The following is a 57,381-nucleotide window of genomic DNA, read 5'->3' as shown; positions in this document are numbered from 1 at the left end:
GTCGCTATAGGGACGAGCGCCTGAGGCAACATCCTGGCGGATTTCCGGACGCACCATCAACCATTCCGTGGGCTCGTAACGCAAACCCAGCGTGGCCTCGTAAAAATCGCCCTTAAATCCCGTCCTGGACCCGGCCGGGTCGTGCAAACGGTCGGCGCGGACAATCACCGCCCAATCGTCGCCGATATCGTAACTTAGCCAGCCGCCCTGCCCCGACCAATGGGAAGCCGACGAACCCGCCCCGGCGGCGTCGCGCGTTCCCGAGGAAACGCCCTGCAGCAATTCCAGGGAAATCGACAGCGAATCGCTTAACTCATGGGTCAACACTTCCGACACCAGCCAAGTATTGGCCAAACGATCGGGAGGCGCGCCAAAAACGCCCGCCCCGTCGAAGATGAATTGCCGCGAAGTACTCGGCCCCGCCGTGAAAGTAACGGATACCTCGGTTTTCTCGTCCTCGGAATCGAACGAAAAACCGCCGGCGTAGTTACTATGCCAACCGCCCTGCAACCAATGATCCGGCGAGTTGATGAAGCCGTTATAAATCTCCCATTGCTTATTGGGCCGCCAGGTCGTCATAACGCCGGTATAAGTCGCCGGCCGGGCGAAGTTATAGAGATAGCTGGTCGAGTAAAGCGGGCGATAAGGCGCCATGCCTTCCTCGTATCCCTGTAGGGCGTAGAACGTTCCCGCCTTTACGTCGAAAGCGCCCTCGCCCAACGGCGCGCGCATTTCGCCGTAGAACTGCACCGGCAGCCAGCTCGGCTTGCCCCAACTAACGGAATTGTCCAATAAACCTTCCGGCCGGAAAACATCCGCGTCGACGCCGAACAGATTATCGAAGCGGAATCCCCAACTCCAGTCCGTCCCATCCGTTAAAGGTTTCTCGACGATCAAATAAGCCTGATTGAGCGCCACGGTTTGGGCGGGATTGCCGTCGTTAACGCCGAAATTGGGCCGATTCTTGGCATTGTGAGCGACCCAGTCGCCGCCCGCCTCGATCCAGCCTTCGACGCGCATGCCGTCGGGAACGTCCAGCCATTTCTGCAGCAAGCCCGGCCCGCGCTCCTCGCCCTCGCCTTCGGCGCGCTCGATTTCCGCGAAACGCCGCGCCGGTATCACCGGCACGGACTCGGCGGGCGGCTGCGCCGACGGCTGAAGCGGCATGGCGCCACCCTCGCCCGGCGCCGGCGCTTTGGTGCCGGGCGCATCGTCGGGGCCTTCGCTTTCGTCGTCGTCCTCTTCGTCGTCGTCCTCGTCGTCATCCTGCCCCTGCGGCGCCGCCGGCTTGGCGGACGATTGGGCGCTTGGCGCGGCGGCCGCGACAGCCGTCTCGGCGGCGCACGCCGCCAACACGGCCGCTAGAAACAGCAGCGCCGCCAAGGATTTCGACAGGCAAGCGCGAAGAACCGACGCTTTTGGCGACATCGACCTAGATATCGCTGACGATTTTGTAGCCCAATCCATGGATCGTGAGCAGCACCGCCGGATGGGACGGATCCGCCTCGATCTTTTTTCGTAACCGCGCCACGAAAGTGTCTACCGTGCGCGTGGAGACATCCGAGCGATAGCCCCAAACGTCCGACAGCAAGCGGTCGCGCGACACCACCTGCCCGCGGCGCTCAACCAGGTAACGCAACAAGTCGAGTTCCTTGGCGCTGATGTCCAAAGGAACGCCCTCGCGCAAGACCCGATGCGTGCCGAAATCGACTTCGGCCGCGCCGACCCGCTGCGTCGTTACGTCGCCCGGCCGGCCCAGCGCCCGATGTTTCAGGTGCACCCTCACCCGCGCCAACAGCTCCAGGATACTGAAGGGCTTAACCACATAATCGTCGGCGCCCATTTCGAAACCCAGCACGCGATCCATTTCCTCGCCTCGCGCGGTCAGCATGATGATGGGCAGGCTCTCGCTCTTGCGTCGAAACTCGCGGCACAACGCAGCCCCGTCCACGTCCGGCAACATGCGGTCCAGGATGACCAAGTCCGGTATCTCGCTTTCGAACAACGCGCGAGCCGTTTTCCCGTCGCCGGCGGCATGGAACCGATACCCCTCGATATCGAGGTTATCGCACAGTCCGGCCAACATGGCCGGATCGTCTTCCACCACTAAAATCAAAGACGCCACTGATATCGACCTATTCAATTAGCCACGCGAAACCGACAGCGGAAATCGAGCGATCACGCTCAAGCCGCCGCCGGCACTCACCGGTTCAATGTCCAAGCGCCCACCGTGGGCGCAAACCACTTGTTCCACCAAGGCCAAGCCCAAGCCGGCGCCGCCGTTGGCTTTCGCCGTGTGTCCCCGCTCGAACGGACGACGCAGCCTTTCCACTTCGGAGGCCGGAATACCCGGCCCGGAATCGATGACGGCCAGGGAAACCCAGCGGGCGTCGCTGCTTAAACGCACGGTGATTTTTCCTCCGGAAGCCGCGTACTTGATGGCGTTGTCCAACAAATTGATCAGCACCTGCATAATCCCGTGACGGTCGTGATTCACCAGCGGCACTTCGTCGGCGATATCCACGATCAACTTAAGCCCGGCGTCTTCGACCCGAAAGCCGTAGGACGCCAAAATGCCCTCTACCGTTTCCGCAAGATCGACATCGTTGAGGTGATAAACGTAACCGCCGCGGTTGTGGCTGGTGAAATCGAGCACGCGGGTGATCATTTCCGTGAGCCGTTCGGACTCCCGAACGATCACCTGCAAATACTGGCGGGTCCGCTCCGGCTCTCGCACGCGATCCAAGTAGAGCGTTTCGGCGTACATCCGAATCAAGGCCAACGGCGTCTTCAATTCGTGGGTCACATTCGCCACGAACTGCTTCCTCAAGTCCACCACCGCTTGCTCCTGCCGCAGCTCCCTCCAGGTGAAATAAATCGCAAGCATCAACGTCAGCAGCACCGCGACGGCCACCCCAACGGTAGAGGCCCCATACCGGGGCGCCCAGCCGGTATCGTTGTTCTGCCTAGGCGTGAGGCCCAGCATCCATCCGCCCAACACATGCCGCAACGGCCATTCGACAAAGTCCGGCCCGTCGTCGTCGTCGGCATTCCAGGTATCGGGGTCGTCCAACTCGATATCGGCGTCGAGACTGTTGGCGACGTCGTCGATCAACGGCACCACGCTCTCGCTGAGCAGCGCCGACAAGTCGAAACGAATCAGCACCCAACGCGCCTGCGCCGCCGGCAACGATTCCCGCTGGAATGCGAACAACGCGAAGCCGTTGTCGACTTTCTCGATGAAGGTGCGCGGCATATCGCCGCCGCCGCTTAAGCGGTGGCTCAATAGCTCCAATTTCTCGGACGCCAACCGCATCACCAGCCCGTTTGGCTCGCCGCGCCCGGACGGCGGCACGCTGTTCGACGAAGCAAACGTCGGATTAAAAACGACCAGTTGGCTGACGCTGGGCACTTCCTTTTGCGCCGCTTCGAAAGTCGCCTCGAGCGTCCATTCGCCGCTCCGAATGCGGCCTTGGACGAACACAACCGACAACGCCTTGTCGATCCGCTCGTCCAGCACACGCTCCACCTGCGCGGCGAGCACCGCCAGCGATTTACTCTGCGTCTCCCGCGTCCTCTCCGCCAGCAATCGTTTTTCCTGGTTAAGCAGGCTGAGCGTATAAAGCGCCACGATCAATATGACGCAAAAAAGCGCCACGGTAAGAACAACGGGGGTACGGCTTCGCAATTTAATCAGCTTAAACCTATCAATGAACTGTTTAGTGCCCGATAACGAACAAGTCGATTATGGTGAGCGCCAAATCCACGGCCAATACGCCGATGATAATCGCTTCCAGCAGGTATTCTTTAGAAAAATAGCTGAACTCGGAAAGCCGGTCGTTGGCGGATTCGTATAAATCCTCGAGGACCTCCAACTGGCCGTCCAACGCCTCGCAGCGATCCGCCAATTCGCCGATCACAAACAGTTCCGAATACAAGCGCCTGGCTTGCCCGCTCAGGGATAATGGCGCTTTTTCCAAACGGGGCTCGATAGCGGCGAAACAAGCGCGGAACGACCATAACCGGCGAGTAATGTCGTTGACATCCGACCATCTGCGCAAATCCCGTCGACCGACTTGATGCGTCAAATGACTGTCGTGCGACACTTTCCCGAGCAGTGCGAATACTTCTTCCTCCAAGCGGCTTAAACGCGACTCGAAAAAAGTGAAGGTCACCAGGGAGTTAACCAAGTCGTCGCCTCGATCCGCGGCGCCCAGAACAAAAGCCCGCCGCGGCGTCCACAACACGCGATCGCTTTGCAGCATCAATTCCACCGGCACACCGTCGGACGCCACCCATTCCTGCAACTGATTGATGCGCTGATAGCCGTCGATCTGGCCGGACGGCATGAATGCCAAAACAAAACCGTCCTTGTCGTCCGCTGCCATAAGCGCGTCGATGGGAACCTCTTCGGCGACGGCGAAATATTCCTCCGGAGCATTGAATTTCCGTAAAACATTTTCCCCCGGCGCTATTCCAATCTTGAATTGAATACGCCAAGCCTTGACAATCGGGTCAACGACTATGCCGGGCACGATTTGCTCGCCGATAAAGCTCATAAATCACTTCACCCGGGGATAGGGAAAGTCGCGTAAGGTTTTTCAACCTCTTCGATGTGGGGCGGCAATATCAAATCGACGCCGTCCTCGATAACCGGACCAGGGAGCGACAGCATAAACTTGGTTTCTTTACACAAGCTGAAGCAGCTCTTGAGATAATCGCCGGTTAGATGGCTAAGCCACTGCGAGCCAAGTTTGCTTTGAATGGTCGCGTCCACCTCGTGGGCCGTCCATTCGTCCGGCCGGAACCAATCGGAAGCGATCAAGAAGCCCCAAGTCGAAAGGAATGAGGGAATGGCCGCGCTGTAGGAATGCACTTCGGCGAATACCGTCCGCAACGTGCGCGCCAAGGCGGCATGGGGGGCCGCGTCATCGAAGCAGAACTCCAATCCCTGCACCGCAACGATGCCTTCCGGACGCAGGCGACGCTTGAGCAATTCATAAAACTGCCGGGTGTACAGGGCTTGCGCCGGCCCGTTATCCAGCATGTCGACCACGTCGATAATCACCACATCATAACGGGCATCGTCGTTCTCCATGAACTGCCGCCCGTCTTCGTAGACCAATCTCACCCGCGGATCATCGAAAGCCCCGCGGTGCCAAGTGCCCATGTGTTCCCGGCACAAATCGACCAGCTCTTGATCCAAATCGACCATGGTCGCCGTTTTAACCGAGCGATGCACCAGCACTTCGCGCAACGTGGCGCCTTCGCCGCCGCCGATGATCAAAACGTCGCGGGGCGACGGATGACGCAGCATTGCCGGCTGAACCAATACCTCGTGGTAAAGGGATTCGTCGTCCTGCGAGCTTTGAATGGCGCCGTCCAGCATCAACGCACGGCCATAATTAACCGTATCGGCGATCAATACGTTTTGATAAGCGGTTTTGCCGCTGTACAAGATATTCCGCAAACGATAGGTATAGCGGTCGAACGGATCGCTGTCTTCGATGAAGATCAGGGAACCGTTACCCAGCGATTCCGGCGTCGGAGCCTCGACATAGTAACGGTCCGGCGGCAACTCCGGCAGCAAATACGGCCGGGTTTTTTGACTCTTGCCGGACAAGGCGGGCATAAGCAATGAATTCATAGAGACACCATTCCGAATAGGTTATTGAAATTACCGAATCAAATTTGTCCGCGATCCAGCCTGCGAACGTCGATCCGGTCGCTCTCGAAGGCGGTCTTCAGGTAGTTGACGGCGGCGTCGCCGTCCAGCACGTCGCCGCAAGTGAAAATATCGATAGCGGCATATTTATATTCCGGCCAGGTGTGTATGGTGAGGTGCGACTCGGAAATCACAACCACCCCCGATATGCCTATCGGATTGAATTTATTGAAACTCACGCTGATTATCGTGGCATTGGCCGCCTTCGCCGCGCCGACCATGACCTGCTCCACCCACTGCACGTCGTCGAACTGACCGGCCTCGCAGTCGTACAACTCCAAGATCATATGCATGCCGAGGGCCGGATTTTTATTTTTTGCTGCTAAAGCATGAACAGACATATATCCACCTTATGTTTTGTCGATCAACGTTTACTGGAAGTGCGTCTACTTTAAAGAAACCCATGCGACAAGTTGTTCCAGAATTGCAAATGTATGTAAAACCATGGAAGGCCGCATCGGTATCGCGAAAAATATTCCTCAAAACGGGGGGTACAAAAAAAGAAGCCCAGGCGAGTATCGCCTGGGCCGAGAGGGGAGTGCCTTTTAGAAACTAAGCGAGGTGTTTAAATAAAGCGTGTTGTTGTCGCTGGCTCGGGTCGCAACCCCGGACGGATCCACATTGCGGTCGCCGCCGTTGAATTTGTTATACGCGACGTACTGCACGGCAAAGCGCAAGTTCAGCCACGGCGCGGCCGTCGAATTATGCTTGCCGAAAGGAACGTAACTCGCCTCGGCGGTGAAATACTCCGAAGCCGGCTTATTGGAAATATTGTTCTCGTACAGCACCGTGTCTTTGGTACCGCCGATGCGGTTGTAACCGAACGTCACCCCGTAGGTTTGCTGGTAGGTATAACTCGCGTTCAATGCCGCGGCGTTGAGCTGTTGATTGGATTTTGCCGCGCCGCCGGCCGACTGGGTCGCCGCCAAATTCTGGCTTTCCCTAATATAAGACCCCTTCAGCTCGAAAATATGGTCCATATTCGCCAGATATTGATACGTGGCGTCGACGCCCAGGTCGGTGTATCGATCCGTATTGGTGTGATTGAGGGGATCGGGAAACACATTGGCGCGGAAGCCGAACTGGCCGACGGAGAAATAGTGCCCGTTCCAGTCCTTTTGCAAAGCGACCCGCCAGTACGGCGCGCCGCCGTCTACGGTCCGGGGATCGTAGTTGCCCATGCTTTTCTGCGCGTTTTTGCTGAACGAACCATAGGCGCCCGCTTCCAGGAACACGAGATCGTTGATCATGGTGTACAGGCTGGCGCCGCCCAACTGGCCGCCGAAACTGCCGATGATGGGAGCGGCCCCGGGGGTGTTGGCCAGCCGAGAGCTCGCGTAGGGATAACCCCAGGCGGTGGTCGTATTCCACAGGTCTTGCACGGACGGATTGTTGTTAAAGGAAACGCCGTACACCAAATCCTGCCCCCACAACGTGGCTTGGTCCGCCACACGAATATCGGTATTGTCCAAGGCCAAGCGATCCTGCACGCCATCGTAGGTCATCTGGACGAATGCGCCGGCCTTCCCATACACCTTGCCGCCGTAAAACAAAGACGCCTGGTCCAAGGCGAAATTATTGTTGGCGTTGTAGCCGCGATTGTGCAGGGAGCTGTTTTTGTCCGGTTGCTGCGAAGAAACGATGGCCGGATTATCCCGTTTCGTATTGGTGAATGAACCTTCGATCAGCGCACTAACCGGCGGCAAATTGCTCTCGCCGTTGCTCCAGGTATATCCGTTCAGCTTGAATTGCCGTCCGTACGGCGTAAGGCCCGGCCCGAAGGATTGCACGTGACACGCGCTGCACGCGGAACCGGTTTGACGGGCGAAACTCGGCAAAGCTTGCGTTTCGCCGGCCATCATCAAACCCGCCAGCCCGACCCAAAGCAGCCCCATAAAACCCAGCGGACGACGCGCCCCCAAAGCAACCCACATAACCAACCTCTTTACTATTGAAAAAAACAATCAAAACAATCGTCGAAAAACCAACCGGCAACGGCGGTTTATCTACCGCAATAAACGCCGTCGAAAACCGGACCGATTATCAACCCGCCGTTACATGGCGCCGCTGAACGGCGGCTGCGACCGGTGGAACCACATCTGGTAAAGGCTGATGATGATTTGCGCCCCCATGGACATCCCCATCAATACGCCGGCGAGTACCACAACGTGGGAAAACCAAGACACCTGTTTGGTCACAAACCACGAAAACACGTCGATAAACATGGCAAGAAACGGAATCACGACCAAAGCGCGCTTGGCGAACACGTTGATTTCGCTCAGCACGAATATTTTTCCGATGAAATACAAAATGAATGCGATGCCGAACAAATGAATATGGGAAACCCTTATCAAGGCCGGCAGCGATGCGCCGCCGGACTTAGCCACGGCCAAAACCCCTTGATACGAGGTCAAGTCCGGCAAGCCGGGGTTTATATCGGGGGAATGGCAACGTTGGCAGTCCCGCGCCAGTATCGGCGCCACTTCGTTGCGATAGCCCGACTCGTCGGCGCCGGCATGTATCCATTTCACGATGACATCCTTATCGCTTTTGTAACGCAAATTCGGCTCCATAATGCCGTTGAGGGCGGACTCGAGCCGCGTTTTATCGTCCGCTCCGTGATAGGCGATAACAATATCGTCCATACTCAATCCCGGTTTTCCGTCGCGCCCCTGATGGGTGTAATACAAATTCGCCAGCGCGAATACATAGCCGCAGCCGATAGCGCAAAGGAAAACGCTATTCAGCAAAATTTCGCTCACCGACAAGTCGGCAAAACGACGGTAGCTAGGATTGGAATTCATCGATCGTTCCGGTGGGTTCCGAGCGGTCCGCAGGCCGGCGCAGCCGCTGGGAAAGCCGCGATTATTTGAGGCTCAAAATCCAGCGCACCAAGGCTCGGGCCTCGTCCGCCGTCACCTGGGAATTGGGGGGCATGGACATCGATCCCCACACCCCCGAACCGCCGTGCATGACTTTCTCCACCAGACGATCCTCCGCGTCGGGCTGACCCGCATATTTTTCAGCCACCTGCTTATAGGCCGGCCCCATGCGCTTTTGCTCGACGGCATGGCAACCGAGGCACGCTTTCGCCCGCGCCAGCTCCTCGCTGGCCGTTGCCGCAGAATTATGAAAAACGCCAAGGGCGAGAAGCCCGATCGCACAGAAAATTTTCATCGCTTACGCTCCGTTGATGGCGTGCCGGGCGGATTCCGCGACATCGCGGAAATCGGCGCGGGGGGTAATTAGCGCGGACGTCGTCACGCCGTGGCTGCGGCAATAGGCTTGCGCCCCGCTGTCGGCGCTTAATCGGCGGCTTTTGATGACCACCTCGGTGCCTCGATCCGGCACCCGAATGATGTCCACCAGCAAAGGCGGTTTCGCGCACCGTCCACAGGAGGTGCAGCTTTCCTCGCCCATGAACAGGTATTTGGTTTGCTTGGCCTGCGTGTCCCGGACGATGGCGCAACGGCCGTTCGACTCCAGCGCCAACGCCTCGGCGTAGAGCACCACCCGTTCCGGCGCGGCGGCGCCGAGCGCGCCCATGATGCGATAGACGTACATGGCGCTATAGCCTCGCCGGCGGCGCGCTTGGGCTGCGCGGCGATGGCCAGGCGTCGTACGCGGCAAGGCTCGCCCGGCGGCAACGGCGATGCTGAATGCGGCAGAAGGCGATCACCCCCGCCACGGTGCTCGACATTACGGCGATGAGTATCGCCTCCAGGATGGTCATGCTGCGTCGCTCCTCGCGTTGAACTCGCCAATGGCTTTGGCTCGTCATTGCAGGGCGCATGCCAAACGCCGCCGCCTCGCCCAACAAGGCGATCTAAGCGTTTGATATATCGAAACAAACCCGCCGGTTAACGCAGGCGGACGACGGGCGCAGCAACCGCCGCCAGGGGGACGTGCTGTCTACGAAAATTGCGGGGTTGCTACTTTTTTTGCAGGAGGTTCAGTGGGGACAAGCCCGGTTGGCGGCGTGAGGAGACGCCTCGTCGCCGCGCAGGTACACCAGCACGGTGACGCGGGCATCGATGGCGCAGGCGGAAACGTAACCCACCGCGCCCGGGGTATCCGCCACGAAGCGGATGACCGCTTCTTCCGAAGGCAGCATGAAGGGAGGGAACACGCCCTGAAAATACTGCTGGTTCCAGTAGGCTTCCAATTCTTCCGGCTCCATTTTCAACACGCGCCGGGAGAACAACTGCCGCAGCGGCTCGGAGGCAGGCAGGTTGACCGGTTCGATTTTGCGTCCGTCCGGCCAATACAGCGTCTTGCGGCGGTAAATGCGGGCCAGCAGCTCCAAATCCAGCGTGCGCGGGGCATCGCGACTGGACACCACCACGGCCAATTCGGCGTTTTTTTCCGCCGCCGCAGGAAGGGCGCAGGGCAGCCACAACAGTAGCCACGACAGGGCCAACCGTATCATCCGACGCCCCATGTCAGAACAGCACCGAAACGGAAGCGGCGAGTCCCACGGGCGTCTCGGCGGTGGTATGCGTGCCGGCGCCGTATTCCAGCTTGAACACCAACGGGGTCACCGGCTTGTAGGCCAATCCGCCGATCCACAATTGCGCCGGCAGGGAGGCATTGACGCCTTTGTACACCTCGTAGCGTCCTACCGCATACAAGCGCTCGGACAAGGGGGCTACGCCCTGGGCGTAAAGCCCCCAAGCGTCTTGCTGCACCACTCCGGAAGAGCGGCGGTAGACGAATTCGCCGCTGAGCTCGTAGCGGCCATGGGTCCAAAAACCGTCCACGCCGAACAGGTTCTGCGCGGCGCTGGAGGCCGGACTGCTGCGGAAGCTGGCGTAGGAAAAACCTATTTGGGCGCGCCCCGGCTCGCCGTAGGTCGTGTGCATGCCGTAGGCGTTGCCGAATTCGCCGTCGTCGGGATGGCGCGCCGGGTCGGGCAGCACCGACGCATAGGCCTGGTACTCCAAGTTCCGGCCCAGCAAGGGAATATCGCCGAACACCATGGCGCCGGCGGAGCGCTGGGAAAACGGCACCTGGGTGACGACGGGCCGCGACGTGGTCCACACCAGGGGATCGGCGTGTATAAGATTCCAGCGGCCGATGGGCGTCAGGAATTTGCCCACGCGCACATTGGCCGATTCGTTGAAGCTGAAGTCGCTGTACAAGCGCTCCAGGCGGATCGCCGCCGGACCGGCATCGACACCGTGGCCTTCGCGAATCGTCAGGCCGTCCTCTACCTCCACTTCGGAGAACAAGCGCCAGTGCTCGCTGGCCTGCCAGGTGATGAACAGGCTAAGGTCGCTCAGCTCGGCATGGCTGCCGCCGCTGTGGGGCGCCATCACGTCCAGGTTGGCGTAACCGCCCAGGGTCAGATCGGTGTCGGCGATCCGATAGCCTCGTCCCAAGCGGTAACCGCCGAACTCCGGCACGTCGGCCGCTGACGCCGTCAACGCCAAGCCGCATAAAATCCCGGCGCAAAAACCGACTCGCCCCTTTACCATGTTGCCGTCCCCACAAGCGCATCTCCCCGCCATACAATTCCGCCGCCCGCCATGACCATCCGCAGCACCCTGTCCATCGCCTTTCTCGCCCTGACCCTGGCTAGCGCCTCGGTGCTGACGGCGCTGGCGTTTTTCCAGGCGCGCCAGGTGCTCAAGGAAGAGATCGCCGACAGTCTTGCCGGCCAGGCGGTGGCCTCCATGGAGCTCATCGACCGCCTCATGTTCGAGCGATTATCCAGCATCCACACCTGGAGCCACGTGGAGATTATGCAGGATATCCGGGTGCGGGATCTGGACAAGCGCCTGTCGCGCTTCCTGACCGACATGCGACTGCACTACGGCATTTTCGAAAGCCTCTACGCCGCCCTGGCCGACGGCACGGTGGTGGCGTCCACCGATCCGGCCCAGGTGGGCACCATGGTCGAGCCCAGCGCGGACACCCTCAAAATCACGCTGCCGGACGGCGACGTGTTCCTGCAGGAGGCCGAGCGGCAACAGGGACAGGGGGCGGCGCTGCCGATCCGCGCCCCCATCCACAACGCCTTCGGCCAAGGCGATCTGGGCAATTTGTACGTGCGTTACGACTGGGCGGATTTACAGCGCCTGTTGGATCGCCTGGCGGACGACGGCGAGCGCCTGGCCTTGCTGCTGGACGATCAAGGCCAGGTATTGGCGGCGTCGGCCGCCTTGCGCGAACGGGGCATGCCGGGGCGGCGCCTGCCGCCCGAATGGCTGTCGGCGACGCAACGGAGCGGCGGCGTCAGCGAGGATGGCGACAACCTGTTGGGAGCCGGGCCGGTGCTGGTGGAGCAGGCCCGCTCCAGCGGCTATCGAGGCGCGCCGGGCCTGGGCTGGTCGCTGGTGTTGGCGCAGCCGTTGTCCAGCGCCTTCCTGCCGGTGGAACGCATGCGGCTGGCCTTCTTCGTCCTGCTGGCCGTGACCGCGGTGGTCGCCGTGGTGCTGGCCCATCTGGTGGCGGGGCGCATCGCCCAGCCCATCGTGCAGCTGACTCAATTCACCCGCCGCTTCATGCGCTCCCAGAGCACGGCGGACGTCCCCAGCGCCCAGCGCGGCGAGGTGGGCGAACTGACCGGCGCCTTCGTGCAGATGATCGGCGACCTGGAGCATTCCCGCCAAAACCTGGTGCGCGCCGCCAAATTGGCGACCGTGGGCGAACTGGCGGCGATCATGGCCCACGAGGTGCGCACGCCGCTCGGCATCCTGCGCTCCTCGGCGCAGATGCTCAAGCGCGAACCCAATCTCAGCGGCGAAGGCCGCGAAATGCTGGACTTCATCGTCGACGAGTCGGATCGCCTCAACAAGCTGGTATCCACCCTGCTGGACGCGGCCCGCCCCCGCGCGCCGCAATTCCGCCGCCACGACCTGCACGCCATCGTCCAGCGGGTCGCCGGCCTGCTCGGCCACCAGGCGCAAAAAAAACGCATCCGCCTGGACACCCGACTCCACGCCGCAGATCCTTTCCTGGCTTGCGACGACGAGCAAATGGTGCAGGTGCTGCTCAACCTGGTGCTCAACGCCATCCAGCACACGCCGGACGGCGGCACGGTGCAAATCGACTGCCGCGACGAGGGCGGCGGCCTGGCCATGGCGGTGAACGACAGCGGCCCCGGCATCCCGGAAGAAAGCCGCGCGCAAATATTCGACCCGTTCTACACTCGCCGCGAAGGCGGTATCGGCCTGGGCTTGGCGGTGGTGCAACAAATCGTCGCCGCCCACCAAGGCCGCATCCAAGTGGACCGCTCCGCCTTGGGCGGGGCGCTATTCCTGGTGCTCCTGCCGCGCGATCCCGTTCCAACGTCCAACCAGCCATCCTGACACCATGCCCGACAAAACCGTACTCATCGTCGACGACGAACCGAAAATGCAGCGCGTGCTGGAAATCATGCTCAAGCAAATGGGCCACCGTCCGCTGTTGGCCGGCAACGGTCTGGAGGCCCTGGAACAAATCGAAGCCCACGCCGTGGACTTGGTGGTGAGCGACCTGCAAATGCCGCAGATGAACGGACTGCAACTGCTGGAAGCCCTGCGCGGCCAGGACAGCGACCTGCCCTTCATCATGATCACCGCCTACGGCACGGTGGAGTCGGCGGTGGAGGCCATGAAGCACGGCGCCTGCGACTACATCATCCGCCCCTTCGACGTGGAGCAGGTGGAGCTGTCCATCACCCGCGCCTTGGAACTGGGCCGGGTGCAGCGGGAAAACCGCTTCCTCAAGAGCGAGGTGTCCAAGGGGTGGGGGGAATTCGTCGGCCAAAGCGCCGCCATGCGCCAGGTCTACGAACACATCGGCCAAGTGGCGCGCGGCAAAACCAACGTGTTGCTGGTAGGGGAAACCGGCACCGGCAAGGAACTGGCCGCCCGCGCCATCCACCAGGCCTCGCCGCGCAAGGACGCCCTGTTCGTGCCGATCAACTGCGCCGCCATCCCGGCCGACATCCTGGAAAGCGAGCTGTTCGGCCACACCAAGGGCGCCTTCACCGGCGCCGTCAAGGATCGCATGGGCAAATTCGAGTTGGCCGGCGGCGGCACGATCTTTCTCGACGAAATCACCGAAATGCCCATGCCCTTGCAGGCCAAGCTATTGCGGGTGCTGCAGGAGGGCGTGGTGGAGCGGCTGGGCAGCAATCGGCCCATGGAGGTCGACGTGCGCGTCATCGCCGCCACCAACCGCAATCCCAGGGAAGCCATTGCCGACGGCAAACTGCGGGAGGATTTGTACTACCGCATCCAGGTATTCACCGTGGAATTGCCGCCCTTGCGCCAGCGGTTGGAGGACATCCCCAGCCTGGCCGGCCATTTCCTCGACAAGCACAGCGCCAAACTGGGCTATCCGGTGCCCGACATCGCCCCGGCCGCCCTCGCCTGCCTGCAGCGCTATCCCTGGCCCGGCAACGTGCGGGAACTGGAGAACGTCATGGAGCGCGCCGTGGTGCTCAGCGGCGGCGAGCACGTGGACGTGCGCCACCTGCCGCTGGAAATCGCCGAGCACGCGCCCTATGCCGCCGGCGGCAACGCCGCGCCCGCGCCGGCCGACCCGGCCGGCTTGGCGCTGGACCCGGCGGTGGAAGCCCTGGAGCGGGAATTCATCGGCCGTGCGCTGGAACAAACCGGCGGCAACAAGACCCGCGCGGCACGCTTGCTGGAAATCAGCGAACGCACCCTGTGGTACAAACTGAAGAAATACGGCTTGAGCTGAAGACGCGCAACGCCTTGCCGGCGTTTTTCCATCAGCTCAGCAGCACCGCCACGATGCCGGTCATAAAAATGCCGTCGAACGTGCCGGCGCCGCCGATGGCGGCCACGGGAACGCCCATGGCGCGAATGTCCTTCAAGCGCAACACGTCGGCGCCCAGCAACACGCCCAAGGAACCGCTGATGTAGGCCAGGGGCGCGCGTAACTCGCCGTCCAGCATCAGCGATACCAGCGCGGCGGTAACCGGCGCGATGAAGATCGGCATGCCGATGCCCAAGCCGGGAATCGGCCGGCTGAAGGCATAGCTGACCGCGCTCACGGCGGCGACGCCCAGCGCCACGGCCATCGGATCGAGCGAGTGATGGCGCAGCAAATACGCGCAGAAAAACAGCGGAACCAGACAGCCCCCCACGTTCACAGCGATGACCGTGCGGCCGGTGAAAGGCTCGGGCGCGCCGCGCAGCAAGCCGAACTGGAAAGGCTCCAACGGCTGTGCCGGCGCCTCGCTCTCCATGCTCATCAGCGGCAGGTTGAGCAGGCTCCCCAGCAACGAGGTGAACAACAGCAAGGTGGCGGAATCGGACGACAACCCCAGCTTCTCGAAACTCAACGTCATCAGACCGAATTGCAGGCTGACGATCAGGCCGAGGATGAGGAATCCCAGCAAAAACAGGTGAAAAGGCGAAAAACTACCGCGCATGGACGGCCCCCTTTGGGCAAGAAAGCGCGGCGGCTGCAAACCGCCGCGCCGGGAAAACGGAAGAGCGCCGACGCATAGCCGCCGGGGCTCGCTAGCCCACTTTGATGGACTTGCGCTTAGCGCCCTCGACCTTGGGCAGGACCAGTTCCAGCACGCCGTCCTTGAAACTGCTCTTGACCTTGTCGCCGTCCATGTCGCCGGGCAGCGCGATAGCGCGCATAAACTCGCCCCGGCTAAGCTCGCGGCGATGGTAGTGCTCGTCGTCCTGCTTCTTCTCCTGCTGGACGGCGGCACGGATGGTCAGCGTGCGGTCGCTGAGGGAAACGTCCAGATCGTCCTTCGCAACGCCGGGCAGCTCGGCCCGCACCACCACCTCCTGCGGCCGGTCGATCACGTCGACCTTGGGCACGCGCCCGCCAAAGGGAGATTCCAGTTCCGGCCAAGCCGGCCAGTGGCGGCGCAACATCGGCGACAACCAACCCCGAGAAAAAGCCTCGTCGAACCAGCGATCCATCTCGTCGAAAGGGCTCAGAGCGACGGGACGCTGCGGCTGCAATGCTTTGCCGGCGGGTGCTTGGGCTTCTTTCTTTGCCATGGGAATGCTCCTTGTTTCTCGATTGACAACAGTTGCAGTTTAGTCTCTCGCCGCGATCTTGCGCCGCCCGACCCTCCCCGCCCCGACGGCGGGCTTAGCCGAACCCCCTCCCGACAAGGTATACTATCCCCATTTTTACCGACGGCTGGGGTAGCTCTAAATGCGTATCGAACAAGAAGCCCTTACCTTTGACGATGTGCTGTTGATACCGGCCCATTCTTCAGTGCTGCCGCGCGACGTCAGCCTGAAAACGCGGCTGACGCGCACCATCGATCTGCACATTCCCTTGGTGTCCGCCGCTATGGACACCGTCACCGAAGCCCGGCTGGCCATCACCCTGGCCCAGGAAGGCGGCATCGGCATCATGCACAAGAACATGACGGCCGAACAACAGGCCGCCGAAGTGAGCCGGGTCAAGAAATACGAAAGCGGCGTCATCAAGGAGCCCATCACCGTATCGCCCCATATCAGCATCCGCGAAGTGCTGGCGCTGACCCGCGCGAAAAACATCTCTGGCGTGCCGGTGGTGGACGGCGACGAACTGGTGGGGATCGTCACCAGCCGCGACCTGCGCTTCGAAACCCGTTTCGACGCGCCGGTGTCGCAAGTGATGACCCCCAAAGAGCGCCTGATCACGGTTCAGGAAGGCGCCGGCAAGGAAGAAGTCATTCACCTCCTGCACAAGCACCGCATCGAAAAAGTGCTGGTGGTGAATAAGCAGTTCCAGTTGCGCGGCATGATCACCGTCAAGGACATCCAAAAATCCAAGGACTACCCCAACGCCTGCAAGGACGAGCAGGAACGCCTGCGGGTCGGCGCGGCCGTCGGCACCGGCGCCGGCACCGACGAGCGCGTGGCGGCCTTGGTAGCCGCCGGCGTGGACGTGGTGGTGGTGGACACCGCCCACGGCCATTCCGAAGGCGTGCTGGAGCGGGTGCGCTGGGTGAAAAAGCACTTCCCGCACCTGCAAGTGATCGGCGGCAACATCGCCACCGCCGACGCGGCGCGCGCCTTGGCCGCGGCCGGCGCCGACGCGGTGAAAGTGGGCATCGGCCCCGGCTCCATCTGCACCACCCGCATCGTCGCCGGCGTGGGCGTGCCGCAGATCACCGCCGTGTCCAACGTGGCCGACGCGCTGAAAGACACCGGCATCCCGGTCATCGCCGACGGCGGCATCCGCTATTCCGGCGACATCGCCAAGGCTTTGGCCGCCGGCGCCCACTGCATCATGCTTGGCGGCCTGTTCGCCGGCACCGAGGAAGCGCCCGGCGAAGTGGAGCTGTACCAGGGCCGCTCCTACAAGTCCTACCGCGGCATGGGATCCCTGGGCGCCATGGCCCAGCAGCACGGCTCCTCCGACCGCTACTTCCAGGAAGAAACCGACCTGGCGGAAAAGCTGGTGCCGGAAGGCATCGAAGGCCGCGTGCCCTACAAAGGCACCCTGGTGGCCATCGTCCACCAACTGGTGGGCGGCATCCGCGCCGCCATGGGCTATACCGGCTGCGCCACCATCGACGAAATGCGCACCAAAGCCCGCTTCGTGCGCATCACCAGCGCCGGCATCCGCGAAAGCCACGTGCACGACGTGGCGATCACCAAGGAAGCGCCCAACTACCGCTTGGATTGATCGCCTTTTCATTGGAACTGGCCGCGCAAGGAAGCGCAGCGAGCCCCCGCTCAGCAACGCAACAAACCAGGAGAGCCGCCATGACCACCCAGCTTGCCGATACCTTGCGCCTGGTGGAGCAGTTGAACCTGCCGTTTCCTTGGGAAACCAACGCACAAGGACAGATCATCATGACGCCGGTCAATTTCGGACATAGTCGCTACGTCGGCCATTTGATCCGCCGCATCGCCGCCATCGCGCCGCAATGGGAAAGCGGCTCGGAACTCGGCGTTATCACTTCCGACGGAGTCAAAGCTCCCGATGTTTACTTAGCCAGCGCGGCTTATGTATCCCGCCACGAAGGTGGCTTGGGCTATGTTGCAGAAGCCCCGGAAGTCTGCGTAGAAGTCATGTCCCCTTCCAACACTTGGCAAGAAATGCACAGCAAAATGCCTTTGTATTTCGAAGTAGGCGCGCAGGAGGTTTGGATCGTCGATACCGGCGGCAAAGTCGCCTTCTTCGCCCCCGGCAATACGCCGCTGGAACACAGCCGCCTGATCCCCGACGCCCCCACGCAAATTTAAGAATTCCATGACCGACATCCACGCCCACAAAATCCTCATCCTCGACTTCGGCTCCCAGTACACCCAGCTCATCGCCCGCCGCGTACGCGAAATCGGCGTTTACTGCGAAATCCACCCCTGGGACTGCGGCGAGGACTTCGTCAAAAGCTTCGCGCCGCAAGGCATCATCCTCTCCGGCGGCCCGGAATCGGTGACGGAAGACAACTCGCCCCGCACCCCGCAAGCGGTGTTCGATTTGCGGGTGCCGGTGTTCGGCATCTGCTACGGCCTGCAAACCATGACCGTGCAACTGGGCGGCACGGTGGAAGCCGGCCACCACCGCGAATTCGGCTATGCGCAAGCTCGGGCACGCGGCCATTCGGCGCTGCTGAAAGACATCGAAGACCACACCAGCCCGGAAGGCCACGGCCTGCTGGACGTGTGGATGAGCCACGGCGACCGCGTCACGCAGCTGCCGGAAGGCTTCAAGCTCATCGCCAGCAGCGACGGCGCGCCCATTTGCGGCATCGCGGACGAAACCCGCCACTACTACGGCGTGCAATTCCACCCGGAAGTCACCCACACCCGCCAGGGCCAGCGCATCCTGCAACGCTTCGTGCTGGAAATCTGCGGCTGCCAAGCGCTATGGACGGCGCAAAACATCATCGACGACAGCATTGCTTCCGTCCGCGCCAAGGTGGGCACGGATCAGGTGATCCTGGGCCTGTCCGGCGGCGTGGACTCCTCCGTAGTGGCGGCGCTGCTGCACAAGGCCATCGGTCCGCAGCTTACCTGCGTGTTCGTCGACACCGGCCTGCTGCGGCTGAACGAAGGCGACCAGGTGATGAAGATTTTCGCCGACCACCTGGGCGTGAAAGTTATCCGCGTCAACGCCGAAGCCCGCTATTTGGAAGCCCTCAAAGGCGTGGAAGACCCGGAAGCCAAGCGCAAGATCATCGGCCGGCTGTTCGTGGAAATCTTCGACGAGGAATCCGCCAAGCTCACCGACGCCCGCTGGCTGGCGCAGGGCACCATCTACCCGGACGTGATCGAATCGGCCGGCAGCAAGACCGGCAAGGCCCACGTCATCAAGTCCCACCACAACGTCGGCGGCCTGCCGGAAGACATGAAGCTCAAGCTGGTGGAACCCCTGCGCGAACTGTTCAAGGACGAAGTGCGCAAAATCGGACTGGAACTGGGCCTGCCCTACGAAATGGTCTACCGCCACCCCTTCCCCGGCCCCGGCCTGGGCGTGCGCATCCTCGGCGAAGTGAAGAAGGAATACGCGGACCTGCTGCGCCGCGCCGACGCCATCTTCATCGAAGAGTTGTACCGCCACGACCTGTACGACAAGACCAGCCAGGCCTTTGCCGTGTTCCTGCCGGTGAAGTCCGTCGGCGTCATGGGCGACGGCCGTCGCTACGACTACGTCGTGGCCCTGCGCGCCGTGGAAACCATCGACTTCATGACCGCCCGCTGGGCCCACCTGCCCTACGACTTCCTCGATCTGATGTCGCGGCGCATCATCAACGAAGTGCCAGGCATTTCCCGCGTGGTCTACGACATCTCCGGCAAGCCGCCAGCGACGATCGAGTGGGAGTAAATTGGCCTAGTCTCACGCCGCGTCAAACTGTATCAAGGGCCGCACTCTGGGAACAATTGCCGCTCGTCTTGGGAGAATCAACGAGCGTGCATAGGCTCACACCGGCGCCAAACCCATCATTCGGCGATGCCTGCACTCAAGTGCAGGCCCTGGACCGCCTGCTTATTGGCAAACACCACCAACAACAGTGACACGCTTCGCAAATTTCTTGTGGCTTTTACTGCCATTTATGGCAGGATAGAGAAAATCCAATAAAAAAAGCAGGGGTGAACGCCATGTCCAGTGTCCAGCTCAACAATGCCGCTATACGCAATTACGCTGCCTACCAGATGCAGGCCAGGCTTCAGCAGCAGCTAGGCTCGGGGCAACAGATGGAACGGCTCAGCTCAGGCAGCAAGCTCAACAAGGCGGCCGATGACGCAACGACTGGAACAACGGCGCAGGACGGACTTCAGCAGCTAGGCTCGGGGCAGCAAAGGCTGCAGCTGATCGGCTCAGGCCAATCCATAACGACGACCAATGCCGAAGAAACCAAGGTCGGAGACGCGGTTGGCACGACGTTTGGTGACAATGGAGTGACCGCCACTATTTCGGCGACTGGCGCGGCTCTGGCTGCCGGTGGAACGGACCAAAGAGGGGTAGAGGGTGCAAACGTTCGGGATTTCGATTACTCATCTGAAATCACACGGTTTGCCAAAACCTTTGCTAGTACAGCCCAGCTTGGGCAAACCCCGAGTGGTTCAATTGATCGGTCGTCTGATCCCAATATTACCCAACGATCCCAACAAACGACGGGAGCCGGCACTGCAAACATGCTTGCCGGCGCAGGGATGTCCTTGAATATTGGTGATTTTACTGGTGCAAATGCCGGCGCAGGGCAAACCGGGCAAGAACCCACAGAAGGTGGGGCCAATACCAACCAGAACAAAGTAGACTTAGCGGCTACAGAAGAGCGGCCGTCGCTAAGCGGGTTGACCGTGAACACTGCGAATGCCATTGCTGCTCTCGCCCCAATTAGCCAGGACGCCATGCAGCAGCTTTTGCGCCCTGGGTGACGCTAGCTAACTAGCCGAGGGCTACAGCAATCCAGCCCCCGCATGGTCTTTGAACAGGTTGGCCGACCGCACATAGCCGGCCAGCACATCCGTCGATTTGTGGCGGCTCAATCCGCCATTTTGAAAATCGACGCGCCAGCCTCAGCCGCCGAGGTAACGAACCCGGCCCGTAGGCTATGGCCGCCGAACTCGGCCGGATTCAGTCCGGCCCTGCCGGCGTAGGCCTTCACCAGTTCCCCCACTGACTTGTCCGACAGGGTGTCGCCCCCCGGCCGCCTTTGCCGATGGCGCGGAACACCGGCCCCTCCACGATGCCGGCAGCGTCCAGCCAGGCCCGTAGCGCCACCACCGCCCACCATCTAGCCACCACCTCAACCCCGCGTCAGCCGTGCCTTTCCACATGACCTTCCCCGACGTTATCCACAGTTTCTGTGGATAGATGGCTTCTCAATTACGCGCATACGCGTATGCGCGTAATTCCTACCGACAGCCTGAAAAGCCCGTCCGCGGCCCGCCGCCGGCGGCTTTTTCTTCCCTCCCCCGCCCCTTCTCCGTTACAGGTTAAGAGTCCGACCAATCGCCCCGACGGGTTTGCCTTTTCTCCAGGGTCTGCATAGCAGCGCCCTGAAAGGCAGTCCGCTGGGGCTTTTTCGTTAAAGGAAGCGGGGAAGCGGGCTCAGTGCCTGGCCGACACAAAGAAGTGACCGGTGAGGTCCGATCCACACCGGGCGAACTGACCTAGAGGGCAGCTTCGGCTACTCACAAACACTTGCCCCTGGCATCGGAAATCCGATGCCAGGGGCCATGCAGCCACCTGAGCTGCGGTTGGCGAAGGGATAGCCTAACGGCGGCCAGCGCCCCCAACCGTCAACCGATACGGCAATGGCCGCACCAGTCGAAGCCTTCCGGCAGGCCGGAAACGTATTGGCGATGCTCGTCCGTAATCAAGTGCACCCAGGCGCACGGATCGCTGGCGTTATGCACTTCGCCGGTATGCAGATTGGCGATGTACTCGCCGCCGCCCTCCCGGTCGCACACATCCACGGCCGCGGATTCGGCCTCGGGCAATGGAGACAGATCGTTTATGGGCGGAGGCTCGTTCTCCAGCACCTTGATCTTGTCTATGGTCCGACCGCGCAAGACGTTCATGATGACTTCCATGTGGTCGTCGGACACCCGCAGGCAACCGTAAGTGGGACGCAGCTTGCCTTCGCTGTTGAGGTCGCCGCTATGAATGAGCAACCCCGTCCTGCCGTTGCTCTGGGCGGTAAGCGCATCGCCGGAGGACGGGCTCATTTCGATGACGCCGTGCGGACCGTAGGACTTGCCCCGTGTCGCCAACGTTCCGGCATATTCCCCCGTGGGAGTATCGCCATAGGGTTGCTTCGGATCGCGCGTGGCATTGCCTTTTTTTGCGGCCATGGCGTTGTCCGCCTTGCCCAACACGCGGAAAGGCCCAGCCAGCGTCTTGCCGCCGGCCACCAGCATAATGAAGCCGGTACTGGTGCGATCGCTGGGCAGGCTCACGTGAATAACCACCGGCGGCGGGAGCACCGCCGCCGTACCGGAAGCGGTGCTATCGGAATGGTTGGCTTGCTCTGACATGGCACTCCTCCTGTTTGAGTATTGGTCCAACGCCATCAAGCATAGCCCCCAGGGACGCAGGGGGGAATAGGCCGAAGCCGTCACCCGCCGGAATCCGCGAAACGGCGGGTGACGCGAACACACTACCCCGCCCTCACCTCGCATGGAATCGGTTAAACGCGGCGATTCACTGAACCATCGTCCGAGGAACCACGGCGAAATCCCCGCATTCCGGCGACCGCTGGGGCGGCTTTCCCGACGGACCACGACGGTCCATGCCAGCTCCTGGCGCGACCATGCTAAAATAGCGCCCTATCCATCGCCGCCGCGCTTTTTGCCAAAAGCCGATCCCGCCGGTTCCGGCCCCCGCAGCCTAGTTTCCATTGGAACGCGCTGCGCCGTCTGAGTAAGTTCGACCGATGCAAACACTCGACCAGCTCCGTGCCGGGGAATTAGCCGGCGTTCGCCGCCTGAAACTCTCTTGCGGCTTGACCAGTTTTCCACGGGAGATTTTCGATCTGGCGGATACGCTGGAGATTTTGGATCTGTCCGGCAATGCCCTGGCCGAGCTCCCCGACGATCTGCCGCGCCTGGGCAAGCTGCGCATCGCTTTTTTCTCGGATAATCGCTTTACGGAGCTGCCGGAAGTGCTGGGCAGTTGCCCGCAGCTGAGCATGGTCGGCTTCAAAGCCAACCGCATACGCACGATAACGGCCCAGGCGTTGCCACGCCGGTTACGGTGGCTGATCCTGACCGACAACGAAATCGAAGCGCTGCCTGAAGAGATCGGGCACTGCAGCCAACTGCAAAAGCTGATGCTGGCCGGCAATCGGCTGCAGGCGCTGCCGGGGTCGCTGGCCCGTTGCAAGCGCCTGGAATTGCTGCGCATTTCCGCCAATCGGCTCGCCGAATTGCCGGCCTGGCTGCTGGCGCTGCCGCGGTTGTCGTGGCTGGCCTATTCCGGCAATCCCTGCGCCGCCGCAGCGGAAGCCCAGGCGCTGACGGCTTTGTCCATCGACGATATTCCCTGGAACAGCCTGGAGTTGGAGCATCGCTTGGGCGAAGGCGCTTCGGGCTTTATCCACCACGCCAGCTACCAGCCTGCCGACGGGCCCGCGGAACCCGTCGCGGTCAAATTGTTCAAGGGGGCGGTCACCAGCGACGGCTTGCCGTGCTCTGAAATGGCCGCCGCCATCGGCGCCGACCGCCATCCGAGTCTCATCGGCGTTGTCGGGAGGGTGAGCGGCCATCCGGCCGGCGTCAGCGGTTTGGTCATGGAGCTGATAAGCCCGGACTTCAAACGCCTGGCCGGACCGCCCAGTTTCGATTCCTGCACAAGGGATATTTACCCCGCGGATACCCGCTTCGATATGGCGACGGCGCTGCATATCGCGCACAACATCGCTGCCGCCGCCCGGCATTTGCACGAGCGGGGGATCATGCACGGCGACCTTTACGGCCATAACATCCTCCATTGCGGCCGGGGCCGGGCTTTGCTCGGCGATTTCGGCGCGGCGTCTTTTTACCACGCCGATGGCGGCGCGCTGGCCCAGGGGCTGGAGCGGCTGGAAGTGCGGGCGTTCGGCTGCCTATTGGAAGAATTGCTCGACCGCTGCGACGCACTCCCCGAATACCCGGAAACGTTGGAGGCTCTCGACGCTTTGAAGTCGGCTTGCCTGTCCGAAAAAGCGGAACGCCGGCCTTTTTTCGCCGAAATCACCGGGCGACTGGCCGAACTCCTCGGCGACCTTGACCAACCAATGCAACAACCATAACCGAGGGAACGACTCCCCGCCCAAACCCACCATCCACTAGCTCAACCACAGGAGACCCCATGAGCGATTTACCCCGTTGCCCGCAGTGCAATTCCGAATACACCTACGAATCCGGCGATTTCTACGCCTGCCCCGAGTGCGGCCACGAATGGAGCAAAGACGCGGCGGCGGAAACTGCCGAGGAAGGTTTGGTGATCAAGGACGCCTACGGCACCCCGCTCAGCGACGGCGACAGCGTCACCGTCATCAAGGACTTGAAGGTGAAAGGATCGTCCTTGGTGGTGAAAGTGGGCACCAAGGTGAAAAACATCCGCCTGGTGGATGGCGACCACGACATCGATTGCAAAATCGACGGCATCGGCGCCATGCAGTTGAAGTCGGAATTCGTCAAGAAAGCCTAGCGGCAAGTTCGTGGCCGGCGGGAGGGCGGACGCCCTGCCGCTTCGCGGGGTCCAATCGGCGTCGCCTGAAAAGCGCAAGCCGAACGCCTATTCCCATCGCCGGGACGATTCCGACTGATGAATACCGCGCCGTATGGGACACTATGGCCGGCAAACCAGCGCCGACGCGCCACCGCCCTTAAGTTCGACACGGCGCCGGTTTAATCAACGGTTAGGAGCCTGACTTGCTTCCGCAAAACAGCCAACGGCTGGCAAAAAACAACTTCGATTTGCTGCGCCTCCTGTTCGCCGGCACCGTTTGCCTGGTTCACGCCTACGAACTGTCCGGATACCAAGCGCTTGCAGCGGTCGTTGGCTATTTGTCGTCGGCGGTTGCGGTAAAAGCGTTTTTCGTCGTCAGCGGCTTCTTGATTTTCATGAGCTTCGAACGCTCCTCGTCCTTGTCCTCCTACGCCGGCAAGCGCGCCCGGCGAATTTATCCCGCCTATTTCACGGTCGTCATGCTATGCGCGATAGGGCTGCTGTGGGCCAGCGACAAGGGTATTGCGGACTATTTCACCCTCGCATGGCTGAAGTACGTTCTCGCGAACCTTACCTTCCTGAATTTCATCCAGCCCACGCTGCCGGGGGTGTTCGAGGCGAATAAGCTGGCTGTCGTCAACGGGGCGCTTTGGACCCTGAAAATCGAAGTCATGTTCTACGTCGCAGTGCCTTTACTCGCGTTTTTAGCGCGACGATTCGGCCGACTTCCCGTGCTCGCCTCCGTTTACGGTTTATCGACGGTTTATGCGCTGCTGTGCGCGCTGATGGCGGAACGCAGCGGCTCGGGGATTTATGCCGAACTCAGCCGCCAGCTCCCCGGACAACTGTCTTATTTCATGGCCGGCGCTTTCTTTTATTATTATCTTCCGGTATTCGAACGACACGTGGAGCGCTTTGTTTTCGCGGCCGTTATAGCGCTGGTCGCCAATGGGTTTTATCCGCTGCCGTTGCTTGAGCCTTTCGCGCTCGCCACGCTGGTCGTCTTCTTCGGTCTATTTTTTTACGCCGGCAACTTCGGAAAATACGGCGATTTTTCATACGGCGTATATATCCTGCACTTTCCTACCATTCAGTTGCTGCTGCACGGCGGCTGGTTTCGAGAAAACCCTTGGATATTCCTGGGCGCGGTCGTCGCCATCACCTTAACGGGCGCCGTTGCGATGTGGCATTGGGTTGAAAAGAGGTTTCTGCTTCGCAGCAGCCATTACGTCGCCACGGCGGCGCCCTCCGGAGACGGCCTCGCCGACATCGCGCCGAGCGCCGACGCGCCCGGTCGGCGCGCAGCCGGTTAGCGCCGGAATGCCGCTCCGGCCATACCAACACTCTTCGAATCATTTTGAACGGAACATGCAGCCCGCCCCCGAATTCACCGAAACGGACATGATCTGGATGCGTCGCGCCCTGGAACTGGCGCGGCAGGCGGAAGCGGCGGGAGAAGTCCCCATCGGAGCGGTCGTGGTGAAGGACGACACGGTGATCGCCGAAGGCTGGAACCGTCCCATTTCCTCCAACGATCCCACCGCCCACGCGGAAATCGTCGCCCTACGGGCGGCGGGCTTGGCGCTGGACAATTACCGGCTGGTCGACACCACGCTGTACGTGACGCTGGAACCCTGCATCATGTGCATGGGGGGCATTATCCACGCCCGGGTGGCGAATCTGGTATACGGCGCGCCGGCGGATGCCCAGCGCAGTTCCGCCGCCGGCGTGCTGCAAATGGCCGAAGCGCAGCTGTTGAACCACCGATTGCAATGCCGCAGCGGGCTGTTGGCGGACGAAGCCGCCGCGCTGTTGCGGGACTTCTTCCGCCGCCGCCGTTGAAGCGCCGGCCAAACCGGCGCTTCCCGCCCGGTCAGCTGCTGTGGCCGGCCTCGGCGGGCGCGTTTGGGAACATGGTCAGGCGGAAATTCTCTTCGTCGGTCAAGTACACCAGCAAATCGTAATAGCGGCGCACCGATTCGACGAACTCCACCGACTGCCGCGCCGGCAAAGGCACGTTTTTGGCCTTGATGTCGCGGTAATAGCCCTTGGTGGCGGCCAGCACCTTCTTCACGCTCAGCCAGCGGTCCGGATTCTGGCCTTTGCGCTGGGCCGTGTGGCGGGCTTTTTCCAGCATCCCCGGCCCGGCGTTGTACGCCACCAGCGCCATCCAGGTACGATCCGGCTCGGCGATGTGCACCGGCATATCGGCGCGCTCCTGGGACACGTAATAAGCGCCGCCCATGATGCTGTCGCGCGGGTTGAGGCGGTTTTTCACGTTCAACTCCTTCGCGGTTTCCTCGGTCAGCATCATCATGCCGCGCACGCCGGTAGGCGACGTGGCGCCGGGATCCCACTTGGACTCCTGGTAGGCGATGGCGGCCAGCAAGCGCCAATCCAGGCCGTACCGGTTGGCGGCCTGATGGAACAGGCGGCGATACTGCGGCAAGCGCTCGTGCACGTGCTGGCGGAATGCCTGATCGTCGGCCTGCGCCAGAACGCGCGCGTTGCCATAGTAACGTTCGTTCAATTCGTCCAGCGTCTTGTTGTGCTGGCTTTCGTTGAAAAACGCCACCGCCTCGTCGTACAAGCTGCTGTCGGTGGTGGACTGGCGGAACGCCCAGGCCAAGGAGCGGCGTACGCCCAAATCGAAAGCGACGCGCAACTGCGGCAAATAGCGGCGGATCAATTGCGTCTGGTCGGAAGTAGCGGTGGTGTAATCGATGAGGCCGGCGTGAACCAGATACATCAACTGGGTGGTGCTATGGCCGTCGCTGACGCGCCATTGCAGCTCGGGATGCTGATCGCGCAGCCGCTCCAGGGTGGATAGGTGGCTGCCGCCTTCGGACACTTCGAAGATCCCGTCGGACAAATCGGCGAACGAGCGCGGCTTGGGCGTGCCGTCTCGATAAACCACTTGCTCGGTGACCGTGCGATAGGCCGGGGTGAAGCGCACCTGCTGCTTGCGCTGGTCGGTGATCGCCAAGCCGGCGGCGGCCACATCGGCCCGGCCTTTCTCCACGGCTTCGAAAATTTCGGCGATGGAATCGTAAACGACGAACTTCACCTCGACGCCCAAACGCTGGGCGAACAACTGGGCGAGATCGTGTTCAATTCCGGAAAGTCCGTTGGGACTGGGGTGATAGGTAGCGGGACCTATGCGGGTGGCGACGGTGAGCGTGCCTTTGTGCTTGATTTTCTCCAGTTGCGTCGATGTCGAACTGTCCGTGCACCCGCACAGAGTTCCGATCACCAGCAGCCAACTCGCCATGCGGAACAGCGAACGGCCGACGCGGTTGCGGAGTTTAGAGGAATCCAGGCCCAAACAGCCCGGCGCCTTGCGAAATGACCAAACAACCAATGGTTCTCCGGCCATGACTGGTGTAGAATACATAACTCGTACCCATATCATGTCGTGTGACCTCAGTCACAAGTCTAGCATGGTTTCCCCCGGAGAGGTACTGAAGTGGCCATAACAGCGCCGACTCGAAATCGGATGGCCGGAGAAATCCGGCACGTGGGTTCGAATCCCACCCTCTCCGCCAAATCAAACACTTAGCTTCGACTTCGCGCCTTTTCGGCGCTATGTCGGCGCGCGTTTTCAGCCTTCCCTCCAACCTCCGTGCCAAACGCCGGCAGGCCAGTGACGGCGGGCCACGCGGCCGGGTTCGCGGTGAAATTCGCTTCAGAAATAAAACGTCTATAGACCGCCGGGGTTCCAGATATTTTGTTTCTAAAAACCGGCCAAGTTCCCCAACCGCCGAACCGCGCGGCAAAAGATCCGCGCAAAAGACGCGCTGCCGCCATTTACAACCCCCGCCCCATGCCTTTAGTGTTGCCGCCGACAACACCCAGGCCCATCCACCATGAACCAAGCGCATAACCAGGCCCGAACCACCCTGCAGCACCTGGCCGACAACCTGAGCCGCGTCATGCAAGGCCAAGAAGCCGCCATCCGCCTGCTGTTGGCCGCTTTCGCCGGCGGCGGGCACGTGCTGCTGGAAGACGTGCCCGGCACCGGCAAAACCACCTTGGCCAAGGCCCTCGCGCAATCCTGCCGAGCGGAATTCCAGCGGGTGCAATTCACGCCCGACCTGCTGCCGGCCGACATTCTCGGGGTTTCCGTGCTGGACCCGGCCAGCCGGGAGTTCCGCTTTACGCCGGGACCGATTTTTTGCCACATCCTGCTGGCCGACGAAATCAACCGCGCCTCGCCGCGCACCCAGTCGGCCCTGCTGGAAGCCATGGCCGAAGCGCAAATCAGCGTGGAACGGCAACTCCATCGATTGGAGCCGCCGTTTTTCGTCGTCGCCACGCAAAACCCGGTGGAATTCCACGGCACCTATCCCCTGCCGGAAGCGCAGCTGGACCGCTTCGCCCTGCGTTTCGGCCTGGGTTATGTCGACGCCGAGCAGGAAACGGCCATTCTCTCCGCCCAGCAACGCGAACATCCCTTGCAGCGGCTGCAACCCTGCGTCGATCTTGCGCAAATCCTGCAACTGCAAGCGCAAACGCGCGAGGTGGCGGTGAGCGACGAATTGAAGCGTTATATCGTCGAACTGGTCCGCGCCACCCGCCGAGCGGAAGGGCTGCGCCTGGGCGCCAGTCCCCGCGCCGCGCTAACCTTGATGAAATGCGCCCAGGCCCTGGCCCTGCTGGACGGCTTCGACTTCGTCACCCCCGACGCCATCCAGGAAATCGCCGTGCCCGCCCTGGCGCACCGCATCGCCCTGGACCCGCAGGCTCAGTTCGCCGGCCTCCGGGCCGAGACGGTGGTGGAGAAAATTTTGCGGGAGACGCCGGTGCCGGCTTGATCGAAGCCTCCCGGGCACTGGGGCAAACCCCGGCCAATATGCTAGGATTCCGCCTCCGCCCACCCACCTGCGCCATCCACCGACGAGCAACGACGACACGCCCATGAACGACAATACCCTGCGCGCCGACGCGGCGCTGCGCTTCTCTCCCCTGCACCGCCTGCAATGGGAAGAAGCCCAGCAAAAATACGTGATTCTCTACCCGGAAGGTATGGTGGAGCTGAACCCCAGCGCGGCGGAAATCCTCAAGCTGTGCGACGGCCGCAACCTGGACGATCTGGTGGCGACGCTGGAAGCCCAGTTCGACACCACCGGGCTGAAGGGCGACGTTTCCGAATTCCTGGAAGTGGCCCTGGCCAACGGCTGGATCCAGCAAAACCATGACTAAACCGCGCTGGCTGCTGGCGGAGCTGACCTACCGCTGCCCCTTGCAGTGCCCCTACTGCTCCAATCCGCTGGATTACGCCGCCCACAGCCAGGAGTTATCCACCGAGGAATGGAAGCGGGTGTTCTCCGAAGCCCGCGCCATGGGCGCCGTGCAGCTGGGCCTGTCCGGCGGCGAGCCGCTGATCCGGCAGGACTTGGCGGAGCTGGTGGCCCATGCCCGCGGCCTGGGCTATTACACCAATCTCATCAGTTCCGGCTATGGCCTTACGGAAGAGAAAATCGCCTCGCTGAAAGCCGCAGGCCTGGACCACATCCAGATCAGCATCCAGTCGCCGGACAAAACCCTCAACGACTTCCTGGCCGGCACGGAAAGCTACGAGCACAAGAAAGAAGTCGCGCACCTTATCAAAAAACACGGCTACCCCATGGTGCTGTGCGTGGTGATCCACCGGCAGAACATCCATCAGATGCGGGAAATCCTCGACATGGCGGTGGAACTGGGTGCCGACTACCTGGAACTGGCCAATTGCCAGTACTACGGCTGGGCCCTGCTCAACCGCGATCAGTTGCTGCCCACCCGCGAGCAATTCGCCGAGGCCGAAGCCATCGCCCAGGAATACAAGGCCAAGCTGGCCGGCAAGATGAAGATCTACTACGTGGTGCCGGATTACTACGAAGACCGGCCCAAGGCCTGCATGAACGGCTGGGGCACCACCTTCCTCACCATCGCCCCGGACGGCGCCGCCCTGCCCTGCCACGAAGCGCGCGTACTGCCGGGCCTGGAGTGCCCCAACGTGCGGGATTTCAGCGTCAAGGAAATCTGGGAAGACTCGCCGGCCTTCAACCGTTTCCGCGGCTTCGACTGGATGGAGGAACCCTGCCGCAGTTGCCCGGAAAAAGCCAAGGATTTCGGCGGCTGCCGCTGCCAGGCTTATTTGATGACGGGCGACGCCACCGCCACCGATCCGGTATGCGGCCTGTCGCCCAAGCGCAAGGTGGTGGACGAGGCCATTGCCGCCGCCTATGCGGCGCAACCGCAGGAAAAGCCGCTGGTGTTCCGCAACTCCCGCACCTCCAAGCAGCACGGCGGTCCGCGTTAGCGGCGCGGATTCCAGCCCCGCGGCGAACCGCCGGGGCTGGGGTCAAGCCTCCGGCATCTCCCCTTTCCCCAAGGCCGTCCGCACGAAAGCGGCGAAAGCCTCCGCGTCCATGGGTTTGCCGTACCAGTATCCCTGCAGATAATCGCAGCCGCGCTCCTGCAAGAACTGTCGCTGGGCATCGGTTTCCACCCCTTCCGCCACTACCTTCAACCCCAGGCTGGCGGCCATCTTGATGACGGCGTGGGCGATGGCCGCGTCGTTGGGATCGTCGGCGATATCCAGCACGAACGAGCGGTCGATTTTCAATCGATCGACGGGGAAGCGCCGCAAGTAGCTCAGGGACGAATAACCGGTGCCGAAATCGTCGATAGCGATGCAGAATCCGGCGGCGCGCAAAGCGCGGAACAATTCCACCGTGATATCGGCCTGCTCCATGGCGGTGCTTTCGGTGATTTCCAGCTCGATGCACGCCGGGTCCACGGCGAATTCCTCGACGATGCCGCGAATACGCTCCACCAAGTCCTCTTGGCGAAACTGCCGAGCCGACAAGTTGACGGCGATGGTGAGCGGCGGCAGGCCGTCGCCAAGCCAAGCGCGGATCTGTCGGCACACCTGCCGCAGCACCCATTCGCCGATGGGCAGGATCAAGCCGTTCTCCTCGGCGATGGGGATGAATTCGTCGGGCATCACCAACCCCCGCTCCGGGTGGCGCCAGCGTATCAACGCCTCGGCCCCCACCAAGCGGCCGCTGAGCAAACTGGCCTGGGGCTGGTAGTAAACGACGAACTCGTCCCTTTCCAGGGCGTTGTGCAGGCTGTTTTCCAAAGCCAGTTTCGCCTGGGTGTGGCGGTTCATCGCCTCGGTGTAGAAATGGAACTGGCCGCGCCCCGCTTCCTTGGCATGGTACATGGCGGTGTCCGCGCGCTTCATCAGCGTGTCGATGTCGTTGCCGTCCTGGGGATACAGGCTGATGCCGATACTGGGAGTGGTGTGCAGGGCGTGCCCTTCCACCTGGAAGGACGGGGAAAAGCCATTAAGGATTTTTTCCGCCACGTTGGCGGCGGCCTGGATCACTCGATCGCCGTTCAGCACCACCACGAACTCGTCGCCGCCCAAGCGCGCCACCACGTCGCTTTCCCGCACGCAAGACTTGAGGCGCCGCGCCACCTCCACCAGCAGCCCGTCGCCGATATTGTGGCCCAACGTATCGTTGATGACCTTGAAACGGTCCAGGTCGATAAACATCAAGGCCACTTCGGTCCGTTCCCGCCGGGCGACGGCAACCACCTGCTCCAGAACGATCTGCAAATGCAATCGATTGGGCAATCCGGTGAGCGGATCGTGGTGGGCCACATAGCGGATGCGCTCCTCGGCGGCCTTCTGCTCGCTGATGTCGGCAAAGCTGGCGATGTGGTAGTCGATGTCGCCGCGAGCGTTGCGCACCACCGTGATGGTGAGCAGCTTGGGATAGATGCCGCCGTCCTTGTTGCGGTCCCAGATTTCCCCCTGCCAGAAGTTGCGCTCGCGGATGGATCGCCACATGCCCAGGTAGTCTTCCCGGGTGGTGCGGCCGGAGGCGAGCAGGCGGGGATCCTGGCCAACCACGTCCGCGAGGGCGTAGCCGGTGAGCCGGGTGAACGCCGGGTTGACCTCTATGATGCGGTTGTCCCGGTCGGTGATCATGATGGCCTCGCCGCTGTGCTCGAACACGTGGGCGGCCAGGCGCAACTGGGTTTCCGCCTGTTTGCGCTGGATCAGGTTGCGCACCCGCGCCAGCAACACGGAAGTCACCACCGGCTTGGTCAAATAATCCTCGGCGCCCAGGTCCAAACCGTCGAGCTGGCTTTGTTCGGAGGTGTCGGCGCTGACGAAGATCACCGGAATGTCGCGGGTATCCGGATTTTCCCGCAGCCGCCGCAACACCTCGATGCCGCTCATGCCGGGCATCATCACGTCCAACAGGATCAGCTGCGGCCGGTCTTCCCGCTGCACCAGTTCCAAAGCCGCCGCGCCGCTGGTGGCGGTTTTGATGCGATAGGAGGACTTCAGCGCCGCCGCCAATACGTGCAAATTGACGGGCACATCGTCCACCAACAGGATCAGCGGCTTGTCTTCCAAGGAGGATACCCCTGCGATTCCTCCCAGGGGTCGACTGCGGAAAAAAGCGGAATCGAACGGCTGCATGGCTGTAGGGCGCGAATTTTAGGGAAGCTTTACCTGGCGGGAACCGGCCAAAGCCGTAATATACCCGTAGCAGGTGCGGGCGTCCTCCGACAATTCCATGAAATTGATCGTGCGGCGGCTCCATTGGGCGAAATCCCGCTCGCCCGGCAACTCGGCCATGTCGCGGAACCCCATGCTCCATTCCAGGAAGACCCGATGGCTTTCCTCCCCCTGCATCACGATGCGCAGCCCGCGGTGGCGCGGATCGCGCTCGATGCTGACCAGCAACTCCAGCACCGTGTCGCGCCGGCCTTCCAGCATTTGCATGAAATAACCGTCCTGATAAATCAGGCAACCGGTAATGCCGCGGCCGCCGTTGCTCACCTGGGCTTTTTTCAACAGCGCCGCCAACTGCGCCTCGTCCATCGGCTGCGTCGCCTGGCTGACATAGATCAGGAAAAACAGGTCGGCCTCGCCGCCCTCTTCCGCGACGCCGGCCTCCCGGTCCACCGCGGCGACGAATGCCGCCTCCTCCAACGGGCGATGGAAAAAATAGCCCTGGATGAAATCGCAGCCGTTGCTGCGCAACTCCAGCAACTGCGCCTCGGTTTCCACCCCCTCGGCCACCAGCTTCAGCCCCAGCGCCTTGCCCAAGCCGATGACCGCGCGGGTGACCGTGCGGCTTTCCCGCTGCTGCTCGATGCCGTTGACGAAGGCCCGGTCGATTTTCAGCACGTTGACCGGCAAACGCGTCAATTGGGCCAGGGACGAATAACCGGTGCCGAAATCGTCCACCGCCACCCGCAGGCCCAAATCCGCCAAGCGGTTCAACACGCGCAGATTGGCCTCCACGTCCGCCATCAGGGAGGTCTCGGTCACTTCCAGCAACAGCCGCGCCGGATCGGCGCCGGTCTCGCTCAGCACGGCGGCGAAATCCTGGGCCAGAGACTCCTCGCCCAGCTGCCGCGCCGACACGTTCACCGACACATAGGGAGCCGCCTCGCCCCAGCGCCGCCGCCAATCGGCCTCGGCCCGGCAAGCCTCGCGAAACACCCAGGCGCCGATGGGCACGATGACCCCGGTGATTTCGGCGATGGGAATGAACGCCGCCGGCGACACCTCGCCTTCCGGCGGGTGCCAGCGCAGCAGCAACTCCGCGCCGACGATGCGGCCGCTGCCGGCGGCGACGATGGGTTGGAAACGGGGCGACAACTCGTTGTTGGCAATGGCCAGCCGCAACCCCTGGGTAATCACCAGCCGCTGGCGCGCCTGGTCCTGCAGGCTGTCGCTGAAAAACTGCCAGCCGTCGCGGCCTTTTTCCTTCACCGCGTACATGGCCGTGTCGGCGGAACGCAACAGGTCGTCGGCGGAATGGGTGGTGCCGTGGCCCACGGCGATGCCGATGCTGGCGGTGACGGTCAACGGCAGATCGCCGAAATCGATGGGATCGCGCAAGGCCGCGTTGATGCGCTGCGCCAGGCTGGACACCGCAGCGGCATGCTCCACCTGCTCGCACAACACCACGAACTCGTCGCCCGCCAGCCGCGCCACCGTGTCGCCGGGCCGCACCTGCTCCATCAGCCGTTGCGCCACGCCTTTTAGCAAGACGTCGCCGGCTTCGTGCCCGTGGGTGTCGTTGACCAGCTTGAAGCCGTCCAGATCGACGAACAGCAGCGCCACGCTGAGTTTTTGCCGGCGTGAACGCTGCAAGGCGCTGGCCAACCGCTCGCGGATCAGCGCCCGGTTGGGCAGGCCGGTCAAGGGATCGTGGGTGGCGCGCCACAACAGCTCGTCCTCGGCCTTCTTGCGGTCGGTGATGTCGCGCATGGTCACCACCAGCGACCAGTTCCCTTCCTCGCGGAACTTGGCGATGGAGGCCTCCAGGGGGAAAAACGTGCCGTCCTTGCGATAGCCGGTCACTTCGCCGCGGGAGGCCATGCGCCGCTCGGTCTCCTCGCCGTCGACGAAACGCTGGAACAATTCGGCATGCTTACGGCGAAAATGCGGCGGCAACAAATCGTGCACCAACATGCCCTCCAGCTCGTCCGCCGCGTAACCGAACATCAGGCAGGCGCTGCGGTTGGCTTCGCTGATGCGGCCCCGCGCGTCGGTGGCCACGATCGCCATATCGGCGTGGGCCAGGATGTTCTGCGCCTTGCCGACTTTTTGCCTGGCCGCGCTCAAATCCGCCGCCAGGCGCGCCGCCACCTGTGGCGAGGCGGGCGATTCGTGCAGCTTGGCCGCCTGCGCCTGCTCCCGGTAACGTTCGGGAATACGCGGCGGATTTTGGCCGAAGCTTTCGATAATGCGAAAACCGCCGTCGGCCTCGCAGCGCGCCAGGTAGGTATTGACGGCAGCATGGTGGGTGGCCGCGTCCATGACCACATCGCCCTGGGGACCGCGCAGGCGAATCCGCTCCAGAGCGTCCGCCAGCGCTTCCGCCTCGACGCTGCCGGCGGCCCGCGCCGCCTGGGCGAAAGCGTGCACGCACAAATAGGCGCCTTCGCCGAAATTGGTCACCACGCCGTTACCCTTGGGCCAGATGCCGTCGATGCCCGGCAGGGCCGCCAAGCGGGCGAGGTAACGGCGGTTTTCCTGGGTCGGCACCGACATGAAGTAGGTGTTGCTGGAATAAAAGCCTTCCCGCACCGAGGCCGGCAACCGGCTCACCATGGCCTCGTCGTAATGGCCCATCACCACCGCCATATGGTTTTTCAAGCCCATCTCGGTGAAATGGGTCAGCAGGGTCAATTGGTCGCTGCCGGCGAAATAAGGCACGAACACATCGGCGCCGGAGCGCGCCACCTGCCGCAGCAAAACATCGATTTCCTCCGGCGACGCGCCGATGGGCAAATACTCCTCCCCGACCACGTCGCCGCCGAGCCCGTTCAGCACCCGTTTGGCGGCGTCGATGGAGCCGCGCGGCCACTCGTAGTTGTTGCCGGCGAAAAACATTTTGAAGCCGTACTGCCGCCCCATCCAGGGGATCATCTTGTCGATCTGCTGGTTGGGCAACGCCGCGAAATGGAAAAAATAGCGGCCGGAGATGCTGCCCTCGTAAAACGAGAAATTCAGGTAGGGGATACGCTTGGTTTCCGCCACCTGGCCGGCGACGGCGATGCGGGAATTGGACAGCAGGTTGCCGATGATGGCGGCGCAGCGATGCTCTTCCACCAGCCGCAAAGCGGCCGGCACGGCGGTCTGCGGCAGGCTGCCGTCGTCCTCGACGATCAATTCCAGCGGTCGGCCGAGCACGCCGCCTTGCTCGTTGATTTCGTCGCAAGCGATGCGGGCCGCCCAAACGATCTCCTGGCCGTAGAGCGACACCAGCCCCGTGAGCGGCGGCATCAGCCCCAGCCTGATGGACTGACTCGATTGACTCGTCGCGTCGCTCACGGTCGCGTCTCCAGTCGCCACATGGCCGTTATTTGCTCCACGCTGCCCAAGGCGCCGTCGTGGTCGAACCGGTCGATTTGCCGCAACAACCGCCCCAGCGGCGCGCCGGGCGGCTCGTGCCGGGCCAATTGCTGCAAATCGTGCAGCAACTCGTCCGGCACCAATTCCCGCTCTTCCAGATAGGGCCTGAGTTCGGCCAGCAACGCCGCCAGGCGCCGCAAGTCGATGGCGACGCTTTCCCCATTGGCCGCCGTCAGCGCGCTACCGATGGCGGCCAAGGCTCGGGTCATCGCATCGGCGCACTCCCGCAGGGAAATCGGTTGATCGCCGGACGCGATCTCCCGTTCCAACCGCCGTGCCGCATCGGCCACTTCCACCGCGCCCACATTGGCCGCCACGCCCTTGAGCGTATGCAGCAGCTCCGCCGCCTGGGGGAGGTCGCCCTCCCGCAGCAGCGCATCCAACCGTATCATGACGTCCCCCTGATCCTCGGCGAATCCCCGCAACAGATGCCGGAGCAACTCGCGATCGCCGTCCAAGCGCCCCAGGGCTTGAGCCAAATCGAACCCGGGCAGGTTATCCGATGGCGCGGCCGTCGTTTCGGCCTCGGCGGCCGCGCCGCCGGCGGATTGGCCGGGGGCGTTGACCCAACGAGCCAAAACGCGGGCCAGCTCCGCCGGCACGATGGGTTTGGCGACGAAATCGACCATACCGGCGGCGGCGCAATGCTCCCGGTCTTCTTTCAACACCGCCGCCGTCATGGCGATAATGGGCAACCCGGCGGTCTTGGGCAAAGCGCGAATGCGGCGGGTGGTCTCGTAACCGTCCATCACCGGCATGTGCAAATCCATCAGCACGGCGTCGAACGCCTGGCGTTCGACCCATTCCAAGGCTTCGCCGCCATGGTTGGCCAAGGTAACCCGAACGCCGCGCTTTTTAAGGAATTCCGCCGCCACCATCTGGTTCAAGGCGTTGTCTTCCACCAGCAACACCCGCATCCCTTCCAGATTCCCCTCGAGCGCGCCGCCATTGGCCGGCGGGTTTTGCCTGGATGCTTGGCCGCGCAGGGCCAAGGCGTCGAACAAGCCGGAAGGCGTCACCGGCTTGGCCAGGATGCGATCGATGCGCAAGGCGCCGGCTTCCGCCAGCAGCGCCGCGCGATCGTGGGCGGTAACCATGATGATCGACAGCGCATGAGGCTGGTGCCCCTCGGCGGCCTCCGCCTCCAGTCGGCGCAGCACCTCGAGCCCATCGATACCGGGCATGCGCCAGTCCAACAACAGCGCATCGAAAGGCGCGCCGGCGGCGGCGGCCTCCCGAACGCAGGCCAGCGCCTCTTCGCCCGAAGCCGCGACACCGGACTCCAGCCCCCATGCGTCCAGGCAACGGAACAAAATGCGCCGCGCGCTGTCCTGGTCGTCCACCACCAGCACTTTGCGCGGCCCCAGCCGCTGCAATTTTTGCGACTCCGGGCTGTTGGGCGAACGCCGGGTCCGGACGGTGAACGTGAAGGTGGAACCTTGTCCTTGCACACTGGCGACGCTGATCTCGCCGCCCATCAACGCCACTAGCTTGCGGCAAATGGCCAACCCCAAGCCGGTGCCGCCGTATTTGCGGGTGATGGAGCCGTCGCCCTGGGCGAACACCTCGAATAATTGCCCGGCCTGAGCTTTGGTCATGCCGATGCCGGTATCCCGCACGGCGAAACGCAGGAGGATGTCGTCGCCGTCCTCGGATGCGACGTCCAAAGACAGGCAAATTTCGCCCCGCTCGGTGAATTTGACAGCGTTGCCCAGCAGGTTGTTGAGCACCTGGGTCAACCGCAGGGAGTCCCCCACCACTTCCGCCGGCACCTGGGGGGCGATATCCACCAGCAACTCCAGGCCTTTTTCCTCGACGCGCGCGCCGAACAAATCGGCCACTTCCCGCAACGCTTGCTCCGGCCGCAGGGGCAACCACTCCAGCTCCAGCCGGCCGGCTTCGATTTTGGAGTAGTCCAGGACATCGTTGAGGATGCCGAGCAGCGCCCGGGACGACGCGTGCACCTTGCGCAAATAATCCGCTTGTCGGGCGCTCAGCTCGTCTTCCAGCACCAGCTGGGTCAAGCCGAGGATGGCGTTCATGGGGGTACGGATTTCATGGCTCATATTGGCCAAAAATTCCGACTTGGCACGGCTGGCGGCTTCGGCCACCTGCTTGGCCGCTTGCAGCGCCTCCTCCGTCAGCTTGCGCTCGGTGATGTCGGTGGACACGCCGCACAGCCCCCAGATTTCGCCGTTGCCGTCGTAAATGGGATGCTTGATCTCCCAGTAAACGCGCCGCCGCTGCCCGTCCGCCGCCGGCACGTCGATTTCCGCCTGGGTCGCCTCGCCCAGGTTGAGCACCCGTTCGTCCACGGCGCGCAGCCTGGCCGCCGCTTCCGGCGGAAAAAACCGGCTGTCGTCGCTGCCCGGCAGGTCTTCGGCGGAACAACCGAACAATTCCAGCACGGCGCGGTTGGCGTGGACGTAACGGCAGCGCTTGTCCTTGATGTAGATGAAGGCCGGCACGCTGTCCAAAGCGTCGCTGTAGCGCTGGGCTTTGGACAAGGCCTCGCGCAAGACGGCGTCGGCTTGCCGGCGCTCGGTGATATCTTGAATCTGGGCGATGAAATACAGCAGCCCCCCCTCCGCGTCGCGCACCGACGAGCCGTTGAGCTGCACCCAAACGACGTGGCCGTCCTTGTGGAAATAGCGCTTTTCCAGCTGGTAACCGGCGCGGGCGCCGGCGGCCAGCTCCGCCGCCAGCGCCAAATCGCCGGACAAGTCGTCCGGATGGGTGATGTCCTGGAAGCGCTTTTGCCGCAGCTCGTCCTCCGCATAACCGACGATACGGCACAAGGCGTCGTTGGCCTGCAGGAATCGGCCCTCCGGGCTCACCAGGGCCATGCCGATCGCGGCCTCGTCGAAAGTGGAACGGAAGCGCGCTTCCGACTCCAACTGGGCCGCCTCCAGCCGCTTGCGCTCGGTGATGTCGCGCACGATGCCGATCAGCATGGGGCCGCCGTAGCGGCGCACCTCGGAAACCAGCAAATCCATGGCGAACCGTTCGCCGTTCTTGCGCAACGCCTCCACCTCCCTGGCTTGGCCGATAATGAGGCCCACGCCGCCGGCGCGATAATTGGTGAGATAACTGTCGTGCAGGCTATGGTGCGGCTCCGGCATCAACATGTTGATATTGCGGCCGACCACTTCGTCGGCCGTATAACCGAAAATGCGCTCCGCCGCCCGGTTGAAGCGCTGAATGATGCCGAGCCCGTCGATGGCGATAATGCCGTCGAGGATATTGTCGACGATCGTGCGGGTCTGCTCCGCCGCCGCGGCCAGGGCCGCGTCCGCCAGCTTGCGTTCGGTGATGTCGATGAGCACGCCGTTCCACACGCTGGCGCCTTCCTCCGTGCGCAGCGGGTCCGACTCGATGTGAAACCAGCGGGTTTCGCCGCGCACCAGGAAGCGGCATTCGAAGCGAAACGGCGCCAGCCGGTCGATGGCCTCCTGATTGCGGCGCGCCATTTCGTCCCGGTCGTCCGGGTGCACCAGCGCGAAAGGCAGCACGGGATCGCGCCGAATATCCTCCTGGGCCACGCCCAGCAGCTCGCAAAACCGGGGGCTGACGTATTCGAAGCCCATGCCGCCGTACGGCCGCTTGCGGAAGGTGTAAACGCCGGCCGAGATACTGGCCACCAGCGCATCGTACAACGCCTTGGCGCGCTGCACCTCGCTCACCCGCGCCTCCACCCGCCGCTCCAGCATGGCCTGGTCGGCGCTGACGCGATCCGCCATGCGGTTGAAGCTGACGGCCAGCTCGCGCAACTCGTGCCAGCCGCGCACCGCGGCGCGCTGCCGCAAATCGCCTTCGGCGATGCGGCCGGTGGCCGAGATCAAATGCTGCAGCGGCGCGACCAGCCCGCGCCCCATCGCCAAGGCCGTGGCGACGGAGAACAGCAGCAGCAGGCCTAGGATGCCCCAGACTTGCGCGCGCAGGCGGTAAACCGGGGCGAACGCCTCGGCGGTGTCGATCTTCACCACCATGCCCCAGTTCAACGCGGGCAAATACCGCCAAGCGGCGATGACTTCCGTGCCGGCATAATCGGTAGCGATGCCGTAACCCCGTTTTCCCTCCAAGGCGAACCACATCGCCCGGGCCCGCCGGCCGTCCGTGGGCACCAGCTGGCGATAAGCGCCGTTGTCCACGTGTCTCAAGGCGCTGACATAACGCGCGCCGCCTTCCATGGATTGCGCCAGGACCGTTTCGCCGCTTTCGCCCAAGCCGGTGTTGTCGCCGAGAACGGCGGCGAGTTTGCGCATATCCATTTGCAGGACGAGGCTGCCCATGGCCTTGCCGTCCCTGAATACCGGCGTGACGATGAAGATGGCCGGCTCCCCACCCGACGGCGCATAAGCGCGATCCACCGAGGTCTGGACCTCGAACAGCGCCAACGCGTCGCGGTGCGCCACGGCCAGGGCGCTGTCGCGATAGGGGCCGCTGTTGAGATTGCTGCCCAAATCGGCCTCCCGCCGAATGGAAAACACCACGTTGCCGGCCTCGTCGATGAGCAGCAGGTCGTAATACCCCATGCTGTCGTAGGTGGTGCGATAGTATTTGCCGTAATGGCGCAGCATCTCCTGGAAGCGCTCCGACCGCAGCCCTCCGCGGGCCGCCAAGGCGGATAACATCGGCAGGGCTTCCTGGATTTTCGTCGTCCTCGCCAACCACAGCCCGTTGGCCAGCCGCTCGTCGAAATAGGCGTTGATCTGGTCGTATTTCTTGTCGGCGACGGCGGCCAGATTGCGCTGCGCCGCATCGATCAAGGTCTGTTCGAACACCCCGCTGTAAAACCAGGCCAGGCCGGCCAGAGGCAGCGGCGACAGCAACAGGAACGCCAGCAGCAGCCGCGGCAGAATGCCGTCGAAGCTCATGGCGCCCCTCCCGCCGACAATCTATCCACCAGCAACTGCCAATCCTCGCGCACCCGGTACAGCGGCCAGGGCGCGGGGCGCAGCGGCGCGCCGGCGGCGGCGACCTGCTCGAACTGGCCGTCCGGCCGCACCCGCCCCACCCGCACCATTTTCCACAAATGCCGGGTGGAAGGGTCCACCGCCACCGTGCCGGAAGGCCCCGACAAGGTTTGCCGCAACAACGTCGCGGAATTGACGCGGTCGGGATCGGGCGAGCCGCCTTCTTGCGCCGCCTGCGCCCATAAATGCACGGCAATGTGGGCGGCCTCCATGGGATCGCTGGTCACCCGATCGGCGCCGAAGCGGGATTTGAAGTTGGCGACGAAAACCCGGTTCGCCTCCCCCGGCAACGACTGGAAATAGTTCCAAATGCCGTAATGATGCGTCAGTCGCGCGCCGCCCCAGGCCCCTATTTCCACTTCGGCGACGCTGAAGGACACCAGCGGCGCGTCGGCCAGGCCGGCCTTCTCCAAAGCGGCGAAGAAGCCGGCGTTGCTGTCGCCGTTGAGGGTGTTCAGCACCACGTCCGGCTTTTTCGACTGGATATCGGCGGCGACTTCGGCGAAGTCCTGCGTTCCCAGGGGCACATAGCGCTCGCCCACGATTTCGCCGCCGTTGGCGGCGCTCAAGTCGCGAATGATGAGGTTGGCGATCAGGGGAAAGATGTAGTCGGACCCCACCAGATAAATGCGCGGCCCGAATTGCTCCATGGCCCAGCGCACGCCGGGGACGATTTGCTGGTTGGGGGCCGCTCCGGCGTAGAGAATGTTGGGGGACTGTTCCAGCCCTTCGTATTGCACGGGGTAGAACATCAGATGGCGGTGGCGTTCCACCACCGGCTTGACCGCCTTGCGGCAAGCCGAGGTCCAGCAGGCGAAGAGCGCGCTGACTTTTTCGTCCACAATCAACCGTTCGGCCTCGGCGGCGAAAACGCGTTCGTCGGAGCGGCCGTCCGCCACCACCATCGCCAAGGGACGCCCCAAGACGCCGCCCTCGGCGTTGATTTCGTCCACCGCCAGTTGCACCGCGTCCACCAGGGGCGCTTCGCTCACCGCCATGGTGCCGGTCAGGGAATGCAACACGCCGATGCGGATGGGGTCCGGCGGCCGGCTGCGGCCGAGCGCCGCCACGACCAGCAATCCCGCTACAACCGCCGCCGCGGACCAGACCGCCCAGCGCGGGAAAGCGAACGGATTGGATAGCGGCCTACGCATGGGCATGGAAAAAGCGACCAATGTTTTCAGGGAACGTGTCCATACGACAGGATCGGGCCGCCGCAGCGGGCATCCCTCGGCGGGATTTGGCGCAGTGGCGCGGCTATTTCCAGCCACCGTATACTATACGGGAACTCATCCATACCACCCCATAAAGCCTTTTTATACGACGAGGAGCGATCGAGCCGTGGCGTCCAAATTCCAACTCAAACATTTCCTGGATCACCCGGTGCAAACCAGCCTGTTCGTTACGGACTTCGCCTTGGTGTTATTCGTCCATTCCCATTTCCCGTTTTTCCTGTCCCTGGTGATGGTAGGCCTGCTGGTTTACCTATCCATGTTCTTCGGCGCCAAATTCGCCGACTGCTTCCCGCACGCCCGCGGCGAACAAGACTCCGCCGTTTCCTGATCCAGGCCGCGCGTGGATAGCCCCTCCACGGAACCGGCCGGTTTCTGGCGCCGCTTGGCCGCCTTGGCCTACGACGCGCTGATTCAACTGGCGCTGTTTTTTATCGGCACCGCCCTGCTGCTGCCGCTGACCGGCGGCCAGGCGCTGGCGCCGGGCAATCCCTGGTACGGCGCCTACCTGATCGCTATCAGCCTGATCTACAACGGTTGGAGCTGGACCCACGGCGGCCAGACCATCGGCATGCGCTCGTGGCGGCTGCGCCTGGTCGACGGCGGCGGCGGAGCGCCGTCCCGGCGACAGGTCTATCTGCGCTTCGGCGCCGCCCTGTTGGGAGGCGCCGCGCTGGGATTGGGATTTTTGTGGATGCTGGCCGACCCGGCGCGGCGCGCTTGGCACGACCGGCTGAGCGGCACGGCGGTGGTGCGGGAGCGGACCGAGGGCCGCCCCTAGAACACCTTGCGGAAATACCACCAGGCGATGACGAACACCACGCTGGTGGGGAATACCGCCGCGAAGAAGGGATTGAGTTCGTAGATCAGCGCCAAGTGGGAAAAGATCTTGTCGAACAGATTGAAGCCCAAGCCGATGATGGTGCCCAGCACGATGCGCTGGCCGACGCCGGCCCGGGCGCGGATGTTGAGGATGAACGGCACGGCCACGAACAACATCACCAAAGTGGACAGCGGCGTCACCAGCCTTCCCCAAAACGCCAATTCGTAGGGCTGGCTGTTCTGGCTGTTGTTGCGCATGTGCGCGATGTAGCGGGCCAGATCGTACATGGAAAGGTTTTCCGGGTTGATCACCACCACGCTCAACAGGGCCGGGTCCAACACGGAGCTCCACGCCACCTCGTCCGTCGTCGACACGTTCACCCGCTCCGCTTCGAATTCGCTGCGGCTGATGTGCTGCAAGTGCCACTTGCCCTCGTCGTCGTAATAAGCCTTATCGGCGTGCATGGACCGCTTGAGGTGGTGCTTGTCGTCCACTTCGTAAAGGTTGATGTTGGACAGCTCGTCCAAAGTGCCTAACTGGCCGATGTTGATGTAGGTATTTTGGTCGCGCAGCCAGAAACCGTGCTCGGTGCGGGTCACCACGCGCTTCTGCTGGGCGGCGGAGCGGAACATCTGCGCCTCCTGCTCGGCCTTGGGCGCGATGAACTCGCCGATCAGCACCGCCACGGCCACCAGCAGCAAGCCGGCCCGCAGCACCGCCCAAATGATGGCGCGGATGGAGGCGCCGCCTGCGCGCATGGCCACCAGCTCCTGGTGGTTCGCCAAGCCGCCCAGGGTGAACAAGCTGCCGATCAGCGCCGCCGACGGCATCAACTCGTAGAAGTTGCGCGGCGACATCAACAGCAAGTATTGGAACACTTGCCGCAGATGGTAATCGCCCTTGTCCAAGTCGCCCATCTCGTCGGTAAACGAGAAGAACGTCAGCAAAGACAACAGCACCAGCTCGGCCACGGCCGAGCCCTTCACCACCTCGGCGCCGATGTAACGGTTTAAGACTTTCATCGGCCCACCCACCCCCTGATCAACTGCGCCACCCAGCGCGGGCCGACGGACCGCACCACCAGCGCCGTGGTGACGACGGCCATGAGCAGGTATACGCCGCTATATCCCAGCCAGGCGGGGACTTTCGACGCGATCACCATGCCCTGCATGATGCGCTGCATGTTTTCGTAGGCGATGTAAATGAAGAACGCGGCGAACAAATTGCCGTAAACGCCGGCGCGGGGCGCCAGGCGCGACAGCGGCACGGCCAGCAGCCCCAGCATCAGCACGCCGAAAGGCACGGCCAACCGTTTTTGATACTCGGCGATGTCCCGCGGCTGGGCCGACTGCACCAGCTCCTGGCTGCTTTTAATGCTTTGCTCCGGAGGCTTGCCCTCCTCCTTGTCCTTGGAGGATTTCCCCTTGATCTTGACGCCATACTCTTTGAATTCGGTGATGATGAAGTTAGCCGTGCCGGGGATGCCGTCGTAGCGGGTGCCGTTTTGCAGCACGATAAACTGGTCGCCGTTGTCCATGACTTTCAAGTAGCCGGTATCGGAGGACACGATGCCCAGCTTGTTGTGCTCGTCGCTCTGCACAAAGATATTGCGCATGCTCTCCCGTTCTTTGTACTCCTCCACGTAGAACACCGTGGCGCCGTCGCTGGACTCGGAGAATTTGCCTTCTTTGATGCCGCGGATATCGGCGGTTTTTTCCTCGATTTCGTAGAGTTTGCGGGTTTGCTGCTCGGTCCAGGGCAGCACGTTCAGGGCCAGATACCACCCCACCACAACCAGCGGCAGGACGAACACCAGCACCGCCCGGTAAAGCCTGGCCAAGCCGGCGCCCGCCGACGCCAGCACCGACATTTCGTTGTCGCGGTACATGCGCCCCAAAGTCATCAGCACCGCCAGGAACGCCGCCGAGGGCAGCAGGCTGATGGTGGCGGCGACGATCTTCAGGCCCAGCAACAGGAAAATCGCCTGGCCGCTGACTTCGCCTTCGATGGCCTTGGCCAAAATGCGCAAAAAACGCTTGCTGACGATGATCAGCACCAGCACGCTGAGCGCTGCCGTCATGGTGGCGGCCGCCTCGACGGCGACCATGCAGTCAAACACGGCGATCGATCGCTTAACCCGGCGCCACAGCGCGCCGGCGGGATGGAAATTCATGGTGAGTCCGGTAGACTTTAACGCCATCCGTCACGCCCGCGCTCGTCGCGCCACGCCCGGACCGTTCCTTCGCCTGTTGATGAGATACCCATGGATTATTCTATAGAAACCGGTTTTCCAGAAAAACACGCCTGCGGTTGCCTGATTCTGGGCTATTTCGAAAAACGCAAATTGCCCGCCGCCACGCAAGCCATGGATGACGCCTTGGACGGGCTGATCTCGCGCCTGCTCAAGCGCGACGACCCCGCCGGGAAACCGGGCGAAACCCTGCTCGTCAACCATTTGCCCCACGGCAAAGCGGAACGCCTGCTGCTGGTCGGCCTAGGCAAGGAAGGCGACACGACGGATAAAGACTACCGCAAGGCCCTGTCCGCCGCCATAAAAGCCGTCAAGGACTGCGGCGCCAACGACGCCCTGTGCGCCCTGACCGACCTGGAAGTGGCCCAGCGCGACAGCCGGTGGAAAACGCGCCAAGCGGCTATCGCCTTCGAAGAAGGGCTATACCAGTTCACCCAGTGCAAAAGCGGCAACGACAGCAACAAACCGCCCAAGCTGAAGAAAACCGCTTTCCTCTGCGCCGACCGAGATGCGGCGGCGACCGGCCTGGCCCAAGGCCTGGCCATCGCCCGCGGCATGGAACTCGCCAAAGACCTGGCCAACCTGCCGGGCAACCTTTGCACCCCCGCTTATCTGGCGGAACAAGCCGAGCGCTTGGCGAAACAACACAAAAAGCTCAAGGCAAAAATCCTCAACGAAGCCGACATGGAAGAGCTGCGCATGGGCGCGCTGCTGTCCGTGTCCAAGGGCAGCCGCCAGCCGGCCAAGCTCATCGTGCTGGAATACAAGGGCGGCGACGCCAAAGCCAAGCCGGTGGTACTGGTGGGCAAGGGCCTCACCTTCGACGCCGGCGGCATCTCCCTCAAGCCCGCCGCCGGCATGGACGAGATGAAATACGACATGTGCGGCGGCGCCAGCGTGCTGGGGCTGATGCAGATGGCGGCGGAACTGGCCCTGCCCATGAACCTGGTGGGCCTGGTCCCGGCTACGGAAAACCTGCCCGGCGGCAATGCCAACAAGCCCGGCGACATCGTCACCAGCATGGCCGGCATCACCATCGAAATCCTCAACACCGATGCCGAAGGCCGCCTGATCCTGTGCGACACCCTCACCTACGCCGAGCGCTACAACCCGGAGCTGGTGGTGGACATGGCAACCCTGACCGGCGCCTGCATCGTCGCCTTGGGCCGCCAGCCCAGCGGCCTCATGGGCAACGACGACGCCCTCTGCGACGAACTGCTGAAGGCGGGCGATGAAGCCGGCGACAGAGCCTGGCGCATGCCCATCTGGGACGAATACCAGGAGCAGCTCAAGTCCAACTTCGCCGACGTGGCCAATATCGGCGGCCCGGACGGCGGCTCCATCACTGCCGCCTGCTTCCTGTCCCGCTTCGCCAAGAAATTCCGCTGGGCCCACTTGGACATCGCCGGCACCGCCTGGAAAACCGGCGCCGACAAGGGTGCCACCGGACGGCCGGTGCCGCTGATCGCGCAGTTTCTGTTGAACCGGGCCAAATGACCCGAGTGGATTTTTACCTGCTGCCCACGAGCGACGCCCGTGAGCGGCTGGTATGGGTGTGCCGCCTGGCGGAAAAAGCCTACCGGGGCGGCCACCGCATCCACATCCACAGCCGCGACGGGGCGGAAGCCCAAGTCCTGGACGACCTGCTGTGGAGCTTCCGCGCCTCCAGCTTCGTGCCCCACCTGCGGCTGGGCGCGGCGGAGCCGGACGAATTCACGCCGGTCACCCTCGGCCAAGGCGACCAGCGGCCCGAAGACTGCGATGTGCTCATCAACCTCGCTCCTGCCATTCCCGAATGGAACGGCCGTTTCCAGCGCATCGCCGAACTGGTGCCGCAAGGCGACGAGGAACGGCACATGAGCCGCGAGCATTTTCGCCAGTACAAGGCGCTGGGCTACCAGCTTGAAACCCACGATCTGGAAACGGCGCCGCCGATGAACGGCTAACCCATCCATGAGATTGCCTCCACCAGAAAGGTCAACTCGCTGGACCATAGCCAGATTCAGCGCATTCGCAGTAGTCGTCGCGCTATTTCTATTCGTCAGCTCCACGGCGGGCATGCGTGGTGCCGGTCTCCTTATGCTCGTAGGGGCTGGAGTACAATTGGCAACGCGCCGCATCCCATATGGTTGGGAAGGATTAGATCCAGCTGGCTACATCACCGGGGTTCCTGCCGTCGTGCTAAGCCTGCTCATGGGGTTGGCAGGTGCTGCAATGCTCGCCCAACCTGAGCTCATGCTGGTTTTGTTCGGCTGGGACAACCAATACCCTCTAACCAAATGAAACACGCCTACGGCGCCCTAGCTCGCTATTCGAAATCGATAACGCGCCCATGACCACCGCCCTGAAAATCGACCACCTCTCCTACGCCTACGGCAAGAAAGCCGCCCTGGACGGCGTCGGCTTCGCCGTGGAAGCCGGCCAGTGCTGCATCCTGCTGGGGCCCAACGGCGCCGGCAAGAGCACGCTGTTCGCCCTCATCACCCACCTCTACGACAGCCGCGACGGCCGCATCGCCATCGCCGGTTTTGATGTGAAGAGCCAATCGCGACCAGCCCTGGCCCGCCTGGGGGTCGTGTTCCAGCAGCCGACTTTGGACATGGACTTGAGCGTGACGCAAAACCTGCGCTACCACGCCGCCCTGCACGGCATCGGCCGCAAAGAGGCCGATGCGCGCATCCAAGAGGAACTGGAGCGCCAGGGCATGTACGAGCGGCGTTTCGAAAAAGTCCGCCAGCTCAACGGCGGCCACAGAAGGCGGGTGGAAATCGCCCGTGCCCTGCTACACAAGCCTTCCCTGCTGCTGCTGGACGAGCCCACCGTGGGCCTGGACGTGCCCAGCCGCAAGGCCATCGTCGATTACGTGCACCATCTGGCCGCCGAACAGGGCATCGCCGTGCTGTGGGCCAGCCACCTCATCGACGAAATTTACCCTTCCGATCGCCTCATCGTGCTGCACCAGGGCAAAGTGCGCGCCCAGGGCGCCGTGCCCGACGTGCTGCAAGCGGCCAATGCGGCCGACATCGCCGCCGCCTTCCGTTACTACACCGGGGAGGCAGCCTAATGGCCTCCATGCATTACCTGCGCGCCTTCAACGGCATCGTCGGCCGCGAGCTGCTGCGCTTCGTCCAGCAGCGCGGCCGCTTCGCCTCGGCCCTGGTGCGGCCGTTGATCTGGCTGTTCGTGTTCGCGGCGGGGTTCCGCTCGACACTCGGGCTAGCCATCATTCCGCCCTACGAAACCTATATCCTGTACGAGGTCTACATCACGCCCGGCCTGATCGGCGTGATCCAGCTGTTCAACGGCACGCAAAGCTCCCTGTCCATGGTCTACGACCGCGAGATGGGCAGCATGCGCACGCTGTTGGTCGCGCCCCTGCCCCGCTGGTTTTTGCTGGCCTCCAAACTCATGGCCAGCACCCTGGTGTCGGCGGTGCAGGCTTATCTCTTCCTGGCCATCGCCTGGTTCTACGACATCCAGCCGCCCTGGCAAGGCTATGCGGCCATATTCCCGGCGCTGATCCTGTCCGGCATGATGCTGGGCGCCTTGGGGATGGTGCTGTCCACCTTCATCAAGCAGCTGGAGAACTTCGCCGGGGTGATGAATTTCGTCATCTTCCCCATGTTCTTCATGTCCACCGCCCTCTATCCCCTGTGGCGCCTGAAGGAAGCCAACCTGCTGCTGTACCGCCTGGCCGAATACAACCCGTTTTCCCAGGCCATCGAAATGCTGCGCTTCGCCCTGTACGGCCAGTTCAACGCCTACGCCACGGCTTATACGGCGGTTGCGCTGCTGCTGTTCCTGGCGCTGGCGGTGTGGGGCTACAACCCGTCCAAAGGCATGATGCCGAAGAAGGGCGGCGGCCCGGGCTGAGCCCGACCCGCGAGACTCAACCACCCCCAGGCTCAAGCCGCCCGGACGGCGCTAGCCCGACGCCCCGAGCGCGGCCTTGAGCCCCCTCCCCCAACCCTGCCCCAGGACGAATCCTCTCGGCCCGGCGACGGCGCGCGCCTCGCGGCGGCAGCGCTCAGGGTTTCCTAAGCCCCGCCTCATAATCCGGTAAGTAAGACCCGCGACAATGGCCGCCGGAGACTCGCGGCGATCCTTGCAACGCATCGCTCACCGCGCGTCATCAGCACAACCCCGTGCAGCGGCGGTCAGCGGGTGCTCGACACCCGACGGCATCGACACGCGGAGCGAACACCGGCCATTACACGGACATGTCCAACATCAGAGGTTCTTTTCTCAATCAATTGGAAGCGATTTTCCTCCAGGCCTTGGAGTCGAAAAACGCGGGCGACATGGAAAACGCCGTAGGGTATTACGAACAAGCGTTGGACCTCAGCTTGCGCGAACTGTCCAGGGTCGGCGATCAAGCCGGATCCCAGCAATCCGTCCCGGCGCGGCTTCGCTTCCTGCATATTCCGAAGACCGCCGGCACCAGCTTCCATGACTGTCTGCAACGACTCTATCCCGGCGGCGAATTCCAATTCACCGGCGACCTGACGGAGGACCTGGAACGCTGGCGGGCGTTGTCGGCGGAGCAGCGGCTCGACATCCGCCTGATCTCGGGCCACGCGCCTTATATCACCAACGAGGCGGAAATCGACACCGTGCCCGCGATCACGCTGCTGCGCGACCCGATCGCGCGCGTGCGCTCCTATTGCCAGCACGTCAGCGAAGGCAAAATCGCCAGCCTGCTGACGCGCTTTCCGCCCGACGACTTCGACTTGAACGAATTGCTGCAAAGCGATGCCGGAAGCGAGCTGGATAACCTGCAAACCCGCCAGTTATTGGGAATAGGCGGGCTCGCGGAGGACCCGGACGATCCAGCCGCCGTCTATCACGCCCTGGAAATATTGGCGGACCTGACCGCGTTCGGCCTGACGGAACGCTTCGAACAGAGCTTGATGCTGTTCCGGCGCCGCCTCGGCTGGACCATGTGGCCGGTTTACCGCCGCTTGAACGCCGCGGCCCCCCATCAACGCCTGCGTTTCGAACCAAGCCACGAGGCGCTGCTGCGCCGTCGCAACGCCGTGGACCTGCAACTTTATGTCATGGCGGCGTCCCTGTTCGAGCAACGTCTCGCCGCCATGGTGCCCGACTTGGCCGAGCAAATGGAGGCGTTCGCCAAGCATCAAGCCATATTCACCCAAATCTGCCAAGAAAGAGGCTACTAGAGCCCGCCGCTTCGCTGCTTGGCGCCGCCCCGTCCTCCTTGCCGAGGCGGCGCGGCGAGGGCTCAGCTTCCCGGCTGCAAGGTGACCGACACGTCCCGCTTATCGCCGTCCCGCAGGACGCTCATGCGTACCGTATCGCCCACTTTGTAATCGTCCAGCCGCGCCAGCAGCTTGCCGACGGAATCCACCGGGCGGCCTTCCAGGGCGACGATGACGTCGCCGGTTTTGATGCCTTCGCGGGACATGACCGCCCCTTGCAGGCCGGCGGCGGCGGCGGCCGAACCGGGCGTAACGCGCAGCACTACCACGCCCTCCAGCTGCATTTGCGCAGTCAAGCGCTGGTTCAAGCCTTCGTCCACTTCGATCCCCAAGGCTGGCCGCACATAGCGGCCCTGGCGGATGATCTGCGGCACCACGCGGTTGACGGTGTCCACCGGCACGGCGAAACCGATGCCGGCGTTGGCGCCGCTCGGACTGTAAATCGCCGTGTTGATGCCGATCAGCCGGCCGGCGGAGTCCAGCAGCGGGCCGCCGGAATTGCCCGGATTGATGGGCGCGTCGGTCTGGATCAAATGTTCGATGGTGACGCCGTTTTCCTCGGTGAGGGAGCGGTCCAAGGCGGAGACGATGCCGGTGGTCAGCGACCAGTCCAGGCCAAACGGGTTGCCGATGGCGAAGGCTTTCTGCCCCACTTTCAGGTCGCGGCTGCTGCCGATGGGCACGGCCGGCGGGCGCTTGAAGCCCACGCCGATCTTCAGCACGGCGATGTCGTGGGCGGGGCTCACGCCCACCAGGGCGGCCTTGTAGTCGCGGCCGTCGGACAGCCGCACCTGGGCTTCGTTAGAGCCTTCGATAACGTGCATATTGGTGACCACGTGGCCGGCGTCGTCCCAAATGAAGCCGGAGCCGGTGCCGCGCGGCACGGTAAACACATTGCGCGTCCACACGTCCATCACCTGCTGCTTGGTGGTGATGTAAACCACCGAATCCTTGGATTTTTCGAACAATTCGATGGTGCTTTTTTCGTCGGCGGCCAGATCGCCCCTCGGCGTGACGATGCGCGCCGAGGCCGGCTCGCCGCCGCCCCCGGCGGGCACGAAGGGCGCATTGCCGCTGTTGCGCCATAGCAGGATCAGCACGGCCGCGGCCAGGGTGATCCAAATCAGGCGGGGAAAGAAAGGGTCTTGCCTGGGCTCGGTCATGGGATTGCTCCTTAGCGTTGACGGGATTGTTTTTCGGCTTGCAGGGCGACCTCGCGGTCGTCGCGCTCGCGCAGCAGCCAGTACACCACGCCCAGCGCCAGCAAAGCGCCGGCCAGCGCGGCGATTTTGCCGGGGCTGGTTTCCAAATCCAGAATGACGAACTTGCGCGCCAGGGCGATCAAGGCGATGAGCACGACGGTCTTCACCTGGATGATGCTGTCGCGCCGCAACACCACCTTGACGATGGAGTGCTTGAATTCCATGGCGATAAGCAGCGTCATGATCATGCCGAACACGCTCTGGAACGCTTGGTGGTCCAGCGGATTCCACGAATTGGACAGCAACAGGACGAATACGGTTCGGATCAACTGCAGCAGCGCCACGACGATGATGACGGCAATCACCGAGCTGAGGATGAGCGCCACCACCTGCTCGAAACGCTCGTAAAACGTCATCACCTGCCAGTAGTTTTCGGACGGCTTGCTCATGGCGGCGTCCGCGATCAAACCGCCTGCCCGGCCCAGCGCACGATATCCGGCGCCCCCATGGCGCCGGACTGGCGCGCCAGCTCATGCCCCTGGCGGAACAGGATCAAAGTGGGAATGCTGCGGATGCCGAAACGGGCGGCCAGGGCCTGTTCCTCCTCCGTATTCACCTTGGCCAACCGGATCCGCGGCTCCAGCTGCGCCGCCGCCTGCTCGAAAGCCGGCGCCATGGCCCGGCAGGGACCGCACCAGGGCGCCCAAAAATCCACCAGCAGAGGAATGTCGTTGCGCTGCAAATGGCGGTCGAAATCGGCGAGGGACAGCGCCACCGGGTGGCCGTCGAATAACGCCTTGCGGCAATTGGCGCAGCGGGGCGATTCGCCCAGGCGCTGGGACGGCACGCGGATGACGGTGCGGCAATGGGGACAAACGATGTGCAGGGACATGGCCGATAGCTCCTCGAACGAATCGTCCTAACGGGCTGCTGAAAGCCCCTCCTTGGCGTAGTTCAACTCGGGGCCGCACCTCCCTGCGCGGCGCACAGGCCTGAGAAACCGGAGGCTTTGCCTAGGCCTGCTAATACCAAACGCCGCCGATGCGGTAGCGGGGCCGCCGCACCGGCACGGCGAATGCGAAGCGCGGCGGGTCGAAGCGCTCGTGCCAGGGCTCGTATTCCTCCTGCACCAGGGACGCCAGGCGCTGGATGCGCTCCTCGGTGGAAGGATGGGTGCGCAGCCAGGACGGTTCCGGCGAACCCCAGCCCGGCAACAGCCAGCGCCGCCAGCCGCGCTGGGCGACTTCGATTTTGGCCAGCCCCAGGGCCAAGCCTTGCGGGTCGCCGGTCAGCGCCGCCGCGTCCAGATCGGCGTGGAACTCCCGCACCCGCGACAAGCCCAGTTGGGCCAGCATGGCCAGCTGCGGCGCGAACATCAGCAGCAGCAAGGCCAACCAGTTGAGGCCCAACTCCCCCAGCAACAGCAGCGGCAAGTTGACCAGCAGCAACACCTGGCCGATGAGGGAGAGCAATCCGGTCATGCGGGACAGGCTGTCGGCCAACCCCATCACGCGGATATCGCCGTTCTTGATATGGGCCACTTCGTGGGCCAGCACCCCGGCCAATTCCCGCAGATTCAATTGGCCCAGCAAGCCGCTGCTCAAAGCAATCGCCGCGCTGCCGCGATTGCCCACGGCAAAGGCGTTGCTCATGGCGCTGTCCACCCAATACAAAGCCGGCGGAACGGGTAGCTGCGCCCGCCGGGACAGCTCGCGCACCAGGTCGAACAATGCCGGCGCCTGCCCATAGTCCAACCGGCGGGCGCCGTACAGTCGCAACACCAGCCAGGGGGCCACGGCGAGTTGCAGCAACAGGGCGGCGGCGCCCGCCGCCAGCAGCATCCACACGCCGTCCGTCCCCCACAGCAGCATACCGACGACGGCCAGCAGCCCCAGCAGGAACAGGATCAGCAGCAGGGTCTGCAAGCGGTTGATCCAAGCATGCCGCAGCCAGGTGCCGGTTCGCATGGCGACGCCTCAATCGACGGGCAGGCCGGCGCGCCGCAAACGGCCGCGCAGGCGCTCCAATTCGTCGAACAGGTCGGCCACCAGGCCGGCCAGCTCGGGGTTGGCATCGAAATCCCGCTCCAGGGCGTACAGACGCCGCACGCGCAGCAGGTCGCGGCCGCTGAAGCCCCAGCCGCTGGGATCGGGACTGGGGTCGGCCAGCAATACGCCGGCTTGCACGTGCTGGACGATCCACTCGCGGCTGACGGTGCAGCTCACGGAAAGTTCGTCCACGGTCAGCCGCGTTTCCTCCAGGGACAGGGCGATGTGTTCTTGCGTCATGGTTCAGACTCCCAGGCCGCTGCGGGGATTGAAGGCCAACTCCCGCGCCATGGTTTGGTAGAGCTCGCGGGCTTTGCCGCCGGTGGCCGGCGGCAGCACCACTTCCAGCACCAGGTACAGGTCGCCGGCCGGCGCGCCGGGAATGCCCCGGCCGGCCAGGCGCAGCTTGCGGCCCGCTTGCGAGCCTTCCGGTATGCGCACCTCCACCTTGCCGTCCGGCAGCGGCGCCTGCACGCGGGCGCCCAGGGCCGCTTCCCAGGGCGCCACCGGCAGCGTGGCGTAAACGTCCCGTCCTTCGACCCGATAACGCGGGTGCGGTTCAAACTGCACTTCCAGGTATAAGTCGCCGGGCGGCCCGCCCCCCAGTCCCGGGCTGCCCTGCCCGCTCAGGCGAATCACCTGGCCCTCGTGCACGCCCTTGGGAATACGCACATTGAGTTTGCGTTCCGCCAGCGTCACGCGGCCGTGGGCGTCCGCTTGCGGCGCGCTCAGGCTGAGGCTGCGGGTGGCGCCGTGGTAGGCGTCCTCCAGGCTGAGGCGGATCTTGGCGTGGTGGTCTTCGCCGCGGGCGCGGAACTGGGCGCCGCCCCGGCCGCGCCCCCAGCCCATGCGCCCGCCGAACAGCTCGGCGAAGAAGTCGCTGAAATCGGCGGCTTCCGCGCCGGAAAAACCTCCGCTGGAAAAATCGAAGCCGGTATCCCAGTCCGGCGGCGGCCGGAAATCCTGGCCGGCGCTGAAGCCCTGCCCCAACTTGTCGTAGGCGGCGCGCTTTTGCGGATCGGACAGCACCGCGTAGGCCTCGTTGAGGTCTTTCATGCGCGCTTCGGCGTTCGGCTCCTTGGAAACGTCCGGATGGTATTTGCGCGCCAGCTTGCGGAAGGCTTTCTTGATCTCGTCGGGCTTGGCGTCGCGGCTGACGCCCAGGGTTTTGTAATAGTCCTTGAACTCCAAGCGGATTCTCCTTCTCTTCGTTCGTTGCGGTCTGCCGGAAAGATGGTGGCGAACGGTCGGCAAGTCAAGCCATTGAAATTTCGCCGGGCGAACCTATTGTCTGGGATGTGGGCCGACCGGCTATCGGCCGAAGTAGCATTCAACGTAAATGGAGGACCAAGCCATGTACCGATCCATGTTCCCCCGCGACATTTTCGCCGAACTGGACCGCTTGCAGCGGGAAGTGCAACAGGCGTTCGAACCCGAACCCAATATCCGCGGCTTCGGCCGAGGGGGCTTCCCGGCGCTGAACGTCGGCAGCACGCCGCAAGCGGTGGAGGTGTATGCCTTCGTGCCGGGGCTGGCGCCGGACAAAATCGAAGTAAACCTGGAACGCGGCGTGCTCACCATCGCCGGCGAGAGGACCACCGACCTGCCGCCGCGGGAAGCCAAAGCCACGGTGCACATCAACGAGCGCTTCACCGGCCGCTTCCGCCGCGTAGTGAGCCTGCCGGACGACATCGACCCCGACGGCGTCTCCGCCGAGTACCGCGACGGTGTGCTGCACATCAGCCTCAAGCGCCAGGAAGCTGCCCAACCGCGCCGCATCGCCATCCAGTAAACGACAGGAGGAACCACCATGAACGACCAGGCAAAAACTCCGACCAAGCAAGCCGGCGCCGCCCTGCCGGAAACCGCGCTGTTGCCGCCGGTGGATGTGATCGAGGACTCCGCCGGCATCACGCTGTACGCCGACCTGCCCGGCGTGCCCAAGGATAAGCTCAACCTGCACGTGGAAGCGGACAGCCTGACCATCGAGGGCGAAGTCGCGCTGAACACGCCGGAGAGCATGGAATCCAGCCACGCCGAAGTGGGCGTGCCGCGCTATCGGCGCGTGTTTACCCTGTCCAAGGAACTGGACAGCGAAAAAGTCTCCGCCGAGTTCAAGCACGGCGTCCTCAAGCTGCGCATCCCGAAAGTGGAACACGCCCAGCCGCGCAAGATCGAAATCAAGGTCGCGTAAGTAAAGCCCCCTCTCACCCCAACGAATTCGGCCCCCCCTCTCCCTGGCAGGGAGAGGATTGGGGAGAGGGTGGCATCAAAAACCACGGCCTTTCCACTCTCCCCCCGGTGGGAAGGGGGACCGAATAACACGGCGCCGGTTTATTCGGCGCCGCCATGGACCGCGTAGCGACGCATGTCCACAGGCAAGCGCCGAGCGCCCCAATCGCCGGGCAAGCGGTCGAACACGCCGGCACAGGGCGTGCCGCAGCGGTTGCAGGTGCCCTGGGAAGTGAGATTCCATTCCGACAGCACGTACCAGTCGCGGCCGATGAGCATCTGGCCGCAATGATGGCAGTAGGTGCTCTCCTCCTGCTTGTCGTGCACATTCCCCACGTAGGCGTAACGCACGCCGTTGTTCATGGCGATGCGCCGCGCCCGGCTCAGGCTGGACAAAGGCGTGGACGGCTTGTCCTGCATTTTCCAGTCCGGATGGAAAGCGGTGAAATGCATGGGCACGTCCGGCCCCAAGTGCTCGACCACCCAGCGGGTCATGTTGTCCAGCTCCGCATCCGAATCGTTTTCGCCGGGAATCAGCAAGGTGGTCAGCTCCAACCAGACCGAGGTTTCCCGCTTGATGTAGACGAGGGTGTCCAGCACCGCTTGCAGATGACCGCCGCAGACGGTGTGGTAAAAGTCCTCGGTGAAGGCCTTCAGGTCCACGTTGGCGGCGTCCATATAGCGGTAAAACTCCCGGCGCGGCTCCGGGCAGACGTAGCCGGCGGTGACCGCCACGGACTTGATGCCCAGCGCCCGACAAGCTTGGGCCACGTCGATGGCGTATTCGTGGAAAATCACCGGGTCGTTGTAGGTGTAAGCGACGCTGCGGCAACCGAGGTCGTGGGCCGCCTGGGCGATGGCCTCGGGCGAAGCCCGGTCCATGAGGGAATCCATTTCCCGCGATTTGCTGATGTCCCAGTTCTGGCAAAACTTGCAGGCCAGATTGCAGCCGGCCGTGCCGAAGGAAAATATCGGCGTGCCCGGCAGGAAATGGTTGAGGGGCTTCTTCTCCACCGGGTCCACGCAAAAGCCGCTGGAGCGGCCGTAGGACAGCGACACCACCTTCCCCCCCACGTTGCCGCGCACGAAACACAGGCCGCGCTGGCCTTCGTGCATTTTGCAATAGCGCGGGCACAGG

52 protein-coding genes and 1 tRNA gene (2 of these 53 only partly in view) are annotated in these 57,381 nt (G+C 63.1%); 23 read left to right on the top strand and 30 right to left on the bottom strand.

What is annotated here, in order from left to right:
• From K5607_RS03730 to K5607_RS03670, 13 genes are all read right to left on the bottom strand, one after another.
• Positions 1 to 1,467: the 5' portion of an outer membrane beta-barrel protein gene (locus K5607_RS03730; protein ID WP_221048233.1), read on the bottom strand. 54 nt of this gene lie to the left of the window's left edge; only the first 1,467 of its 1,521 coding nucleotides appear in the window; the start codon lies at positions 1,465 to 1,467; its stop codon lies beyond the left edge, outside the window.
• Complete coding sequence (locus K5607_RS03725; RefSeq protein WP_221048232.1) at positions 1,433 to 2,125, bottom strand: response regulator transcription factor; 693 nt, start codon at positions 2,123 to 2,125, stop codon at positions 1,433 to 1,435. Before K5607_RS03725 ends, K5607_RS03730 begins: the two co-directional genes overlap by 35 nt.
• An 18-nt stretch (positions 2,126 to 2,143) precedes the next feature.
• Positions 2,144 to 3,658, bottom strand: a complete 1,515-nt coding sequence (locus K5607_RS03720; protein ID WP_054773663.1) for a sensor histidine kinase — start codon at positions 3,656 to 3,658, stop codon at positions 2,144 to 2,146.
• Positions 3,659 to 3,719: 61 nt separating this feature from the next.
• A complete protein-coding gene (locus tag K5607_RS03715; protein WP_221048231.1) occupies positions 3,720 to 4,559 on the bottom strand; it encodes a hypothetical protein in 840 nt (279 codons plus the stop codon).
• An 8-nt stretch (positions 4,560 to 4,567) separates the two neighbouring features.
• Positions 4,568 to 5,647, bottom strand: a complete 1,080-nt coding sequence (locus tag K5607_RS03710; RefSeq protein WP_221048230.1) for a fused MFS/spermidine synthase — start codon at positions 5,645 to 5,647, stop codon at positions 4,568 to 4,570.
• Between the two features lie 38 nt (positions 5,648 to 5,685).
• Positions 5,686 to 6,018 carry an adenosylmethionine decarboxylase gene (gene speD / locus K5607_RS03705; protein ID WP_217994980.1) on the bottom strand — a complete coding sequence of 111 codons (333 nt, stop codon included), beginning with the start codon at positions 6,016 to 6,018 and terminating at the stop codon, positions 5,686 to 5,688.
• 252 nt (positions 6,019 to 6,270) lie between these two features.
• Entirely contained in the window at positions 6,271 to 7,659 is a 1,389-nt protein-coding gene (locus K5607_RS03700; RefSeq protein ID WP_246598945.1) for a cytochrome C, read from the bottom strand.
• Between the two features lie 120 nt (positions 7,660 to 7,779).
• The gene (locus K5607_RS03695) at positions 7,780 to 8,529 is read right to left on the bottom strand and encodes a hypothetical protein (RefSeq protein ID WP_054773667.1); all 750 of its coding nucleotides are present in this window, start codon (positions 8,527 to 8,529) and stop codon (positions 7,780 to 7,782) included.
• Positions 8,530 to 8,590: 61 nt separating this feature from the next.
• Positions 8,591 to 8,902 (bottom strand): c-type cytochrome, encoded by a 312-nt coding sequence (locus K5607_RS03690; protein WP_054773668.1) that lies wholly within the window; start codon positions 8,900 to 8,902, stop codon positions 8,591 to 8,593.
• Positions 8,903 to 8,905: 3 nt separating this feature from the next.
• Positions 8,906 to 9,289, bottom strand: a complete 384-nt coding sequence (locus K5607_RS03685) for a hypothetical protein (RefSeq protein ID WP_054773669.1) — start codon at positions 9,287 to 9,289, stop codon at positions 8,906 to 8,908.
• 4 nt (positions 9,290 to 9,293) lie between these two features.
• Positions 9,294 to 9,458, bottom strand: coding sequence for a hypothetical protein (locus tag K5607_RS03680; RefSeq protein ID WP_221048229.1), 165 nt, complete (start codon positions 9,456 to 9,458; stop codon positions 9,294 to 9,296).
• Between the two features lie 219 nt (positions 9,459 to 9,677).
• Positions 9,678 to 10,154, bottom strand: a complete 477-nt coding sequence (locus K5607_RS03675) for a type 2 periplasmic-binding domain-containing protein (protein ID WP_246598944.1) — start codon at positions 10,152 to 10,154, stop codon at positions 9,678 to 9,680.
• Positions 10,155 to 10,167: 13 nt separating this feature from the next.
• Positions 10,168 to 11,202, bottom strand: a complete 1,035-nt coding sequence (locus K5607_RS03670; RefSeq protein ID WP_221048228.1) for a hypothetical protein — start codon at positions 11,200 to 11,202, stop codon at positions 10,168 to 10,170.
• A gap of 51 nt (positions 11,203 to 11,253) precedes the next feature.
• Between K5607_RS03670 and K5607_RS03665 the strand changes: the two genes are divergently transcribed.
• Both K5607_RS03665 and K5607_RS03660 read left to right on the top strand, forming a co-directional pair.
• The gene (locus K5607_RS03665; RefSeq protein WP_221048226.1) at positions 11,254 to 13,038 is read left to right on the top strand and encodes a sensor histidine kinase; all 1,785 of its coding nucleotides are present in this window, start codon (positions 11,254 to 11,256) and stop codon (positions 13,036 to 13,038) included.
• A gap of 4 nt (positions 13,039 to 13,042) precedes the next feature.
• Positions 13,043 to 14,419 (top strand): sigma-54-dependent transcriptional regulator, encoded by a 1,377-nt coding sequence (locus K5607_RS03660; RefSeq protein WP_221048225.1) that lies wholly within the window; start codon positions 13,043 to 13,045, stop codon positions 14,417 to 14,419.
• 31 nt (positions 14,420 to 14,450) lie between these two features.
• On the opposite strand, the gene K5607_RS03655 is transcribed toward K5607_RS03660, so the two are convergent.
• Entirely contained in the window at positions 14,451 to 15,116 is a 666-nt protein-coding gene (locus K5607_RS03655) for a DUF1614 domain-containing protein (protein ID WP_054774734.1), read from the bottom strand.
• Positions 15,117 to 15,207: 91 nt separating this feature from the next.
• The gene (locus K5607_RS03650) at positions 15,208 to 15,711 is read right to left on the bottom strand and encodes an Hsp20/alpha crystallin family protein (RefSeq protein ID WP_054774733.1); all 504 of its coding nucleotides are present in this window, start codon (positions 15,709 to 15,711) and stop codon (positions 15,208 to 15,210) included.
• Between the two features lie 160 nt (positions 15,712 to 15,871).
• Here K5607_RS03650 and guaB point away from each other — a divergent pair, with 160 nt between their 5' ends.
• From guaB to K5607_RS03630, 4 genes are all read left to right on the top strand, one after another.
• Positions 15,872 to 17,338, top strand: a complete 1,467-nt coding sequence (gene guaB / locus K5607_RS03645) for an IMP dehydrogenase (protein WP_221048224.1) — start codon at positions 15,872 to 15,874, stop codon at positions 17,336 to 17,338.
• Between the two features lie 80 nt (positions 17,339 to 17,418).
• Entirely contained in the window at positions 17,419 to 17,901 is a 483-nt protein-coding gene (locus K5607_RS03640) for a Uma2 family endonuclease (protein WP_221048223.1), read from the top strand.
• A 7-nt stretch (positions 17,902 to 17,908) separates the two neighbouring features.
• Positions 17,909 to 19,483, top strand: a complete 1,575-nt coding sequence (gene guaA / locus K5607_RS03635) for a glutamine-hydrolyzing GMP synthase (protein WP_054773566.1) — start codon at positions 17,909 to 17,911, stop codon at positions 19,481 to 19,483.
• 275 nt (positions 19,484 to 19,758) lie between these two features.
• Positions 19,759 to 20,538 (top strand): hypothetical protein, encoded by a 780-nt coding sequence (locus K5607_RS03630; RefSeq protein WP_221048222.1) that lies wholly within the window; start codon positions 19,759 to 19,761, stop codon positions 20,536 to 20,538.
• Positions 20,539 to 21,405: 867 nt separating this feature from the next.
• Here K5607_RS03630 and K5607_RS03625 read toward each other — a convergent pair.
• Positions 21,406 to 22,143 (bottom strand): L,D-transpeptidase, encoded by a 738-nt coding sequence (locus tag K5607_RS03625; protein ID WP_054773568.1) that lies wholly within the window; start codon positions 22,141 to 22,143, stop codon positions 21,406 to 21,408.
• Positions 22,144 to 22,541: 398 nt separating this feature from the next.
• Here K5607_RS03625 and K5607_RS03620 point away from each other — a divergent pair, with 398 nt between their 5' ends.
• The 4 genes from K5607_RS03620 (at position 22,542) to tadA (ending at position 26,161) form a co-directional block, all read left to right on the top strand.
• The gene (locus tag K5607_RS03620; RefSeq protein ID WP_221048221.1) at positions 22,542 to 23,897 is read left to right on the top strand and encodes a leucine-rich repeat-containing protein kinase family protein; all 1,356 of its coding nucleotides are present in this window, start codon (positions 22,542 to 22,544) and stop codon (positions 23,895 to 23,897) included.
• A 59-nt stretch (positions 23,898 to 23,956) separates the two neighbouring features.
• Positions 23,957 to 24,298, top strand: coding sequence for a zinc ribbon domain-containing protein YjdM (locus K5607_RS03615; RefSeq protein WP_221048220.1), 342 nt, complete (start codon positions 23,957 to 23,959; stop codon positions 24,296 to 24,298).
• A 224-nt stretch (positions 24,299 to 24,522) separates the two neighbouring features.
• Complete coding sequence (locus K5607_RS03610) at positions 24,523 to 25,632, top strand: acyltransferase family protein (protein ID WP_221048218.1); 1,110 nt, start codon at positions 24,523 to 24,525, stop codon at positions 25,630 to 25,632.
• A gap of 55 nt (positions 25,633 to 25,687) precedes the next feature.
• Positions 25,688 to 26,161: a tRNA adenosine(34) deaminase TadA gene (tadA, locus tag K5607_RS03605; RefSeq protein ID WP_054773621.1), complete on the top strand. Its 474-nt coding sequence runs from the start codon at positions 25,688 to 25,690 to the stop codon at positions 26,159 to 26,161.
• A 31-nt stretch (positions 26,162 to 26,192) separates the two neighbouring features.
• Here the strand turns inward: tadA and mltF are convergent, their stop codons facing one another.
• A complete protein-coding gene (gene mltF / locus K5607_RS03600; RefSeq protein WP_054773616.1) occupies positions 26,193 to 27,644 on the bottom strand; it encodes a membrane-bound lytic murein transglycosylase MltF in 1,452 nt (483 codons plus the stop codon).
• Positions 27,645 to 27,771: 127 nt separating this feature from the next.
• Here mltF and K5607_RS03595 point away from each other — a divergent pair.
• The 4 genes from K5607_RS03595 to pqqE all read left to right on the top strand — a co-directional run bounded on the left by K5607_RS03595 (position 27,772) and on the right by pqqE (position 30,620).
• A tRNA-Ser gene (locus tag K5607_RS03595) sits at positions 27,772 to 27,864 on the top strand.
• A gap of 321 nt (positions 27,865 to 28,185) precedes the next feature.
• Positions 28,186 to 29,133, top strand: coding sequence for an AAA family ATPase (locus K5607_RS03590; protein ID WP_221048217.1), 948 nt, complete (start codon positions 28,186 to 28,188; stop codon positions 29,131 to 29,133).
• A gap of 103 nt (positions 29,134 to 29,236) precedes the next feature.
• Entirely contained in the window at positions 29,237 to 29,521 is a 285-nt protein-coding gene (gene pqqD, locus K5607_RS03585) for a pyrroloquinoline quinone biosynthesis peptide chaperone PqqD (protein WP_054773617.1), read from the top strand.
• Positions 29,514 to 30,620, top strand: coding sequence for a pyrroloquinoline quinone biosynthesis protein PqqE (gene pqqE / locus K5607_RS03580; RefSeq protein WP_054773618.1), 1,107 nt, complete (start codon positions 29,514 to 29,516; stop codon positions 30,618 to 30,620). Before pqqD ends, pqqE begins: the two co-directional genes overlap by 8 nt.
• A 42-nt stretch (positions 30,621 to 30,662) precedes the next feature.
• On the opposite strand, the gene K5607_RS18170 is transcribed toward pqqE, so the two are convergent.
• From K5607_RS18170 to K5607_RS03560, 4 genes are all read right to left on the bottom strand, one after another.
• Positions 30,663 to 32,738: an EAL domain-containing response regulator gene (locus tag K5607_RS18170; RefSeq protein ID WP_281427735.1), complete on the bottom strand. Its 2,076-nt coding sequence runs from the start codon at positions 32,736 to 32,738 to the stop codon at positions 30,663 to 30,665.
• An 84-nt stretch (positions 32,739 to 32,822) separates the two neighbouring features.
• Entirely contained in the window at positions 32,823 to 36,179 is a 3,357-nt protein-coding gene (locus tag K5607_RS03570; protein ID WP_246598943.1) for an EAL domain-containing protein, read from the bottom strand.
• Complete coding sequence (locus tag K5607_RS03565; RefSeq protein WP_221048215.1) at positions 36,176 to 41,137, bottom strand: PAS domain S-box protein; 4,962 nt, start codon at positions 41,135 to 41,137, stop codon at positions 36,176 to 36,178. The genes K5607_RS03570 and K5607_RS03565 overlap by 4 nt, the downstream gene beginning before the upstream one ends.
• Complete coding sequence (locus tag K5607_RS03560; protein ID WP_221048214.1) at positions 41,134 to 42,390, bottom strand: urea ABC transporter substrate-binding protein; 1,257 nt, start codon at positions 42,388 to 42,390, stop codon at positions 41,134 to 41,136. Before K5607_RS03560 ends, K5607_RS03565 begins: the two co-directional genes overlap by 4 nt.
• A gap of 187 nt (positions 42,391 to 42,577) precedes the next feature.
• Between K5607_RS03560 and K5607_RS03555 the strand changes: the two genes are divergently transcribed.
• Both K5607_RS03555 and K5607_RS03550 read left to right on the top strand, forming a co-directional pair.
• Positions 42,578 to 42,799 (top strand): hypothetical protein, encoded by a 222-nt coding sequence (locus K5607_RS03555; protein ID WP_054775095.1) that lies wholly within the window; start codon positions 42,578 to 42,580, stop codon positions 42,797 to 42,799.
• A 12-nt stretch (positions 42,800 to 42,811) separates the two neighbouring features.
• Positions 42,812 to 43,249, top strand: coding sequence for an RDD family protein (locus K5607_RS03550; protein ID WP_221048213.1), 438 nt, complete (start codon positions 42,812 to 42,814; stop codon positions 43,247 to 43,249).
• On the opposite strand, the gene lptG is transcribed toward K5607_RS03550, so the two are convergent.
• The gene (gene lptG, locus K5607_RS03545) at positions 43,246 to 44,313 is read right to left on the bottom strand and encodes an LPS export ABC transporter permease LptG (RefSeq protein WP_221048212.1); all 1,068 of its coding nucleotides are present in this window, start codon (positions 44,311 to 44,313) and stop codon (positions 43,246 to 43,248) included. The two genes, K5607_RS03550 and lptG, sit on opposite strands and share 4 nt — an antisense overlap.
• Positions 44,310 to 45,464, bottom strand: coding sequence for an LPS export ABC transporter permease LptF (gene lptF, locus K5607_RS03540; RefSeq protein WP_054773867.1), 1,155 nt, complete (start codon positions 45,462 to 45,464; stop codon positions 44,310 to 44,312). The genes lptG and lptF overlap by 4 nt, the downstream gene beginning before the upstream one ends.
• A 90-nt stretch (positions 45,465 to 45,554) precedes the next feature.
• Between lptF and K5607_RS03535 the strand changes: the two genes are divergently transcribed.
• From K5607_RS03535 to K5607_RS03515, 5 genes are all read left to right on the top strand, one after another.
• Positions 45,555 to 47,039 (top strand): leucyl aminopeptidase, encoded by a 1,485-nt coding sequence (locus K5607_RS03535; RefSeq protein WP_221048211.1) that lies wholly within the window; start codon positions 45,555 to 45,557, stop codon positions 47,037 to 47,039.
• Complete coding sequence (locus K5607_RS03530) at positions 47,036 to 47,488, top strand: DNA polymerase III subunit chi (protein ID WP_054773868.1); 453 nt, start codon at positions 47,036 to 47,038, stop codon at positions 47,486 to 47,488. The genes K5607_RS03535 and K5607_RS03530 overlap by 4 nt, the downstream gene beginning before the upstream one ends.
• Positions 47,489 to 47,874: 386 nt before the next feature.
• Positions 47,875 to 48,606, top strand: coding sequence for an ABC transporter ATP-binding protein (locus K5607_RS03525; protein WP_221048210.1), 732 nt, complete (start codon positions 47,875 to 47,877; stop codon positions 48,604 to 48,606).
• Positions 48,606 to 49,415, top strand: coding sequence for an ABC transporter permease (locus tag K5607_RS03520; protein WP_221048209.1), 810 nt, complete (start codon positions 48,606 to 48,608; stop codon positions 49,413 to 49,415). The genes K5607_RS03525 and K5607_RS03520 overlap by 1 nt, the downstream gene beginning before the upstream one ends.
• 347 nt (positions 49,416 to 49,762) lie before the next feature.
• A complete protein-coding gene (locus K5607_RS03515; protein ID WP_054774214.1) occupies positions 49,763 to 50,722 on the top strand; it encodes a sulfotransferase family protein in 960 nt (319 codons plus the stop codon).
• A gap of 62 nt (positions 50,723 to 50,784) precedes the next feature.
• Here K5607_RS03515 and K5607_RS03510 read toward each other — a convergent pair whose 3' ends face one another.
• The 6 genes from K5607_RS03510 to K5607_RS03485 form a co-directional block, all read right to left on the bottom strand.
• Positions 50,785 to 51,924, bottom strand: coding sequence for a S1C family serine protease (locus K5607_RS03510; RefSeq protein ID WP_221048208.1), 1,140 nt, complete (start codon positions 51,922 to 51,924; stop codon positions 50,785 to 50,787).
• Positions 51,925 to 51,935: 11 nt separating this feature from the next.
• Positions 51,936 to 52,412, bottom strand: coding sequence for a phosphate-starvation-inducible PsiE family protein (locus tag K5607_RS03505; RefSeq protein ID WP_054774216.1), 477 nt, complete (start codon positions 52,410 to 52,412; stop codon positions 51,936 to 51,938).
• Between the two features lie 14 nt (positions 52,413 to 52,426).
• A complete protein-coding gene (gene trxC / locus K5607_RS03500) occupies positions 52,427 to 52,855 on the bottom strand; it encodes a thioredoxin TrxC (RefSeq protein WP_221048207.1) in 429 nt (142 codons plus the stop codon).
• A gap of 130 nt (positions 52,856 to 52,985) precedes the next feature.
• Positions 52,986 to 53,930, bottom strand: a complete 945-nt coding sequence (locus K5607_RS03495; RefSeq protein ID WP_221048206.1) for a zinc metalloprotease HtpX — start codon at positions 53,928 to 53,930, stop codon at positions 52,986 to 52,988.
• A 9-nt stretch (positions 53,931 to 53,939) separates the two neighbouring features.
• Positions 53,940 to 54,251 (bottom strand): chaperone modulator CbpM, encoded by a 312-nt coding sequence (locus K5607_RS03490; RefSeq protein WP_221048205.1) that lies wholly within the window; start codon positions 54,249 to 54,251, stop codon positions 53,940 to 53,942.
• Positions 54,252 to 54,254: 3 nt separating this feature from the next.
• Positions 54,255 to 55,202 (bottom strand): DnaJ C-terminal domain-containing protein, encoded by a 948-nt coding sequence (locus K5607_RS03485; protein WP_221048203.1) that lies wholly within the window; start codon positions 55,200 to 55,202, stop codon positions 54,255 to 54,257.
• Between the two features lie 163 nt (positions 55,203 to 55,365).
• Between K5607_RS03485 and K5607_RS03480 the strand changes: the two genes are divergently transcribed.
• Positions 55,366 to 55,803: an Hsp20/alpha crystallin family protein gene (locus tag K5607_RS03480; RefSeq protein WP_221048202.1), complete on the top strand. Its 438-nt coding sequence runs from the start codon at positions 55,366 to 55,368 to the stop codon at positions 55,801 to 55,803.
• A gap of 18 nt (positions 55,804 to 55,821) precedes the next feature.
• A complete protein-coding gene (locus K5607_RS03475; protein ID WP_054772878.1) occupies positions 55,822 to 56,205 on the top strand; it encodes an Hsp20/alpha crystallin family protein in 384 nt (127 codons plus the stop codon).
• Between the two features lie 140 nt (positions 56,206 to 56,345).
• Here the strand turns inward: K5607_RS03475 and amrS are convergent, their stop codons facing one another.
• Positions 56,346 to 57,381: the 3' portion of an AmmeMemoRadiSam system radical SAM enzyme gene (gene amrS, locus K5607_RS03470; RefSeq protein WP_054772877.1), read on the bottom strand. The gene runs 83 nt beyond the window's last position; the window shows 1,036 of its 1,119 coding nt (coding positions 84-1,119); the start codon falls outside the window, past its right edge; the stop codon is at positions 56,346 to 56,348.

Source organism: Methylogaea oryzae (assembly GCF_019669985.1).
In the GTDB taxonomy this organism is placed as follows: Bacteria; Pseudomonadota; Gammaproteobacteria; order Methylococcales; family Methylococcaceae; genus Methylogaea; species Methylogaea oryzae.
The sequence above is the reverse complement of the archived record's forward strand: the minus strand, read 5'-3'. Positions and strand labels throughout refer to the sequence as shown.

Excerpts from the sequence above, each read along its gene's own strand:
- K5607_RS03715 (WP_221048231.1), bottom strand. The coding sequence starts at position 4,559 with ATGAGCTTTATCGGCGAGCAAATCGTGCCCGGCATAGTCGTTGACCCG.
- K5607_RS03710 (WP_221048230.1), bottom strand. The coding sequence starts at position 5,647 with ATGAATTCATTGCTTATGCCCGCCTTGTCCGGCAAGAGTCAAAAAACC.
- speD (WP_217994980.1), bottom strand. The coding sequence starts at position 6,018 with ATGCATATGATCTTGGAGTTGTACGACTGCGAGGCCGGTCAGTTCGAC.
- K5607_RS03700 (WP_246598945.1), bottom strand. The coding sequence starts at position 7,659 with ATGTGGGTTGCTTTGGGGGCGCGTCGTCCGCTGGGTTTTATGGGGCTG.
- K5607_RS03695 (WP_054773667.1), bottom strand. The coding sequence starts at position 8,529 with ATGAATTCCAATCCTAGCTACCGTCGTTTTGCCGACTTGTCGGTGAGC.
- K5607_RS03690 (WP_054773668.1), bottom strand. The coding sequence starts at position 8,902 with ATGAAAATTTTCTGTGCGATCGGGCTTCTCGCCCTTGGCGTTTTTCAT.
- K5607_RS03685 (WP_054773669.1), bottom strand. The coding sequence starts at position 9,289 with ATGTACGTCTATCGCATCATGGGCGCGCTCGGCGCCGCCGCGCCGGAA.
- K5607_RS03680 (WP_221048229.1), bottom strand. The coding sequence starts at position 9,458 with ATGACCATCCTGGAGGCGATACTCATCGCCGTAATGTCGAGCACCGTG.
- K5607_RS03675 (WP_246598944.1), bottom strand. The coding sequence starts at position 10,154 with ATGATACGGTTGGCCCTGTCGTGGCTACTGTTGTGGCTGCCCTGCGCC.
- K5607_RS03670 (WP_221048228.1), bottom strand. The coding sequence starts at position 11,202 with ATGGTAAAGGGGCGAGTCGGTTTTTGCGCCGGGATTTTATGCGGCTTG.
- K5607_RS03665 (WP_221048226.1), top strand. The coding sequence starts at position 11,254 with ATGACCATCCGCAGCACCCTGTCCATCGCCTTTCTCGCCCTGACCCTG.
- K5607_RS03660 (WP_221048225.1), top strand. The coding sequence starts at position 13,043 with ATGCCCGACAAAACCGTACTCATCGTCGACGACGAACCGAAAATGCAG.
- K5607_RS03655 (WP_054774734.1), bottom strand. The coding sequence starts at position 15,116 with ATGCGCGGTAGTTTTTCGCCTTTTCACCTGTTTTTGCTGGGATTCCTC.
- K5607_RS03650 (WP_054774733.1), bottom strand. The coding sequence starts at position 15,711 with ATGGCAAAGAAAGAAGCCCAAGCACCCGCCGGCAAAGCATTGCAGCCG.
- guaB (WP_221048224.1), top strand. The coding sequence starts at position 15,872 with ATGCGTATCGAACAAGAAGCCCTTACCTTTGACGATGTGCTGTTGATA.
- K5607_RS03640 (WP_221048223.1), top strand. The coding sequence starts at position 17,419 with ATGACCACCCAGCTTGCCGATACCTTGCGCCTGGTGGAGCAGTTGAAC.
- guaA (WP_054773566.1), top strand. The coding sequence starts at position 17,909 with ATGACCGACATCCACGCCCACAAAATCCTCATCCTCGACTTCGGCTCC.
- K5607_RS03630 (WP_221048222.1), top strand. The coding sequence starts at position 19,759 with ATGTCCAGTGTCCAGCTCAACAATGCCGCTATACGCAATTACGCTGCC.
- K5607_RS03625 (WP_054773568.1), bottom strand. The coding sequence starts at position 22,143 with ATGTCAGAGCAAGCCAACCATTCCGATAGCACCGCTTCCGGTACGGCG.
- K5607_RS03620 (WP_221048221.1), top strand. The coding sequence starts at position 22,542 with ATGCAAACACTCGACCAGCTCCGTGCCGGGGAATTAGCCGGCGTTCGC.
- K5607_RS03615 (WP_221048220.1), top strand. The coding sequence starts at position 23,957 with ATGAGCGATTTACCCCGTTGCCCGCAGTGCAATTCCGAATACACCTAC.
- tadA (WP_054773621.1), top strand. The coding sequence starts at position 25,688 with ATGCAGCCCGCCCCCGAATTCACCGAAACGGACATGATCTGGATGCGT.
- K5607_RS03590 (WP_221048217.1), top strand. The coding sequence starts at position 28,186 with ATGAACCAAGCGCATAACCAGGCCCGAACCACCCTGCAGCACCTGGCC.
- pqqD (WP_054773617.1), top strand. The coding sequence starts at position 29,237 with ATGAACGACAATACCCTGCGCGCCGACGCGGCGCTGCGCTTCTCTCCC.
- pqqE (WP_054773618.1), top strand. The coding sequence starts at position 29,514 with ATGACTAAACCGCGCTGGCTGCTGGCGGAGCTGACCTACCGCTGCCCC.
- K5607_RS03565 (WP_221048215.1), bottom strand. The coding sequence starts at position 41,137 with ATGAGCTTCGACGGCATTCTGCCGCGGCTGCTGCTGGCGTTCCTGTTG.
- K5607_RS03560 (WP_221048214.1), bottom strand. The coding sequence starts at position 42,390 with ATGCGTAGGCCGCTATCCAATCCGTTCGCTTTCCCGCGCTGGGCGGTC.
- lptG (WP_221048212.1), bottom strand. The coding sequence starts at position 44,313 with ATGAAAGTCTTAAACCGTTACATCGGCGCCGAGGTGGTGAAGGGCTCG.
- lptF (WP_054773867.1), bottom strand. The coding sequence starts at position 45,464 with ATGAATTTCCATCCCGCCGGCGCGCTGTGGCGCCGGGTTAAGCGATCG.
- K5607_RS03535 (WP_221048211.1), top strand. The coding sequence starts at position 45,555 with ATGGATTATTCTATAGAAACCGGTTTTCCAGAAAAACACGCCTGCGGT.
- K5607_RS03530 (WP_054773868.1), top strand. The coding sequence starts at position 47,036 with ATGACCCGAGTGGATTTTTACCTGCTGCCCACGAGCGACGCCCGTGAG.
- K5607_RS03525 (WP_221048210.1), top strand. The coding sequence starts at position 47,875 with ATGACCACCGCCCTGAAAATCGACCACCTCTCCTACGCCTACGGCAAG.
- K5607_RS03520 (WP_221048209.1), top strand. The coding sequence starts at position 48,606 with ATGGCCTCCATGCATTACCTGCGCGCCTTCAACGGCATCGTCGGCCGC.
- K5607_RS03515 (WP_054774214.1), top strand. The coding sequence starts at position 49,763 with ATGTCCAACATCAGAGGTTCTTTTCTCAATCAATTGGAAGCGATTTTC.
- K5607_RS03510 (WP_221048208.1), bottom strand. The coding sequence starts at position 51,924 with ATGACCGAGCCCAGGCAAGACCCTTTCTTTCCCCGCCTGATTTGGATC.
- K5607_RS03505 (WP_054774216.1), bottom strand. The coding sequence starts at position 52,412 with ATGAGCAAGCCGTCCGAAAACTACTGGCAGGTGATGACGTTTTACGAG.
- trxC (WP_221048207.1), bottom strand. The coding sequence starts at position 52,855 with ATGTCCCTGCACATCGTTTGTCCCCATTGCCGCACCGTCATCCGCGTG.
- K5607_RS03495 (WP_221048206.1), bottom strand. The coding sequence starts at position 53,930 with ATGCGAACCGGCACCTGGCTGCGGCATGCTTGGATCAACCGCTTGCAG.
- K5607_RS03490 (WP_221048205.1), bottom strand. The coding sequence starts at position 54,251 with ATGACGCAAGAACACATCGCCCTGTCCCTGGAGGAAACGCGGCTGACC.
- K5607_RS03480 (WP_221048202.1), top strand. The coding sequence starts at position 55,366 with ATGTACCGATCCATGTTCCCCCGCGACATTTTCGCCGAACTGGACCGC.
- K5607_RS03475 (WP_054772878.1), top strand. The coding sequence starts at position 55,822 with ATGAACGACCAGGCAAAAACTCCGACCAAGCAAGCCGGCGCCGCCCTG.